A 57,671-nucleotide genomic window follows, 5' to 3' on the forward strand; every position below is an offset into this window, starting at 1 on the left:
TGAGTCAGGCCACGAGTGTACGCCTACTCTAAAAGCAACGAACCCACCAAAATAGGTGGGTTCGTCAGCAGTCTGAGGGGAGCCAATGGCTCCCCTGTTTTTTTTACCTGCTTAGGTGTCCGTTCAGGTGTCGTTCTCTTCCCCGGTTAACTGCCGCCAGGAGCGCCGCCCCAGGTGGTCGTCGCTAAAACCAATGGTGATGGAGCCATCGCCATTCGGTGAAGAGTTGGGGTCATCCGGGTTGCCGACGAAGAGGCGCTCAATATTTCCATCGTTCACGCCGACCAAACGCTCGCCGGTGCCTGCCTGAAGGCCGGTAATGGCATCGCCATTGATGGTAGCGTCGCTATCGGGCGTGCCGTCGCCATTGAAGTCGAACGTAGTCGAGTCGCCGCTGCCGCCGGTATCGGCCAACAGCGACATAAAGAACCCGCTGCGCCCACCTCCGCAGGGGTCGGATTCATCAGGGAGCAGCGTCGAGAAACGCACCCGCCGGGGGAGGCTGCTGGAAATCGAGGGTGCGGCAATCACTCGCTCTCCGGCAGGTAGCTCCAAGCGCCATCCCAAGTCGTTACTGTCAGGGGCAAAATTGCTGCTGGCGCGGCGGTTAAAGCCACTCTGTGAGTTTTCACCCGTAATGCGTTGAAGCAGTAAATCGCTTTGAGTAATGGTCGAGCTGCGATTCACTTGGTCACGCAGGCCGATGAGCTGCTGCGTCGAGCGGTCGCCAATATCGCCGTTGCGGAAATAACTGCCGGTGCCGAAGCTGACCAGTAGCGTATCCGGCGAGCCGCTGCTGAGGGTCACGGCCGGGGCCGAGGTGATGGGCTGGCGGGCGCTGCCTTGGTATAGCCGGTTAACGGTGCCATTGCCGGTTAATGAGAAGCGCCACAGGTTGCCTGCTAAGTCGCCTGCATAGGCAAAGCGCGCGCCATTATAGCTAGGCCAAGCGGTGACGGTTGGTGTTGCTAACCCGTTGGGTAGCTCAGCGCTGCCTACGTCTGTTTTCAGGTGCTTGAGCAGCTCGCCAGTAGCCAGATCCACCACAAACAGCGATGCTTGATAGCCCGTGCTGTTATAGCCATTGCTAAAAATGGCCACCCAGGTGCCGTTGGTCAGTTGGGTAATGGTGGGTTCCGTCACGCCGCTGCCCAGCTCCTGATGGCGAAACTCCCAAAGCACGTCTGAGGCGCTCATACTGCTGGGGTCGCTCACATCAAGTGCAAACACCGTCCGTCCACCAGCGCCCATGGTGCCGACGGCCACGGCAGAAGGGCCGCCGGCGATATTCACTTCACGCACCGCCGGTGTGCCATCCATAAAGTAGCGGTGGTTATAGTTGGGCTGCATCAGTGGGCGAATTGTGGGTGCATCGCCTTGGGTCAGTTCGGCCGGTAAAAAGCCAAACAGCTCTCGACCGGTTGCCGCGTTAAAGCCGTGCAGCATGCCGTCGTTGGCCGCTACCAGCAGCAGCGGCACACGGTCCTCATTGCCCTGTAAGACCACGGGGTTGGCGTTGATAATATCGCCCAGCAGCGATTGGCGTGGCCGTAGCCCCGGTACGGTTTCCCCCTGTAGCCAGCGAACTTCTGCACTGCTTAAACCGCTGTTATCGGCGCTGAGCACAACGCCGCGCCGAGTGCCGTTCTCTAGTCGTTGGAAAGTAAGTAGCCGCCGACTACCTACCTGCCCGGAAAGTTCGGTTTCGGCGTTCCAGCGCTGGCTGCGGCTGCCATCGGGTTGAATCACTGATGCCGCTAAACGCCCTGACCAATCCTCACTTCTAAACCCGGCGGTATAGAGCAGGTTGCCATCTTCAACGCCAAATTCGTCGCTATTCACCGCCGCGGAGGTGTTGGACTGAGAAGCAGCGATAATATTGCCCAGCACTTGCTGCATCACTTGATTAAGCGATGCCTCATCATTGGCAAAGTAGGCGCGCTCGGTACCACCTGCCCGTGCCAAATCCCCAAGTGGGTCATCGGACACGTTCGGTAAGTTGGCGATATCCGGCGGCAAGTTAAAGCCCACCACATAGGTTCTCACCGGGTTAGGCAGCTGTGCGTTGGTATCGTCGTAAAGCCGTTTAATCGCCGCTTCAGCGCTGGCTAATGCGCCGCTCACGTTGTTGCCTAACGAGTTGCCAGAGCGGTCTACTGACGGTAAGCCATCGGTTAGCCAGATATTGGCATTTACCAAACATTGCTGTGCATCGGGGTTATTGATGTTGGGAATCGATATGCCCGTACGGCGCCCCTGGTTAGTGCTAAACGAATTGCCTCTCTCTGTATTGTTTAGAAAGTAATCACGCGCGGTATACATCGTGCCTTCGATAGGGGTTAGGCCTGCTGCAATGAGTGGCCAATTTGGGTCAGTCATGGGATTGCCGCTACCATCCCAGTTATGACGTTGTGGGCCAAGCTTAGTTTCAATAGCTCTCCAGTGGTTGTCGTCGGATAGGCCATCCTCCCCTATTCCACCAATAGGTACGTGCAAATACCCTAGCCCAGGAGAAGACGCAGTGCGCCATTCCAACTGACGCATTGGATAGTTGACAAGGTAACTACCAAAATGAGGGATGCCCCTTTGACGCATACTGTCAGTGAGAAGAAAGTTAGACCTTCTATCTTGATTAGAGAATCTTGGGGTAGTGCTTGTTATAGTACGGAACACATCATATGTTCTCGACCCTTGGTTTTGGTAGAACGAGTCACTGGCATTATCTACTGCTGCTATGTATTCAGTGCCATCTGTGGTTGGTATCCCAAAATTCCCGTCATTTGAGACATATCCTGGTATTCCAACATTAAAGAAAACGTAAGCATTTACCCCAGGAAGCTTTGCTCGGTATCGTTTGATATCCGAGTTCCAGGCACCTTCAAAGCTTGGGTTGAAAAAATTAGGTTCGGGAACAACGCTAAATCTCGCATCTAGCATACGCTCAGTTAACCGCCAGCGAACGGTGCCGCCTGTACTAAAATCATTACGAGAGTTTGAAGCAGGATTTTGCTGGTAGGCCATGAGTCCAAGATTTAGCTGGCCTCGAAACTCGCTAATTAACTGTAAGCCAACACTCTTCATGATGCTGGATTTGCTGATCTCTGACCTTGCGCCAGCAGTGCATAATGAGGTGTCGAAGCTATCTGCCTGGCAGGCTTCTAATGTTTCCCGATCACCAGCTGTATTCCCAATGGCCACTCGCCCATCTAACCCTTCCTGGCCGCTTTCTGAGTTATCTAAAATCAGCAGCACATTGGGTGGCACGCGACTGACAACGTTCAACGGCGCAGGGGAGAGGCCCGTTTGGTCGTTTGGGATGTCGTAATCTTCATCAATGGGCTCGTCATCCCCGCCGCCAATAGGGGGCTCGGGTTCTGGCTCAGGTTCAGGTTCTGGTTCCGGTTCGGGCGTTGGCTCTGGTTCTGGATCAGGGTCTGTGGGCGGAGGGTTGGGCGGAAAGGTGCCCGCCGCCATCGCAGAGTGTTCCACAGCGCTTAGCGTTAGCATCGCGACTAATAGCAGTAATGTAAGTCGTGCACCTGTCATGGGATGACTACCTCCACTTGCTGTTGGCGCACGTATAGCGCTTCAAGCGTTACGCTGGTATCGACGCCACGACCAAACCCTTGTGCCTCAATGCGGTAAAGCATCTCGACCACTTCTGTGCTGCTATTGCTGGAGCGTGACCCCAGGGGGGCCAGCGCTTGAATGCGGTAGCGCGGGTTCTGCGTCAGTTCTGCCATATTCATCGCATGGTTGCTCCAGCCATTGCCGGGGTTAGCGCCGTTTTGTAACAGGGTCTCTGCTTCCCGTAGCGCGGCCTCTGCTGCTTGAAAAGCCACGCTGTAATCCCGCTGACTGGAGGCCATTCGGTCTTGGGTAATCGCCCCTTGCATGGAGGAGAGACTTAAGATGGTGACAATGGCGAGAAAAATCAGGCTTAACACGAGCGCCATTCCCCGCTGATGTGTCATTGCGTGGCTCTGCATGTTAGCGATTCCTCAAAGCGACAGTGGTCGTAAAGGCCTGATAAATCCGCCCGTCTCCGCCGGTAAACGCGTTCTCCCCTCGGAAATTGCCAAGCGCTAGCGTGGTGTTAGCGTTACGCAAGTTGGGTTGGTCACTTTGCACAATGAGCGTAATACGTAGTGCCTGCACGTTGGGCCACTCTGCAGCGTCGACTTCCTCGGCAGGCACGTACGCGTCGTCGATCAAAAAGGCCGTTCGCATGGCCACCACGTGACTGGCGACGATGTCGTTGCGCGGGGTGGTTTGGCTCAGATCTAACCGCATGAGCGATGGCGCGTTATCGTTATTGGCGTCTTGGCCAATGTAGTAAATGGCGTTGTTTAAGACACTCAGCGATACGTTTTGGCCCGCACTGTAGGTGAGTCCGCTCTCATTGCCCCAGTTGCTCAGATTGGGGGCGAGGTTGCTTTGCCAACCGGCCGATGCCGTTTTCTGCAGCGTTCGCACATCATTAGACGTGTTATAAAAAATATCGCAATTCTGTAGACCCTGAAGGAGTACCAGCCGATTGTTAAAAACGCCTCCTATATCTCGGCTTAACGTAATTTGCTGGTTGTTATCGACGCTCTCGACACCCAGCGAATCGCTGCTAAAGCCTGTTCGAGCGATCAGGCCGCCACGAAACGCCAGCACGTCCTGGTCTTCGACGGGGCCGACTAGGCTTGCCGTAAAATCATGGTTACTGGGTGTGTTCCATGCTTGAAGTGGCAAGGCGTCCTCATTGCTATCTGCCCAAGGACGTAGATGTACAGTCGTCTGGGACTGCGCACAGCCGCCACTGTAATCCGCTTGGCGAAGCTCTCGGGCCATCGTATCCAGCGCAAAGCGGCCGGTATCCTGCATATCGGCAAGGGCGGTTTGAAAACGGTAGCTCTGCTGGGAGGAGATAAACAGCTGGGTCGCACCGCCCATGACCAGCAGGCCAATTACCATCGCCACCAGCAGCTCGACTAGCGTAAACCCAGCCTGTGTTTGTTGGGGTGTCAATCTGCCCACGCTATAGCTCCGAAACCAGTTGAATTTGCCGGATGTCGTTGGGGGAAGAGGTGTCATCCCAGCGCACCGTGACGCTGACGCGACGATTATTCACCTCAATGCCTCCCTGCCCGCCTGGGAGCATGGTGGCCACATCCGCTACCCACTCGGATTGGTCGGTGGCAGGTAAGCCGCTGCCGCCAGCATCGACGCCTAGTGCTAGCGCGTAGCTGGCAGCCTGCTCGCTGTTGGCACGAATACGGTCCAGCATGTCCTGGGCCATATTGGTGGCCTGGGTTTCAAAATAGGCGGCACGGTTATGCACCAGCGACTGGGTTTGTAAGCCGAGTACCCCCAGCAGGCCAATCGACAGCACGAGCAGTGCAATCAATGACTCCAGCAGTGAGATACCCCGTTGTAATGTTGGCATGGCGTTGCTCGCTGATGAATTAGTCACAGGCTTGGCGGTTAGTGAGTACCCGGGAGATTCCGCTCGGTTCAACGCGTACGCAGCGGCTTATCCCATTCAGCGTGACGGAAACACTTTGTGGTGCAAAGGCGGCTGTCACCAAGCGGCCCTGGCTATTGAATGTGAAGCTCTCCGGCGCATCCGTAATGGCAATATCATCCACCTCTTGTGCCCAGCTGCGCAGCACCGCATCGTCATTGTCTACGCTCACTTCCCAGCCGTTATCCCAATCGTTTTCTACAGGGAGCAAGCTCACCGCCTGGTTACGCCGAACCGCTTCACTACGGGCAAGGCTTAAGGCAATCTTGTAATCGTTGGTGGTCGTGACAACGCGATTTTCTTGAATAATGCGTGAAAAATTCGGGATCGCAACGGTGGCAAGCGTGGCGAAGAGTGCCAGCGCCACCAGTAGCTCTAGCAGGGTAAAGCCAAGTGCGGGACGTTTTGCCGTCAGCATGCGGAGTTACTCTGAGAGGATAAATAAAAACCAGCATGACGGGCATGCATGATGGACATAGGAGAGGGCATCAATGCTGTCATCATCGGCTGATTTCATTATATCGATATTTAGTTTTATGGTATGGAAGTATAGCGTTTATACCATACAGTGATGGCGCAAGAAGCGAACCCCATTAGCGGACATTCGTCATACGCTGTCACACAACTCGCGCTATGCTCGATAGACGCATGGGTTATCTCGTAAGGACTACCTCGCAAGGGCTAGCTCGTAAGTACTATCTCAAAAGGCTATCTCAAGGGCTATCCAAGGTTATCGACAGAGGTGAGAGGATTTTCAATAGCTGAGAGCTATTGCGTTGGTCGTAAAATGCAAATTGTGACTATTGATCAGGTGCTTTAAAACTGTGACACGTGAATAACGCATCCATACGCTAGTGCAGGTGAGTCTCACTGCCATGCCTAGTACGAAGATGCACAGCATTTGTTCCCTTGGTATCACCAAGGCTAAGAGCAATAAGGGAGAGAGCTATGAGCGGTAAATGTCCTGTCATGCACGGTGGTAACACCTCGATCGGTACCTCCAACAAAGATTGGTGGCCGGAAGGGTTGAACCTGGATATTTTGCATCAGCAAGATCGCAAATCAGATCCGATGGACCCGGATTTCAGCTACCGCGACGAAGTACGCAAGCTCGACTTCGACGCGCTGAAACAAGACGTCCACGCGCTGATGACCGACAGCCAAGAGTGGTGGCCCGCCGACTGGGGACATTACGGCGGTTTAATGATCCGCATGGCTTGGCACTCCGCAGGCACCTACCGTATTGCTGATGGCCGTGGGGGCGGTGGTACTGGCGCTCAACGTTTTGCGCCGCTCAACTCTTGGCCGGATAACGTCAGCCTGGATAAAGCACGTCGCCTGCTGTGGCCGATCAAGAAGAAGTACGGCAACAAAATCAGCTGGGCTGACCTGATGATTCTGGCCGGTACCGTGGCTTATGAGTCCATGGGCTTACCTGCTTACGGCTTCTCCTTTGGCCGCGCCGATATTTGGGAACCCGAGAAAGATATCTACTGGGGTGACGAAAAAGAGTGGCTCGCACCTTCTGACGAACGCTACGGCGACGTCAACAAGCCAGAAACCATGGAAAACCCGCTGGCGGCTGTTCAAATGGGTCTTATTTATGTGAACCCGGAAGGTGTTAACGGTCAGCCTGACCCGCTGAAGACCGCTCAGCAGGTGCGTGAAACCTTCGCTCGTATGGCGATGAACGACGAAGAGACCGCCGCCCTCACCGCTGGTGGTCACACCGTGGGTAAGTGTCACGGTAATGGCGATGCCTCTGCGCTGGCCGCTGAGCCTGAAGCCTCTGACGTTGAAAACCAAGGCTTTGGCTGGGGCAACCCCAACATGCAGGGCAAGGCGAGCAACGCCGTGACCTCTGGCATTGAAGGCGCCTGGACGACTAACCCGACTCAGTTCGATATGGGCTACTTCGACCTGCTGTTTGGCTACGAGTGGGAGCTGAGAAAGAGCCCTGCCGGTGCCCACCAGTGGGAGCCGATTGATATTAAAGAAGAAGACAAGCCGGTCGACGCCAGCGACCCCTCTATTCGCCACAACCCGATCATGACCGATGCGGATATGGCGATGAAGATGGATCCGACCTATCGCGCCATCTGCGAAAAATTCATGGCGGACCCGGAATACTTCAAGCACACCTTCGCGAAAGCATGGTTCAAGCTGACGCACCGTGACCTAGGCCCGAAAGCGCGCTACATCGGCCCGGAAGTTCCGGCGGAAGACCTGATTTGGCAAGACCCGGTCCCGGCAGGCAACACCGACTACTGCGAAGAAGTTGTGAAGCAGAAAATCGCGCAAAGCGGCCTGAGCATTAGCGATATGGTCTCCACCGCTTGGGACAGCGCCCGTACCTACCGTGGCTCTGACATGCGCGGCGGTGCTAACGGTGCCCGCATTCGTCTGGCCCCGCAGAATGCGTGGCAGGGCAACGAGCCGGAGCGCCTGGCGAAAGTGCTGAGCGTTTACGAGCAGATCTCTGCTGACACCGGCGCTAGCGTGGCTGACGTGATCGTACTGGCCGGTAGCGTAGGCATCGAGAAAGCCGCGAAAGCAGCGGGTTACGAGGTACGCGTACCCTTCCTGAAAGGCCGCGGCGATGCGACTGCCGAGATGACCGATGGTGACTCCTTCGCACCGCTGGAGCCGCTGGCCGATGGCTTCCGTAACTGGCAGAAGAAAGAGTACGTGGTGAAGCCGGAAGAGATGCTGCTGGATCGTGCGCAGCTGATGGGCTTAACCGGCCCGGAAATGACCGTGCTACTGGGCGGTATGCGCGTACTGGGCACCAACTACGCTGGCACTAAACACGGCGTATTCACCGATCGTGAAGGCCAACTGACCAACGACTTCTTTGTGAACCTGACCGATATGGGTAACACCTGGAAGCCGGTAAGCAGCAACGCCTACGAGATCCGTGATCGCAAGACCGGTGCTGTGAAGTGGACCGCCTCGCGTGTGGATCTAGTGTTCGGTTCCAACTCGCTGCTGCGCTCTTACGCAGAAGTGTACGCCCAGGACGATAACGGTGAGAAGTTCGTTAAAGACTTCGTCGCCGCCTGGACCAAAGTGATGAACGCTGACCGTTTCGACGTCGCGTCGTAAGTCAGCAACGGTTCGTCGTACTATCTAAGGCACCCCTAGCGGGTGCCTTTTTTTGTATGCGTGCCTGGGCATCGCTGGTTCGTCAGCTTTGCTACAGTAGCGCATGCTTTCCCTTTGATATCACAACACGAGATCGACGATGAAACGCAGTAAATGGATAGGGCTCGTATGGGCCGTTGTCTTGTTAAGTTATTTAGTGCCTTACACGCTGTTAAGCGACGTGTCGCGATGGTACGGCAGCTTTTTGTTTTGGGCTGTGGCCGGGGTGGCCATCATTGCGCTGAACGTGTTTATTACGACAGATTTTAAGGAATATAGCGATGACTGAGTCGCTTATTTGGTGGTCCATTGCTATCTACTTATTAGTGGCCATAGGCATTGCTATTTTGTCGCGCCAACGCCCGGCGAAAGGCGGTTCAGAAAGCATGTCCGGCTACTTTTTGGGTAACCGCCAAATGAACGGGTTTGTCTCGGCGCTGAGCTACAGTGCCACGACGTATAGCGCCTTTATGATGGTGGGCTTGGCAGGCCTGACCTATGCGGGCGGCGTGGGCGCCTTCGGTTTTGAAATCATCTATTTTGCCGGTGTCTCGCTGGTGGCGGTTTTCGGCCCTAAATTCTGGGCCGTTGGCAAAAAGTTTGGCTACGTGACGCCCAGCGAGATGCTGGGCCACCGCTACCATAGCAAGCAGGTGGCCATGGCCGTGTCGATTGCCAGCTGTATCTTCCTAATTCCGTACTCGGCCGTTCAGCTCGCTGGCGTCGGCTACCTGTTGCAGGGTATTACTGATGGCGCCATTACCTTCACCACCGGGGTCGTGCTGGCCACGGTGATCGCCATTTTCTTCTCCTATATTGCGGGGATTCGTTCGGTCATGTGGACCGACTCGCTCCAGGCCATCATGATGATCGTGGCCTCTACTCTGGTAGCCTTTCTGGTGATTCAAAGTCTGGGCGGTTTTGGCGCGCTCTTCGATACGCTGGCAACGGAGCACCCGCAGTCCCTGACGGTGCCTGGCCCAGGACTATTCAGCTTTGTCACCTTCTTGGGACTCACCATTCCCTGGTTCTTCTTTAGCCTTTCTAATCCTCAGGTCAGTCAGCGTCTTTTCATGCCCTCGTCGCTGCGCTCGATGCGCCACATGCTGATTGGCTTTTTGGTGTTCGGTTTTATTTACACCCTCGTTTCGGTGCTTTGGGGCTTCTCGGCTTTGGCTGCTTTCCCTAGCCTCGAGCGCGCCGATTTAGCCACGCCCACGCTACTGGCCTCAGAGTTTGTGCCGCCCGTATTAGGCGTGATTGTGATGATCGGCATTATGGCCGCCGCCGTTTCCACCATCGATTCAATCATGCTGACTCTGGCGTCCATGGTCTCCCGCGACGTCTATGCCAACCTCAAGCCGAACGTCAGTGAAAAGCGACAACTGCTGGTGGGTAAGTGTGTGGTGCCAGTGATTGCACTGATGGCGCTGGCGTTCGCCGAGCTGCAGCTTGACCTGATTGCAGTGCTGTCGGTGGCCGCCTCGTCGGGCTTGGTGGCCATGGTGCCTGCGCTGATCGGTGCTTTCTATTGGAAGCGCGGAACGGCTGCCGGTGCACTGACCAGCGTGGTGGGTACCAGCGCCTTTGTACTGCTGATGTATGCCACCGGCAATTCACTACTGGGCCTGCCTGCCGGTGTGTGGGGCATTGTGGTCGCGAGTGTGCTGTTTGTTGGCGTTAGTCTTGTGACCAAGCCTCATCAAGCCTCTACCGATGCCTTCTTTACCGCCATCGCGGAAGAGTTGGGTAAAAAGCGCCGCCCCGCCAGTGACCCAACGACCAAGCAAGCGGCTCATTAGGCACCCTAGCGATAAAAGCCCCTGATGAGGGGCTTTTTAGCCTTACTGCCACTTCAATAACTGCGCTCTGTAGGCTGCCTGCGCCTGCGTCGCACTAATCGGCTGCAAACGCACCTTGGTGCCCGGCAAACACTGGGCGAGGCGGGCACAGGCCATGGGTGTTAAAGCACCCAGGCGCGGGTAGCCGCCAATGGTTTGGCGATCGTTCATCAGAATGATCGGCTGGCCATCGGGAGGAATCTGCACCGCCCCTAACGGAATCCCTTCAGAGACGATGCCGCCCAGGCGGCTGTTCAGCGCTTTGCCGGTGAGTCGAATGCCCATGCGGTCAGCGCGTTGGTCTACGGTCCAGGGCTGGTTGAAGGCATCGAACAGGCTGCGCCCGGCAAAGTGCGCGGCCTGGGAGCCCAGCACCATGTCCAGCACGGTGTCTTCTGCATCAGGCAGAGGGAGCTGGGTGCCTTGGGGCAACTGGCGTGGCGTGGCACTGCTGCCTTTCCAGGTGAGCTGGTCGCCGGTTTTAAGCGGTTTGCCATCTTCGTGCAGGCCGCCGATTTGCTCCCTCGCCGTGCAGGCTTGGCTGCCCAGCACGGTTGGCGCATCCAGCCCGCCAGGAAAGGCGAGGTACGCGCGCAGGCCCTTTTTCGGCTGGCGAAAGACCAGCGTTTGGCCCGCCTGAATCATAAAGCTGTCGTTGGGCGCCAGCGGTTGGCCATCCAGCGTGGCGGCAAGGTCGGCTCCGGTGAGGGCAAGGCGCACGTCGCTATTGGCCACCAGCGTCAGGTTGCCGCCCATGACGATTTCCAGCGCAGCGCTCTCAAGCGGGTTGCCCAGCAGCCAGTTGGCCCAGCGGAAGGCGATCCAGTCGGCGGCACCGCCTTGAGTCACGCCTAAGTGGCCGACGCCGAAGCGGCCCGCGTCCTGGATCAGCGCCAGCGGCCCGGCTTGCTTAACGGTCAACATGGGGTGGCTCATGACCGCTCCTCCAGCGGGGTCGTATCGCCCCCGGCCGCTTCAAATTCTGATTGGGATATCGCCTTAAAGCGCACTTTATCGCCCGGGCGCAGCAGCGGCTCGCCACGTTTGGCGTGCTCGAAAAGCGGCACGGCTGTTCTGCCAAGAATGTTCCAGCCGCCGGGAGAAAGTAGGGGGTAAATGGCGGTTTGCCGGTCGGCAATGCCTACGCTTCCTGCCGCAACGCGGCGGCGGGGCGTTTTTAAACGCGGCGTGGCAATGGCCTCATCCACTAGGCCCATAAAGCCGTAGCCCGGGGCAAAGCCCAGTGCAAACACGCAGTAGTCGTGGCTGCAGTGGCGCTCAATCAGCGTCTCGACGCTGAGCCCGGCGCGCTGGGCAACGATGGGCAGCTCCGGGCCAACGCGCTCGTCGTACCATACGGGGATTTCATGGAGCTGGCCCTGTTGAGCATCGGCGGGCGTTAAATTGCGCAGCGCGCTGCGCGCGAGCGTCGAGGCCTGGGCAAAAGTGAGCTTTTGGCAGTCGTAGTGCACCAGCAGGGTGGTGTACGACGGAATGAGATCAATCAGCGCGTGATCAAAGGCGCGCCGCAGCGCCTCGTCGGCGGCCATGATCCACGCCATATTGCTTTCATCAATGGCGTCGAACAGGCGCACCGTCAGGGCGTCCATCGCCGCCGTTTCTAAGCGCAGTTTCACGCGGACTCCAGCGCCGTAAAGGCCTCACGAATGGCGCGCACGGCGGCCACGGATTCGGGGTTATCGCCATGCACGCAGAGCGTGTCGCAGGGAAGCTGCAAGGCGCTGCCATCCCGGGCGGTCAGCGCTTCGCCTTTGGCCAGGGCAACGGCTTGGGCGACGATGGTGGCTTGGTCGTGGTGAACAGCTCCCGGCAGGCGGCGAGAGGCGAGATGCCCGGTGGCCTCATAAGCGCGGTCAGCGAAGGTTTCAAACCACAGCGTCACGCCCATTTTTTCCGCTAACTGACGATGCGGCTCTGGGTCGGCGGTGGCCATCACCATGAGCGGCAGGTGGGCATCGAATGCCTTCACGGCGCGCATGGCACCTTCCATCAATTCCAGATTGGCGGCCATGTCGTTGTACATCGCCCCGTGGGGCTTGACGTAGCTCAGCGCGGTGCCTTCCGCTTGGCAAATGCCTGCCAGCGCGCCAATTTGGTAGAGCATCATGTCTTCCACTTCGGCAGGTGAGCAGGCCATGGAGCGGCGGCCAAAGCCCATTAAATCAGGGTAACCGGGGTGCGCGCCGATCTTCACGCCGTGCTGAACAGCAAGCTTCACTGTCTTGCGCATCACATGGGGGTCGGATGCGTGGTAGCCGCAGGCAATGTTGGCACAGTCAACGTAGGGCATGACATCAGCGTCTAAACCAATCGACCAGTTGCCGAAACTTTCGCCCATATCGCAGTTAAGCAGCGGAATCGCCATAACGTCTCCTGCAGGGTTGCGTGTTGTTAGTAATTGATATCGCAATTAATTAGCTAAATGAGGAAGACCATTTGCTAATCATGATGACTTGTTAGTCAGCATGTTTATGGTTGTGTTAGTGCAAAAATAATATATGGAGCCTGTGTCGCAAGTGCCAATCGTTTTTAGCGATATTAAGTATCGGTGGTTCCTATCATGCTGTTATTTAGTGGAAAAATAGTTGACGCTAGGGCGTGATACGATTATCAACTAAATAAAGCGACTCAAAAAAGATTACAAAAGAGACGCCCTTATCCGCCTGCTGTTGCGCGCTCGCGCTACCTATAACAATGGTCAGGAAAGGGTGATTTCCGAGGAGTGCCACATGCGGTTGCCAGCCCCGCGACAGCATGACCGTGCCCAGCACGGCATGTTGCACATACATTTGCATATCGACGTCTCGCGATGGAAAGCCCTCATCGTCGGCGTAGTGAAAGCGCGTCACACGGCGCTTTCTATGAATGCTCAATTACAGGCTGGTTAAGTACGATGCTGGATTTTAAGGAACTCGACGCCTTTGTTTGGGCGGTGAAACTTGGCTCTTTTCGTAAAGCGGCGGTGCGTTTACACATTACGCAACCGTCGGTATCTGAGCGTATTTCGCGTTTAGAGAGCACGGTGGGCGAGTTACTTCTTGAGCGCTCGGCGCGGCCTATTCAGCCTACCATGCGTGGTAGGGAGTTTTTCCTACACGCTGAACGCATGCTGGCTCAGCGTGATGAAGCCCTCAAGCTTTTCGATAGTGAAGAAGACTTTTCCGCCCCGCTGCGGTTGGGCACGATTGAAACCATCGCCCACAGCTGGTTTCCCCGGTTCATGCAGCGCCTCACCGAGCGCTATCCCAAGCTGATCATTGAGCTGACCGTTGACTACTCTCCGGCGCTTAACGAACGCTTAACCAGCAATGAGCTGGATATCTTGCTGGCCATGAACGGTTATCTCCCGCCGGAACAGATCGACCAAGAGACGCTAAGCCCTTACGAGATGGGCATGTTCGTCTCGCCACGCCATGCTCAAATGCTGAGCGAACGCCCCCATGCTTGGTGTACCACGCTGCCGTTTATTTCTTTTGGCAAGCTGGCGCGCCCTTATGAAGAGCTGGTGAGCTATCTGGCGGCACAAGGTGTTCATCAGCCGCGTATTCATAGCGTCAGCACCCTCATGACCATTGTGCGTTTGACCACGGAAGGCTTAGGGATCGGTGCGCTGCCGGTGGCCACCGTGCTGGATGAATGGCGGCGGGGTGAGCTGTATCGTTTAGCGCTCCCCGCGCCGCTCCCGGCCATGCACTATGATGTTATTTGGCGCAGCGCGAATCATCCACGCTTCTGCCGCGGCGTTGCCCGTTTGGCGCAGGAGTGCGCGCTAGAGTATGCCGCTGAAAAGCATACCGATATTACAAACACGTGTTTTACCGGGCGCTGGGTCACCCCTAGCGCCGCTTCCTCCACCCCCAGTGCAACACCTCCATCAATATGAATAAGAGGATTTTTCCTATGCGTACCCGCTTTGCGACCCCCCTGCTTCTTGCCACTGCCTGCAGCCTTGCCGCTGCAGCGACTGCCCAGGCCGCTGAATGGACCATGGCGACGCCCTATGGGGATGCCAGCTTCCATACCCAAAACACCAAGCAGTTCGCGGAAGATGTGGCAGAAGCCACTGACGGCGAACTCACTATTACCGTACACAGCGGTGGTTCGCTGGTATCTCACGGCGAAATTAAGCCGTCTGTACGTCGCGGTACCATCGATGCCGGTGAAGTGTTCCTCTCCATTCTCTCTAACGACGACCCGATTTTTGAAGTCGACACGCTGCCCGGCGTCGCCGGTAGCTACGATGACGCCTACGCGCTGTGGGAAGCGACCAAGCCGATGATTACCGAGCTGTTCGCCTATGAAGGGCTGATTCCGCTCTACGCCGTGGCATGGCCCGCTCAGGGCATCTACACCGCCTCTCCGCTAACCGACCCGGCTCAGTTTGAAGGCCTTCGCGTACGTGCACCGAACATCAATACCCAGCGTTTTGTTAACAATCTAGGTGGTAGCCCCACCGAAACCGAAGAGTCGGATATCCCGACTGCGTTTAGCACCGGCCGCGTAGATGCCATGATTACTTCTAGTTCCACCGGTAACTCGATGGCCGCGTGGGACTACGTGACCGACTACACCGATGCCAACCTGTGGCTGCCGAAGAATATCGTCTTCATCAGCCAGCGCAGCTTTGACCGCCTGGATGAAGCGACTCAAGAAGCCCTGATGGAAGCCGCGGCGCGTGCTGAAGAGCGTGGCTGGCAGATGAGCCGTGAGAATAACGACGCGAGCCTGGCGGCTCTGCAAGAGAACGGCATTAACGTGTCTGAGCCCAATGCAGAGGTGTCCGCCGCGCTGCAAGCCGCAGGCGATACCCTGTTTTCCGATTGGCAGTCCCGTGCCGATGATGAAGCCAAAGCGGCGCTTGAAACCTACCGCGAGCAGCGTAGCAACTAAGCCACTCGTCCCCTGGGGCAGCCCGCGCGCTGCCCCTTTCTCCACGCGCTCTGTGAGACTGCGAACATGACGTTTAAATTCGACAAACTCTACCGCCTGGGTGCTTGGGGCGCAGCAGCGTGCATGGTGGCGATTTGTGCGCTGATCGCGATTCAGGTCACTTTCCGTTTAGTGGACGCACTGCTGGTGCTAGTGGGCCTCAGCCGGCTCGGGTTCAGCATTACCGGCGTGTCGGAAATGGCCTCTTATTTATTAGTCGGGGCTACTTTTTTAGGGCTTGCTTACACCTTTGTGCATCATGCCCATATTCGGGTAACGCTACTGATTTCACGCCTACCTTCAGCCGTGCGCGTTTGGTTTGAGGTCTTCGGATTGTTGATCGCGTTGGTCATCAGCGTTCTGCTGGCCTACGGCCTGATTGGTTTGGCGAGGGAAAGCCTGCAGTACAACGATGTGTCGTCGGGCTTTATGTCGATTCCCCTATGGATTCCCCAGGTAGTGCTGGCCGTTGGGGTGGGGCTGTTGGCCCTGGCGCTGTTAGAAGCGCTGTGGATGGCTGGACGCATTGCGATAAGCGACCCGTCAAGCTTCCGCGAAGCCACTTCCATCGACGATAACGAAGCGCATTAAGCGGCTACTCGGGAGATACCCTCGTGCTACTACTAAGTTTAGCGACTATGTTAACCCTGGTGCTGCTGCTGGGCAGCGGGGTGTGGATTGCCTTTGCGCTGATAGGCACCGCTTGGATTGCGCTGCAGTTTTTCAGCCCCTTTGACCCCGGCCCTATCCTGGCCTCCGATTTTTGGGGCGCAAGCTACGGCTGGGATTTAACCGCGCTGCCGATGTTTATTTGGATGGGTGAAATTCTGTTTCGCTCAGGGCTGGCAGACAATATGTTTCGTGGCCTTTCGCCCTGGTTAAACCGCCTGCCGGGTCGTTTGCTGCATACCAATATCATTGGTAGCGGCATGTTTGCGGCGGTGTGTGGTTCATCGGCGGCAACGTGCGCCACGGTGGGCAAAATGACTCTGCCGGAGCTTGAGCGCCGTGGCTACGACAGCAATATGGCCATTGGCACGCTGGCCAGTGCGTCCACGCTGGGCCTGCTGATTCCGCCCTCTATCGTGCTGATCGTTTACGGTGTGGTCACGGAGCAGTCGATCTCGCGGCTCTTTATGGCGGGCATTGGTCCCGGCTTAATGATCTTGGCGATGTTTATGACGTATCTGGTGCTGTGGGCACTGCTCAAAGGCAACCGCGAAGGCCTTACCGGTGCCGATGAATCCGACATGAGCTTTGCCGAAAAGCTGCGCAACACCTGGGCGCTGGTGCCTATTTTGCTGCTGATCGGCGGCATTATCATATCGATTTACGGCGGGCTGGCCTCGCCGACGGAGGCGGCAGCGGTGGGGGTGGTGCTGTCGATGATCATTGCCTACTTTAATGGCCATTTTAATCGCGCCATTTTTACCGACTCGCTGTTTGCCGCGGTGCGCACGGCGTGCATGATCGCCTTTATTATTGCCGGTGCGTCGTTTTTAACCTCGGCTATGGGCTTTACCCAAGTGCCGATGAAGCTCGCTCAGGCGATTGGTGAAATGGGGCTGTCGCCCACCATGCTGTTGATCGCACTGACGCTGCTGCTGCTGATTATGGGCTGCTTTCTGGACGGTATTTCGCTGATTCTGCTGGTCACGGCCATCATTATGCCGGTGGTGAGTGCAGCAGGTTTTGATTTGATTTGGTTTGGTATTTATCTGGTGATTGTGGTGGAGATGTCGCAAATCACACCGCCGGTTGGGTTTAACCTATTCGTGATTCAGGGGTTAACCGGCAAGGATATTCTGACCATCACCAAAGCCACGCTGCCCTTCTTCCTGCTGATGATGCTGGCCATTGCGCTCATGCATATCTTCCCCAGCATCGCGCTTTATCTTCCCTACGCGATGACGAGCTAAGCCTTCCCTCCACCGCCCCGCCGACAAGCGGCGGGGTTAGTGGCCATAAACCGATACACCGCCCCGGCCAGAGCGCTTGATGAAGTACATGCTCTGGTCGGCGGCGTCGATGAGTTCTCTTTCGTTGCCGAAGCCACCATCGGTCAAGCAAGCCACTCCGATTGAGACTGAGACGTAGAGCGCTTCTTGCTTAATCCTCGTCATGGGGCGCTCCTGCAAGCGCCGGGTAATACGCTCAGCAAAGCGCTTGGCGCCCTCGGCATCTTCATCGGGGAGAATCACCAAAAATTCTTCGCCCCCATAGCGTCCCGCAAGGTCGCCTACGCGTATCAGTGAGGCGAGCATCTTGCCGAAATGGGCCAATACTTGATCGCCCACCTGATGACCATATCGGTCGTTCAACACCTTAAAGTGATCCAAGTCGATAAACACCACCGACATGGTTCGTTTGGTGGTGAGGCAAAGGTGGAAACGTTCCCGTAACTGCTCCTCCAGCCAAGCGCGATTGGCCAGTTGGGTCAACGAGTCAATACGGCTGCGCTGCTCTAACTCGGCGTAGTCGCGGCGCAACGTTTCCTGTGCTTGTTGCTTGGCGTCCAAGCGCGCGCTCAGCGATAGCGCGTGTTCAAAAAGTAGCTGTTGGGCCTCTTGTAACAGCGCCACACTATTGACGACTGCTGGTGTGCTGAGATTAAGCGTGTCCATCAGCGGGGGTAGGGTGTGCTCTAAATGAGCCAGCAAGCCAGAGATCGCCCACTCGCTAGAAGGCGTTAATGCATTCAGTTGGCGCATAACGCCCGCTAAAGCTTGTGCAGGATGTGTAGATAACCAAGCATCGGCGACTGAACTAGAAACGTTAAGGCAAAGCGCTGCGTTGTCTGCCGTCTCCAGGCTATCGTGACTATGCAAAACGGACTGAACTAACTCTTCGTGGGCACCCCATTTTGCCAGCAACCAAGCGCTCACGAGCGCATGGTCGCAGCCAAAATAGCGTTTTTCCATTTGTACAATATGCATATGGGAAATGTGCTCGGTGCCGTAAAGACGTTCTGTATCAGAAGGATAAGCAGTTTGCAGAGCCAGAATGCCAATATCTTGTAATAAAGCCTTAGTAAATACACTGCCTGATTGGTGAGGACAGAGCTGCTGAGCTAGATAGCTTGCGGCAACGGCGGCTGTTAATGACCGCTGCCAAAACAATTGGGAGCCGTTCGTAGTGTGGTGGTGATCCAATAGGCTGAAGCTCAATACCGTTGCCAGGGTAACATCCAGGCCCATACGTTGGGTGGCATCGAAGCAAGAATGGGGAGGTTGTGCTGCGCGAAGATAATGCACGCTATTCGCCACGCTCATAACACGCGCTGTTAGGCCGGGGTCGTGCTCAATCGCATGCGCGTAATCGCTCAATGTTGCTTCGTCAGAGCGCGTGATATTCAGCACCTTTAATGCAACGGTCGGCAGGGATGGCAAGCCACTGCAACGCTTGAGTTTGTCGCCCAGGAAGCTTGGTAGTTGGCTAGTCAGCAACGTATGCTGATACTCATCGACGGCGTTTTGATCCGCCATGTTATCCCCCCACAGACTGCAAGGCGCAGTAAATCAAAAAGTAAGTACCGTTGACATTATTTAACATATTGTGAACCCTGCCGATATTATTATCTCTAGCATCAAAATAGTTGTGTGCCCTGAACACGTCGCGGTGCTTAGGCAGGCAAAACGAAGAAAGGCTGCTCCTAAAACTGACTAGGTGTCACACCAATGCATACAAGAAGAGAAGCAGCAGAGGTTTTTCGCCAGCTAGCAGAGGGCGTTGGCCATGGTGGAGATCCAGACTTTTTTTATAGATTAGTCGAGCAGTTAGCCCAACTTCTCACCATTGATCATGCGCTCGTTGCCGATGTCACTAACGACAATATAGCTGAAACTCTGGCCATTTGGTCAAAAGGGGCCAGGCAACCCAACATATCTTACTGTCTGACAGGAACGCCCTGTGGGACCGTAGTGGGCTATGAGCCGTGCCTGTACGCCTGTAATGTTCAGGCTAATTTTCCTGATGATGAGCTGCTTTGTCAGTTGAATGTCGAAAGCTATATGGGGTTACCTTTATTTTCCCCTAGCGGAAAGGCAATTGGCTTACTCGCTGTGCTTAGCAGTCGCCCCATGGTCTTTGATGAGCTAGAGAATGAAATTCTGCGCATCGCTGCTTCTCAAGCGGGTGCTGAACTCGGACGCCGACAAGCGGAAAGCGCGCTACGCAAAAGCGAGGCTGCAGCCAAAGAGAGTGAGCGACGGCTAAATACTCTGCTTAACCATCTGCCGGGCATGGCCTATCGCTGCTTAAATGATCAAGATTGGACCATGCAATGGGTAAGCAAAGGCGCTGAAACGCTCACCGGTTATAGCCCTGATGAGTTAGAAAACAGTCGCTTGATCAGCTATGGCTCATTAATACACTTAGAAGATCTTCCACGTGTTGTTCAAGAAGTCGAAAGCGCTGTGCAGCGTCGTCAGCCATATCGTCTAACGTTTCGGATCCGTCACCGGGATGGCAGTGAACGCTGGGTGTGGGAGCAGGGGCAAGCTATTTTTGCCGATTCGGGCGAAGTCCTCTGTTTTGAGGGTTTTATTACTGATGTCACGGACCAGCAAGAGTCGCAACGGGTCCAGCAGGCCGTAGTGAAAGTAGCCTCCACCGTAACGACAAGAGTTGGCGATGACTACTTTCAACAGCTGATTGCTACGCTCACAGGACTGCTTGAAGCTGATGCGGGGTTTATCGCACTTTTAGATCAGCCGGTGCCGTTACGAGGAGACGAGTTCGTCCATGCGGACACTCTGTTGCCGGCGACAACTGCTCATACGGTTAGTATTGTGGTGAATGGAAAGTGTAGGAAAAACCACACATTTTTGTTGCGTGATACGCCCGTTGAGAGAGTGGTCCTCGAGCAAGAGAGCGTTGTGCATCATGGCCAGCGGTTTGTCCTGCCAGGTGCCTCGTTGAATGCCCAGGCATGGATTGGACGCCGCTTAGATAACGCGAAAGGTGAAGCCATCGGTGTGATGATGGTGTTTTATCAAGCGCCGTTAACCACTAACGCTTTTGCTACATCCGTGCTGCAAATTCTCTCTAATGGTGCCGCGGCCGAGCTAGAGCGACGGCGCGACCATCGCCACATACATCACCTTGCTTACACTGACAGTATTACGGGTTTACCAAACCGCGTGCAGTTCATGGAGCATCTGTTGGTGATGGGGCAACAAGCCGAGGAGCAGAGCTCGTCATTAACGCTGCTACTGTTAGATTTACGCCGTTTTAAAGAAATTAATGATTTGCACGGTCATCAAATAGGCGACCAGCTGCTTGCTACGGTAGCGGGGCGTTTGCGCTATTTAGACTTGCCGGATGTACACTGTGCGCGTCTATCAGGAGATGAGTTTGCATTGCTGTTGCCCTGTACTGAGCGCACTAGCCTTGATGAAGTGGTTAAGCAACTTTGCGATTTAGTGAAAAGGCCAATTCGGTTGGACCACCGCGTCTTCAATTTGGATGTGAGCATTGGCTTTGCACGTTATCCTGGCGATGTCGCCAAGACCAGTGAGCTGTTTAATGCGGCCAGTATCGCGCTGCATCAAGCCAAAAAGTCCGATACCAATATCTCTTCCTATACTCTAACCATGCGCCATACGTTGGAGCGCCGCCAATGGATGACTGAGCGGCTACACGTGGCGATTTTAGAGCGGCGGCTGGAGCTTTACTTCCAGCCCCAGGTGGATCTACACACCCAAACGCTGACCGGGGCAGAAGCGCTATGCCGCTGGCACGACCCCGAGTGGGGATGGGTTAGCCCCGGTGAGTTTATTCCCCTGGCGGAGGAGCGCGGGCTGATTCGTTTACTCGGCGATTGGGTGCTGGAAGAGGCTGCCCGCCAGCTTGGCGCTTGGCAGTCGGCGGGCACGCCGCTGCCGGGTCGGCTATCGATCAATATCTCCGCGCAGCAGTTTGCCGACCCTCGGCTGACGGCTCATATTGCGACGCTTACCTCCAGCGTTTCTCCCAGTGCAATTGGCTTAGAACTAACGGAAAGCGATTTTATGCGCGATCCAGATCAAGCCATCATCATCACCCAAGCCATGCGCCAGGCCGGGTACGCACTGTTTATTGATGATTTTGGCACCGGTTACTCATCGCTCTCTTACCTGCGTCGCTTTGCCGCCGACGCGCTGAAAATCGATATCTCCTTCGTGCGCGATATGCTCGACAACCACCACGACCGGGCGATTGTGCAAACGATTATCGCCATGGCGAATGCATTAGAAATGAAAACCCTCGCCGAAGGAGTTGAAAGTGCCGCCCAAGCGGCGCTACTGGCTGACATGGGCTGTAATCAGGCTCAAGGCTACTGGTTTGGAAGACCGCTACCTGCCGATGAGTTCACCCGCACGTGGCTAAACGGCTAGACGTCATCTTCCTGTCATCATCGTTGGCATACCCTACGCGCGCCAAACCGCGACGATAGGAGTTTCCCATGCGCCTGGCCCTGTTTGATCTTGATGATACCCTCCTGGATGGAGACTGCAGCGACCGCTGGAATTTATGGATGATTGAACAAGGGTGGGTCAGCGACGCGGAGCGCTTTATGGCGCGCGCCGAGCAGATGCAGCAGGCCTACTATGCGGGTAGGCTTAAGTTGGAAGAGTACCTCGCCATGACCCTGGCACCCCTGAAGGGGCGTCGAGTTGCTGAGGTGGAGAAAGAGGTAGAGCGCTTTGTCGCCACCCATCTGCAGCCGCGTATTTTTGATCAGGCGTGGCGCTGCCTAGAAAGCCATCGAAAGGCGGGCGATACCCTGGTGCTGATCTCTGCCTCTTCCCATCATTTGGTGGCCCCTATCGCGGCGGCGCTTGGCATTGAGCATGTGCTCGCGGTGGAGCTGGAGGTCGCTACTTCTGAGGATGGGCGTGTTTACACCGGTTGTAGCCAAGGCGTGCTCTCGTACCGAGGCGGCAAGGTTATTCGCTTTCAGCAGTGGCTGGCAGAACACGCGATCACGCCAAGCCATACCACCTTCTACTCCGACTCCCGCAATGACCTGCCGCTGCTGCAGTACGTAGACTGCGCCGTGGCGGTCAATCCTGACTCGGTATTGGCCGAGGTGGCTAGCGTAGAAGGGTGGCGGCGCTTAGACTGGCGGGCCTCTGCACCTGCCGGTGCGACTGCCGCCAACGACCGTTCAGGAAAATCGGCGCATGCCTGATGCCTACTACCTACAGCTTACCGAACAGCTTCGTCACCTGATTACTCAGCATGCCGCTCAGTGGGAGGGCAAACTGCCCGCTGAGCGCGCGCTGGCCGAGCGTTTCTCCACCACCCGCGTCACCCTGCGCCAAGCGCTGGCGCAACTGGAGGGCGAGGGGCTCATCCACCGCAGCAATCGGCGCGGCTGGTTTATCTCCCCGGCCCGCTTGATGTACGACCCCACCCGCGATGCCGGTTTTAACGACTACGTGCGCGCCCAAGGCCGCCAGCCGCGTACCGCTGTGCTACAGCTGGAATCCCGCGCCCACGTACCCGCCGCCCGGGCGTTAAACCTGCCGGATGATCACGTTTTTCACCATATTCGCCGCCGCCGCTATGTGGATGACCGCGCCGTGCTGGCAGAATCACTCTGGGTGGTGCCCGAACGTGCCCCAGAGCTGCTGTCGATCTACGCAGGCCAGTCACTCTGGGGGCTACTGCGCGAGCGCTGGGGGCATCACTTGGCCAATCGCTCCATATCCATGGTGTCGGAGGCGCTGTCACCGGGCGATGCCGAAGAGCTATTTGTGGCACCAGGCACGGCGGGGCTGAATATTTGCCGCGCGATTTTCGATGACCAGCAGCGCCCGATTGAGTACGACGAAGAGCACTGGCTGCACGATTCGCTGTGCATCCGCGTTGAGCTGTCGGGCCAACAGTAGCTTTCCCGTCTAGACACAAGCTCGTCTAGACACAAGAACTTCAAGAATCGGTCAATGAAGCGTCACGGCACTGTCATTTAAGCTCGGCAAAATTCTGGTCTATACCAAACCGCTGGAGACCACCCATGTCGATGCTTCGCCGCTTGTTCCAACCCACGTTACTGGTTAGCGCTATGGCCAGTGTGTTCGCCGCCTCTGCCCAGGCCACCGAGCTGACGGTGTATACCGCCGTTGAATCCGACGACCTGCAAAAATACGCCGAGCGCTTCAACGCCGCTCATCCGGATATCACCATCAACTGGGTGCGCGACTCCACGGGCGTTATCACTGCGCGCCTGCTGGCCGAAAAAGAGAACCCCCAGGCGGATGTTATCTGGGGCCTGGCCGCCACTAGCCTGCTGGTGCTGGAAGAGGAGGGCATGCTAGAGCGCTACGCCCCACAAGGCGTTGAGAACCTCGACCCGAAATTCGTCGATGCCGCTTACCGCGACGGTGAAGACCCGGCATGGGTGGGTATGGACGCCTGGGTTGCGGCGATTTGCTACAACACCATCGAAGGAGAGCGCCAGGGCGTACCCATGCCCACCTCATGGGAAGACCTCACTCAGCCTGAATTCGAAGGCCACGTGATCATGCCCAACCCCAACTCATCAGGCACCGGCTACCTGGATGTGGCGAGCTGGCTTCAGCTGTGGGGTGAAGATCAAGGTTGGGACTACATGGACCGCCTGCACAACAACATCTCCCGCTACACCCACTCTGGTTCTGCGCCGTGCAGCCTAGCGGCTACCGGCGAAGCCGTGGTGGGCGTTTCGTTTGCCTTCCGTGGTGCTCGTCTGAAATCCCAAGGGGCGCCTATTGAGGTGGTTTTCCCTGAAGAGGGCCTGGGCTGGGATATGGAAGCCGCTGCCATTGTGGCCGGTACCGACCAGCAGGAAGCCGCCCAAACGCTGATGGATTGGGCTGTCTCCCAAGATGCCAACGAGCTTTACAACGAAGGCTATGCCGTCGTGGCCTACCCCGGTGTGGCGCAGCCCATCGAGAACTACCCGGCCGATATTGCCGAGCGCATGATTGATGCCGACTTCCAGTGGGCGGCGGTAAATCGTGAGCGCGTGTTGGCCGAATGGCAGCGCCGTTACGACAGCAAAACCGAAGAGTAAGCACCGCACAGCTGCCCCGGCCTAGGCCGGGGCTTGGAGATGTTATGCCCCCTACACTGACATCGCCGCTGTCGGCCTCCGCAGCGGCGACCCCTCATGCCACCACGACGCATCTCAGTATCGACGGTGTTACGAAGCGCTTTGGTAGCTTTACCGCGCTGGATAATATCGCGCTCGACATTCAAGAAGGTGAGTTTGTCTGCTTTCTCGGGCCATCGGGCTGCGGCAAGACCACGCTGCTGCGCACGATTGCCGGGCTTACCCGCCAGAGCGCGGGCACGCTGATTCAACGTAGTAAGGATATTTCCACGCTGCCCCCACAGGCGCGTGATTTCGGCATCGTGTTTCAGTCTTACGCGCTGTTTCCCAACCTGACTGTTTTCAACAACGTGGCCTATGGGCTGCGTAATCGTCGCGTTCCTCGGGCGGAGATTCGTTCCCGCGTCGCCGAGCTGCTGGCGCTGGTAGACCTCTCCGGCAGCGACGCCAAGTACCCGGCGGCGCTGTCTGGCGGGCAGCAGCAGCGGGTGGCGCTGGCAAGAGCGCTGGCGATGGAGCCTGGTTTGCTGCTATTAGATGAGCCGCTATCGGCGCTGGATGCGCGGGTGCGAGGGCATCTGCGCAGCCAAATCAAAGCGCTGCAGGCCCGCTTGGGAGTCACCACCATCATGGTCACCCACGACCAGGAAGAAGCGCTGACCATGGCCGACCGGATCGTGGTAATGAACCACGGCGTGATCGAGCAGGTGGGCACCCCGGCAGACATCTATCACCAGCCCGCCAGCGCTTTTGTGGCCTCGTTTATCGGCACCATGAACTTTCTGGACGTGACCGCCGCGCCGAACCATCAGGTGCAGCTGGGTAATACGCTGTGCGACTGCCTGCCCCATACGTTTGCCAAAGGGCGGCCCGCACAGCTTGCCATTCGCCCAGAAGCAGTGGCCCTGACCCGCCAGCCCGGCACGTTGATAGGTGAGGTCACCGGCATCGAATTTTTGGGGGCGTTTCAGCGCGTCTCGCTACGCATAGCGGGCACTGAGCAATGTGTGCTTGCCGATGTGCCCAGTCGAGACAGCGCGAAGCTGTCGCTCAAGATAGGGCAGGTGGTTGGCCTTCATCTACCTGGGGATGCGGCGCGTTTATACCCGCCGGGGAGCTGTCAGTCATGAGAGCGCTCGCGAGCATTCCCTCACTGAGCAGGCTGTCGCCCGAAGCGCTGATTCGTTTATTGGTGCTACTGGCAGGCGTCGCGCTGCTGGTGATAGGGCTACTGTTTCCGCTGTTCGCCATGCTGGTCAAAAGCGTGCAGGACCGCAGCGGCGATTTTATCGGCATCGCTAACTTCGCCCAGTATTTTCAGACCCCGGCGCTGGTGAACTCGATTGCCAACTCGATTCGCGTGGCGCTGACCACCACGGTGATTGTCGTGGGGCTAGCGTTTCTTTGTGCCTACGGGATTACCCGTACCTGCATGCCGGGCAAGCGGCTGTTTCGGATGCTGGCCATTCTGCCTATTTTGGCGCCTTCACTGCTGCCCGCAATCAGTTTAGTGTATCTATTTGGCAATCAAGGCTTTCTGCGTGACGTGCTGATGGGGGAGACGATTTATGGCCCTATAGGCATCGTGCTGGGCATGAGCTTCTGGATTTTCCCTCATGCTCTGATGCTGCTCACCACAGCGTTGACTCACAGCGATGCGCGGCTCTACGAAGCCGCCGACGCGCTGGGTACGCCCAAATGGCGCACTTTTTTGACCATCACCCTACCTGGAGTGCGCTACGGGCTGATTTCCTGCCTGTTCGTCGTGTTTACCCTAGCGATCACCGATTTTGGCGTGCCGAAAATCATCGGCGGCCAGTTCAGCGTGCTAGCCACCGATGTTTACCGACAAGTCGTGGGGCAGCAAAACTTTCAGATGGGCGCGGTGGTGAGTGTGATTCTACTGCTGCCTGCGGTGCTCTCGTTTATGGTTGACCGCTGGATTCAGCGGCGGCAGGTGGCGCAGCTTTCTGCCCGCGCCGTGCCGTGGCAGCCCACGCCCAGCCCGCTGCGCGATGGCCTGTTTGCGCTGCTGTGCTACGCCGTGGCGGGGGTTATTTTGCTGGTGATTGGCACCGCGATTTACGCCTCGCTGGTGCAGTTCTGGCCCTATAATTTAGCGCTGACGCTGCAGCACTATACGTTCCAAGGGTTGGCAGGCGGCGGCTGGGAAGCGTGGTTCAATTCGCTGAAGCTGGCCTTTAGCGTGGCGCTGATCGGAACGCTGGTGATCTTCTTCAACGCCTGGCTGATTGAAAAAAGCGACGGCTACCGCCCGCTGCGCCAGGGGCTGCACCTGATGGCCATGCTGCCGATGGCGGTGCCCGGCATGGTGCTGGGGCTGGCCTATATCTTCTTTTTCAACCAGGCGGGCAACCCGTTCAACTGGCTGTACGGCACCATGACGATTTTGGTGCTCAATACGCTGGTGCACTTCTATACGGTTTGCCACCTCACTTCGGTGACGGCGCTAAAGCAGCTCGACCCAGAGTTCGAGGCTGTGGGCGCGTCGCTAAAAGTGCCTTTCTGGACCACTTTTCGCCGCGTGACGCTGCCGGTCTCGCTGCCTGCCGTGCTGGATATCTCGGTGTACCTCTTCGTAAATGCGATGACGACCGTCTCAGCCGTGGTGTTTCTCTATAACAGCGATACGCGGCTGGCATCGGTGGCGGTGCTGCACCTGGATGAAGCGGGTTACTTCGCCAGCGCGGCGGCCATGGCAGTGCTGATCTTCTTTACTTCACTGGTGGTGAAACTGCTGCACGCAGCGCTCACGCACGTTTTTCTCAACAACGCACAGCGCTGGCGCCAGGCGGGCTAGACAGCCCGCCGCACCAACCGCTAACCTGTGTGGATTATCTGGTATAGACCAAAAATGACGCCTCTAACTGCTCCCTATTTACTCACCCCCGGGCCGCTCACTACATCGGCCAAGACCAAAGCCGCCATGCTGAATGACTGGGGCTCCTGGGATGACGACTTTAACCAAGTCACGGCCGACGTGCGTGCTCAGCTGCTGACAATGGCCGATGCCGCCGATAGCGAGTTTGCCTGCGTGCCTATGCAGGGCAGCGGCACCTTCGCGGTAGAGAGCGCGCTGGCCTGCGCCGTCGCCCCCCACGGCAAAGCTTTGGTGCTGATGAATGGTGCTTACGGCAAGCGCGCAGCGCAGCTGCTGCACATGATGGGCCGCCGCTACGTCACGCTGGATAAGGGCGATTACTTACCGCCCCAGCCGGACGAGGTCGATGCTCTGCTCCACCAAGATCCCGAGATCAGCGCCGTTTTCCTGGTGCACTGCGAGACCAGCTCCGGCATTTTGAACCCGCTGGAGGCTATCGCGGAAGTAGTGCATGCCCACGGCAAAACGCTGATCGTGGACGCGATGAGCTCCTTCGGCGGGGTGCCGCTGAGCCTGTCTCAAACGCCCATCGACGTGCTGATCTCCTCGGCCAATAAGTGCATCGAAGGCGTGCCGGGGTTTGGGTTCGTGATTATCCGCCGCGAGCTGCTCGAAGCGGGGGAAGGTCGCGCCCATTCGCTTAGCCTGGACCTTCATGCGCAGTGGGCCTATATGGAGCGCACCGGCCAGTGGCGCTTTACGCCGCCCACCCATACCGTGGTGGCGTTTCAATCAGCCCTTGCCCAGCACCGCGCAGAGGGCGGCGTGGCAGGCCGCTGTGCCCGCTACACCCAAAACCGCGATGTGCTGGTAGCGGGTATGCGTGCGCTGGGATTTAGTACCCTGCTGGAGGATCGCTGGCTGTCGCCGATCATTACCACGTTCTTAAGCCCCAACGACCCCTCCTTTGCGTTCCAGGATTTTTACGCCGCGCTCAAAGCGCGTGGTTTTTTGATCTATCCCGGCAAGCTGACAGAAGTAGATAGCTTTCGCATTGGCTGTATCGGCCAGCTGGATGTCGCGGTGATCGACACCCTGCTGCTGGCCATTCAAGACGCGCTGAGTGAAATGGGCGTCTCTCTTTCACCGCATCGTTCACCTCATCTTTCAACTCATCTTTCACCTCAAGCATGGAGCGCCTAATGAACTACGACTCTCCTCGCCGCCTGCAGGCGGTCATCTGCGACTGGGCAGGCACACTGGTGGATTTCGGCTCGTTTGCCCCCACCCAAATCTTTGTCGAAGCTTTTGCCGAGCTGGGGGTGACGATCAGCCTGGAAGAGGCGCGCGGGCCCATGGGCATGGGCAAGTGGGACCATATCCGCACCCTGTGCAATCAGCCGGAGATCGCCGAACGCTTCACGCAAGCGGTCGGCCATGCGCCCAGCGATGATGATGTCACGGCCCTTTATGAGCGCTTCATGCCGCTCCAGATCGCCAAAATTGCCGACCATTCGGCGGTTATTCCCGGTGCGCTGGATACGTTGTTGGCCCTGCGTAGCCAAGGGCTGAAGATTGGTTCCTGCTCGGGCTATCCGGCCGTGGTCATGGAAAAAGTGGTGACGTTGGCGGCGGAAAAGGGGCTTGAGGTCGATCACGTGGTGGCCACCGACGAGGTGCCCAATGGCCGCCCGCACCCCGCCCAGGCGTTGGCAAACGTGATGGCGCTGGGCGTGAACGACGTGGCCGCCTGTATCAAGGTGGACGACACCACGCCGGGGATTCTAGAAGGCCGCAGCGCGGGCATGTGGACGGTAGCGCTGACCTGTTCGGGCAATGCGTTAGGGCTTGATTATGCGCAGTACCAAGCGCTGAGCGCTGCCGAGCGTCAGGCGGCTCATGAGCGGGTTGCCGCTCAGTTTGCTACCTCCCAGCCCCACTACTGCATTCCCACCATTGCCGAGCTGCCCAGGGTGATTGAGCAGATTACCGCTCGCCTGCAGCAAGGGGAGCGGCCTTGAGCCCAGCGGCGCTCGCCTTGGTGCTGGTCTCGGTGTGTATGCACGCCGGGTGGAACGTGCTGGGCAAACGCAACACGCCCTCGCTGGGGGCGTTTGTGCTGGCCTATGGTGCAGGCGGGGTAGTGATGCTGCCGCTGTTAGTGCTGGGGCCATCGCTTATGGCGCTGCCGGGGTCGTTTTGGGGGTGGCTGGCCCTCTCGGGATTATGCCAGATGCTTTATATGGGCGGCTTAGCCTGGGCCTATGCGCGAGGGGAAGTGAGCGTGCTTTACCCCATCGCCAGGGCACTGCCTGTGGTGCTGGTGCCTTTGGTCTCCATCGCGTTACTAGGCAGCCGCGTGCTGGATGCCTGGGACGGTTTGGGAATGGCGTTAGTGGTGGCGGGGGCGCTCTGCCTGCCGCTTAGCCACCCGGAGGCGCGTCGGTTTTCCACCTATTTCACCCCCGCCATGGGGTTTGCGCTGCTGGCAGCGGCGGGAACGGTGGGCTATTCGCTCATCGATAAGCAGGCCTTAGGGCTCATGCAGGGCGCTGGGCACAGCGGGCTCACCGCCGGGGCCGTCTTTATGGTGCTGCAAGCGGTGATGACGCTGACTTGGGCGTTACCGCTGCTGGCGCTGCTGCCTGCCGAGCGCCGCCGCCTGCCCGCACTTCGCCAGCAGGGCCTGGCGATGCTAATCACCACCGGGCTGATGATGACCTGCACCTACGGCCTCGTGCTGATGGCCATGGCGATGACCGACGAGGTGAGCTACGTGGTCGCCCTGCGCCAGCTATCGATTCCGGTAGGTGTGTTGATGGGTGTGCTATGGCTAAAAGAGCCCGCTTCCACCGCTAAAACACTCGGCACCTTGGTGATGCTGGCGGGGTTGGTGATGGTGGCGCTGTAGTCGCGCCGCCTGCTAGCTCTCTCAACTAGAGCGCCTGCCACACCAAGTTAATCCCCACTAAGAACATGGCGATGATCACGAGGCGGTAAAACAGCTTTTCATTGACGCGACTCTGTAGCCAAAGACCGTTACGTACCCCGATCCACGCGACAGGCACCAGCAGCAGCGAGGCCCAGGCGCTGGTCATATTGACCTCGCCCAGCCACATATACGGGCCAAGTTTGATGGAGTTCACTACGGCGTAGGTCACTGTGCAGGTGGCAATAAACGTCTCTTTAGTGAGCTTGCGCGGCATCAGGTACATATTCATAGGCGGCGCGCCCGCGTGGGCAATAAAGCTGGTAAAGCCGCATACGCTTGCGGCGGGCAGCGCCCAGTAGGTGGAAATGGGTTTCTTCGCCACGGGTTTGAGCAGCATATAGGTCGCAAACACGACCGAGAGAATGCCCAGCACCAGCCGCACGCCCTGCTCGCTTAGGCTGCCGAACAGCAGCGTTCCTACCGTCACGCCAATGAACAGCCCCGGCACAAAGCGCCATACCTCCGCGCTATCGTGCTTTCCCCACCATGCTTTGACGGCAAACGCATCCATCACCAGTAACAGGGGCAGCAGCAGCCCCGCTGCCTGGGTGGGGCTAATCGCCAGCGCCATCAACGGCACCGAGAGCGTACCGAAGCCGCCCGCAAAGCCCCCTTTAGAGACGCCGGTGAGATAGACAGAAAAAATGATCAACAGCCAGGCGATAAGGGAGTATTCGGGGAGCATGGGAGCCTCACAGGGTATTCAAAAGCGACCGACATAAAAAAGCCCCGCAGCAGCGGGGCACCCTAGGATAACATTAGATAAAAGTTAGCGGGCGAATAGAAAGGCAGCCGTGCCTTGCCATCACGTTGATTACAAAATAATCAGCGTCGCCAGCCCCAAGAACGATAGAAAGCCGACGACATCCGTAACGGTGGTCAGGATCACCGCGCCGGATAGAGCAGGGTCAATTTGCAGCCGTTTGAGCACCAGTGGGATCAGTACGCCAGACACATTGGCGAGGCTCATGTTGATAAAAATCGCCAGCGTGATGACGAGGGTGATCAGCGGGTCGCTAAACCACAGGTAGGAAATGCCGCCTACCACCAGGGCCCATACCAAGCCATTACTCATGCCCACCCACAGCTCTTTGTTATAGAGCCACTGCTTGTTATTACCCGCAATTTGCCCAAGCGCCAAGCCGCGAATGACCACCGTTAGCGTCTGGCTGCCTGCAATCCCGCCCATGCTGGCGACCACCGGCATCAGGATGGCGAGGGCGACGATTTGATCCAGCACCGCTTCAAACTGCCCGATCACAAAGGCAGCTAGAAAGGCGGTTAGCAAGTTGATGCCCAGCCAAATGCCGCGGCTTTTGGCACTGCGCAGAATCGGGGTGAACACTTCTTCTTCGTCACTAACGCCGGACATGTGTTTCAAGGTCATGTCCGCATCGTCTTGGGTAATTTCCAGTACGTCGGCGGCGTTCAACTGGCCTACCAGTAGCCCGTCGCTGTTACACACCGGCACGAAGGGCAGCTCTTTAGAGCGCAGCAGGGCGGCGGCGTCGCTCACCTTCATCTGGTCATTCAGCGTGTAGGGAGCATCGTCCATGAACGCGTCGACGGTGCTCTCTTGGGGCTGTTTAACCAAATCGATCAGCGTCAAGGTGCCCAGCAGGCGCTTGTCTTTATCGGTGATCATGACCTGCTGGGAGTCGTCGTCCAACAGGTGGTGAATGCGGATATAGCGCTGTACCGCTTCCAGCGATACGCCTTGCTTTACATTGACCGTCTCCGGGTCCATGTAGCGGCCGACCATGTCCTCTTCGTAGGCATAAAGGTTCTCGACCTGGGCGCGAATTTCCTGGTCCAGGCTGGCATAGACGGTGGTTTTGATCTCTTCGTCGGCGACATCGAGAACCTCGGCGACTTCCTGGGCGTCCAGGCCCTTAACAATTTGCTCAACGTCGCTGGCACTTAGGTCTTCGATGTAATCGGCGCGAATGTCCTCATCGACTTCGGCCAGCACCTCGCCGAGCATCGTTTCTGGAATGTACTCCCATAGCCGGTCACGGGTTTTGGCGGGAAAAGACTCAAGGGTGCGCGCAATCGCTAAAATATCGAGCTCATTAAACAGCTCGTTTAAGGCTGCTGTATCTTCTTCATCTAGTAACTTTTGAAGATACAGCAGCTGCTCCTCGGTGTTGGTGTATTTCTCTTCATCGCGCATAGAGTCCATCCTTTGGTCATTAATTTTTTAACACAACTACTTGAAAGCGCTTGATGGCTCACTATGAATCTTATCGGCAGGCGGGGTTGAAAGCCATGAAGGCTTTTTTACCCTCATGGCAAGGAGCGGCTAATCGCGAAGGGGATACCTGGGCGTTTTAGTGCCGAGTTGCAAAGGCCACGCGCACGCCATGTTGAAGCCGCTGCTGTGCAGAAACAGGCGGTATTGGGTTGCCAATCATCTCATCGGCCGCATCAGCCCAGGTGAGAATGCCGTGGGTAAAACCCAGCGGCGCCAGCGCGCGGCTTACCCACTGGGTACCGCTAAACCGCTTTGTTTCGCCCTGTGGGTTGACTAGTAAGCTGACCGATTCATCGCGGTGCAGGCGCACGATATACCAGCCCATATCGATGCCATGCAGCTCAACGTCAGGCAGTGGTGCGGTCAGTTGGGAAAGCTCATCCAGGGTTAAACGAGGAGGGAGTGGTGAAGACATAGCGGCACCTCATTGGCTCAACTGTGTTTATGTAGAGTCTAATGAGTGTGATGGATTTGTATAGCTTTTGATGGGCAAGGGGTCAACCGTCCGCGCACGGATCGTCATATAATGGTCGTGAATACGTCACTGTTAATTCATCTTTACCTAATAGGCTCCTCCAGACGTAGACGTCCGCTCTGACCAGCGATGACAAGGGGAGCATCATGAGCAAGGAAATCGAAGATCACCGCCTGTTTAACCACAGCCACAACCAGCCGTTTGCCGAGGTGTTGGCTCAGCACGTCTCCCGGCGCGACGTAATGCGGGGTGGCCTAGGGTTGGCGGCGGCTTCTATGCTGGGGTTTGGCGGTGCCGCGCAAGCACTCGCAGGCGAGCAGGCGAAAACGCCGCTAACCCTCGCGTTTGAAGCGGTGCGTGGTTCTCGTACCGATGCCATCGTTGTGCCGGAAGGATACGTGGCTCAAGTGTTAGTGCCCTGGGGCACGCCGCTGCAGGCAGGCCAGGAGTGGCAGGCCGACCAGCCCATGACGCCCGAGCGTCAAGCAACAAGCGTGGGCATGCACCACGACGGCATGGCTGGTTTTGCCCTAGATGCGGATAACGCCTCGCGCCGTTTTGTGCTGGCGCTGAATAACGAGTACATCGACCAAGACGCCCTATGGGCACCCCAAGGCGGGCCGACCAATGCCGAAGCAGGCGCGCGGCCCGCAGACGAATCGCGCACCGAAATCAATGCCCACGGCGTCACGTTGGTCGAAGTTGAGAAAGACGCTAACGGCCAGTGGTCTCACGTTGCCAATTCGCCCTATAACCGCCGCTTCACCAGCGCGACGGTGATGGATCTGGCAGGCCCCGTGGCTGCAAGCGACTATGTGAAAACCCAGTTCTCCCCTAACGGCACACAAACCCGCGGCACCAATAACAACTGCGGTAACGGCGTGACGCCCTGGGGCACCTATATCGCCTGTGAAGAGAACTGGCCCGATATTTTCGTCAACCGTGGTGAGCGCTTCCAAGATGATGCGCGCATCGGTATACCCACGGATAAAAGCCGCTATGGCTGGGACACCTCGGCGGGCGATGCTAGTGAGCAGAACGAAGAGTTCGCCCGCTTTGATATCACCCCACGTGGTGAGCGCGCCGAAGATGACTACCGCAACGAAGCGCGCACCTTCGGCTATCAAGTCGAAGTCGACCCTTACACCGGTGCTCGCGCGGTGAAGCGCACGGCGCTAGGGCGTTTTCGTCATGAAGGGTGCTGGCTGGGTAAATTAGAAGCGGGCAAGCCCATCGTGTTCTATTCAGGTCACGATGCTCGTAACGAATATGTCTATAAGTATGTCTCTGATACCGCCTGGGATCCCGCCGACGCCAACCGCCCCGGCGCAGAGTACGACCGCCTCGCCATTGGCAGTAAGTACATGGATAACGGCACGCTCTACGTGGCGCGCTTTCATGCCGATGGCAGCGGCGAGTGGATGCCGCTCACACCAAGCGCCAAGACCCAGGATGGCCGCACGCTGGCCGCCGCACTTGGTCTGGCCGAGAACGACCTGGCGGGCATTATCATCAACACCTGCGATGCCGCCGACCTGCTGGGCGCCACGCCGATGGATCGCCCCGAGTGGGCCACGGTAGACCCGGCCTCCGGTGAGGTGTATCTCACCCTGACGAACAACACCCAGCGCAGTGAAGAGGGCACCGATGCCACCTTCACCAACGACGGCAGCGAGCTTACCCAGCCGGGCGTTGGCTTCGCTACCGCCCCTGCGAACGCTTCCAACCCCCGCGCCAATAACGAGGCCGGGCACGTGATTCGTTGGCGGGAGAGCCGCTTGCCCAACGCCTTTACCTGGGAAGTGTTTGTGTTCGGCGTAGCGGCCGATGACGCGGATAACCACTCCGGGCTAAACGAGATGAACCAGTTCGCCAGCCCCGATGGCCTGTGGTTCGATGAGCGTGAAGACGGCCAAGGCATTCTCTGGATTCAGACCGACAACGGCTATGAAGGCGTCACCGAGCACACCAACGACCAGCTACTTGCCGTGGTGCCCCAAGGTTTAGAGGATATTCGCGGTACGGGTCCGGTGATCAACAGCAGCAACCAGCAGCAGCTCAAACGCTTTGCGGTGGGCCCGAACGGCTGCGAAGTCACCGGTATCTTTGCCACGCCGGATAAAACCGCGCTGTTTATCAATATTCAGCACCCTGGCAACTGGCCAGCGGATGCTAACGCGCTGGTGCAAGACGCCACCGTCGAGGCGAGTGGGCAAGTGCGCCCTCGTGCGGCTACCGTGGTGATTCAGAAGCGTGATGGTGGGCCGGTGGGGGTGTAAATTCTAGTGAGATAGTGGCTAGATTTGAGCAGCCAGTAGTTAACTAATCACGAAGAGCGTCGAGCCTTACTAGGTGCGACGCTATTTTTATTGGATTGGCTCGCCTTTCCAAAGTCATATAGAACATGTCGATCCGAGTGAGGGGGGAGAGGCTTTGTGCAAGAGGGAGTTCACATCATTGGTGATTCGATGATGTTGCTAGCCGACTAACTTGATGCCGCACTCAATTCGCTTTCACCTTCATAGGTAAGGTTGGTTTCCCAGCTTTCACTGCTAACGGCTATTGCTGCATGAATACCGGCGGTGTCGCCTGCTTTGAAGGCAGCATATATCGCTTTGTGATCCTTCAAGGCGGTTTCTGGCAGTGAGCGCATGGAGGTTTCCAGCGCGGCTTCGATCAGTTGCAGTAAGGTTTCGCCGACGCGGATGGTCATGGGGTTATGGGTGCTGTGCAGAATGGCGCGATGAAAGGCGATATCGTGCTGAGACGTTTGTGCCCCTACACGGATCGCTTCTTCCATGGCGTCGATACTCTGCTGAATGCGTTGGTGATCCTCAGCTGTGGCGCAATGCATGGCTTGAAGGGTATACGCTGGTTCAAACATAAGACGGAATTCCAACACGTCTCGCGTCATGCCGCGCGCCAGGATCATCCCGAACGCCATTGGATCGACGAGCGGTGTGCCAGGTTCGCGGCGAATCATGGTGCCCTGACCCCTTTTGACTTCGACAATCCCTATCGCTTGCAGCATCTTGATGGCTTCACGCACACTGGATTTACCAATGCCCAGGGTGTGAGTGAGCTCCGTTTCTGAGGGCAGGTAATCGCCTGGCTTAAGATCGCCTCGTATTAGGGCGCTTTTAATACGCTCTAGCAGCTGCAGCGCAACGGAACTGCGATCCATCGAATCTCCAAAAGAGGTTGTACTGGTTGAGTTAATCTCGGGCTGGCGTTTCAAACTCATGTGGGCCTCGCGTGGCTCATCGGTGTTTTCTGCATTTTATCAATGCCCTAAGCCTAGCGGCTTCAGCTGCTCGCTGGCATATATTTAAAATAAATATGTTTATATTCCTTTGTTTTATGTACCTGTCTTGCTAATGGGTTGTTCTTTAGTCTAGTCTGAAATCAGACATCTGATGTCTGTTGTTTGTTCTGAAAGATATAAAACACGAGAACCTGAATGACCAAAAAGCACATCGTGGTATTGACCACGGGCGGTACGATTGCCAGCAAGCCCAGTGACTCAGGGCGAAGCCAGTCAGGGGCTTTAAGCGGCGAGCAGTTGCTGGATCAAGTGGCACTGCCGGAGGGCGTCGATGTTACGTTAGAAGTGATATCGATCCTGCAGAAACCCAGCAATGCCGTCACTCTCGCCGATCTTGCTGAACTCCATTGCCAAGGGCGAAGAGCATTGTTGCGGGCGGATGTGGACGGTCTGGTCATCACTCACGGCACCGATACCTTGGAAGAGACCGCTTACTTTCTATCGCTCACGCTGCCGGCGGATAAACCTTGTGTCATCACCGGTTCTCAGCGGGCGCCTCACCAGCTAGGTACCGACGCCTTCAAAAACATCTGCGATGCCATCGTGGCGGCGGCAAGCCCCCAACTGAGTCAGCTTGGTTGTGTCGTGGCGTTTAACGAGTCGCTGTTTGCGGCGCGTCATGCCCGCAAGGTGAATAGCTTTCAGCTAAACGGTTTTGATGCGCCCGGCGCCGGTTCGCTGGGTTATATCGATGGGCAACGGGTAAAGCTTTATCACGCTGCAACGGTGATAGCGCCCGTGATTGAAAAGTGGGACTTCCCGTTACCCAGAGTTGACCTACTGCCTGCCTATTTAGACGCCTCCCCTGAAGTATTGAAAGCCTGCGTCGAGAGCGGGGCAAGGGCGGTAGTGATTGACGGTTTAGGTCGGGGTCATGTACCACCTGGCTGGATGAACGACATACGAGCATTGGTTAGCGCAGGCGTCCCTGTCGCGGTCGTGAGTAGTTGCGCTCAAGGACCAGTGAACACCAGTTATGAGTTTAGCGGCAGCCTGGCCGATTTAGTCTCGGCCGGGGTGATTGCGCTCAACGATGTCAGTGCACGCAAGGCAAGGCTTGCCCTTGCCTTGCTGCTGAGTAGTACCCCGCGCGAAGCGATGGGGGATGCGATGGAACGCTTGATGGCGTGAGCGGCCTTTTAACCTTGCTCAACGGCAGTAACAGGAAACTAAAAAGTAATTAACCATAACTAAATAAGGTGCTGGACATGAAACTAACGCTGACAAAAGCCACCCTCTCCGCTGCTATTGCTGTCGCTTCTTTAAGTGCGGCTCAACTCCATGCGGCCGACTATACCTTCAGCTTCGCCCACGTGTTGATTGAAGAAACGCCGAACGGCCAAGCGGCGCTGCGCTTTAAAGAGGAGGTAGAGGAGAAATCCGACGGTCGTATTGAGATTAACGTACTGCCCGCTGCTCAAGTGGGGGGCGACGTTGAAATCATTGAGCAGATTCAAATGGGCCTTGTCGATATCGGTATTCCACCCACGGCTACGCTGGGCAACTTTGAGCCGCGCATGCAGATTTTGGATCTGCCGTTCTTGATTGCCGATTACGACACCATGGTGGAAACCCTGGATGGTGAAGTGGGTCGCGAAATCCTCGACACCCTGAATGGCCATAATATGTATGGCGTCAACTTCTGGGGTGCAGGTTTCCGTCATATCACCAATAATGACCGCCCAATCGAAAACCCCGAAGATATGGACAGCATCCGCATGCGTACCATGCAGGCGCCGATCATCATCTCCACCTATGAAAACCTGGGCGCTAACGCCACCGCAATGGCTTTCACCGAGGTGTACAACGGCCTGCAGCAGGGCGTGGTATCGGGGCAGGAAAACCCACTGGCCAATATCTACACCATGCGTTTCTATGAGGTGCAGGATTATCTCTCGCTGACCAACCACGCCTACCACGCCTATGCTGCGGTTATGAACCAGGACTCCTGGGACTCGCTGCCGGAAGATCTTCAAGCGGTCATGCTGGAAGCCTTTGATAACGGTCGAGACACGTCACGTGCGCTAACGCTGCAGGACGAAGAGACCATCATGGAAGAGATCAAAGACGAAATTGCGATCAACGAACTCACCCCTGAACAGCGCAGCGCCTTTATTGAAGCCAGCATGCCGGTGCACGCAGAGTACGAAGAAATCGTCACTACCGAGCTGCTGCATAAGGTATATGACGCGGTGGGTATCGAGTATTGATCCAGCGGGTCTGCTAAGACCTAGCTCCTCTCTTCTTACCCCTTTCAGGGTGTGGATATCTCATGTTCGAAGCGCTCAACAAATGTCTTGATCGCTTGGAAAGTGTGGCGATGGTCGTTTTCATGTCGATTGCGACCATCCTCACTACCATCCAAGTCGTGTATCGCTACGGCTTTAGTGGTTCGCTATTTTGGGCTGAAGAAGTCGTTATTTACTCCATTATCTGTATGAGTTTTGTCGGCGCCAGTATGGGTGTGCGCCATGGCACGCATATTTCGGTGGATGTACTGAATGCCATTGCCTCGCCCGCTGTGAACCGCTGGCTGCACATGATCGCAGCACTGATCGGTATCGTGTTCGCTGGCTTTATGACCTATTACGGCTTTGTGCTCTATTTTAGTACGCTGGATCGCGGCCAATTGACTGCGGCACTCCGCCTGCCAATGGCATGGTTCTATCTACCGATTGGCATATCCGGTGTGCTGCTGATTCTGCGTTATCTATGGGTCATCAATGAAGTCTGGAAAAAGCCTCCGGTAGGACTCTCCGAAGAGCTTGTAGCCGGTTCGGATAAGCTCATTTAACCCCTGGAGAGCGACCATGATTACTGCATTATTACCGATCTTTTTTGCCGTTCTACTGCTCGGGCTGCCCATCTTTGCTTCCTTGGCATTGGCGGTGTTTCTTGCCATTGAATTCTTTGGTGCCACCAATCCGGTCATCGTGCCGATGCGCATGTTTACCGGTATGAACAACTTTTCGCTAATGGCGATTCCGTTCTTTATTTTGGCGGCGGAGTTAATGCGGATTGGCGGGCTTTCCGACCGATTGATCAATCTTGCCAAGGCGCTGGTAGGGTGGGTACCTGGAGGCTTGGCAGCGGCTACCGTGCTGTCATGCCTCTTCTTTGGGGCCATTTCCGGTTCGAGCCCGGCTACGGTGGTGGCGATTGGTTCGATCATGTTCCCGGCGCTTGTCGCTGCTGGCTACGATAAACGCTTTGCGATTGGGTTGATCGCCACTGCCGGTACTTTGGGGCCGATCGTACCGCCGAGTATTGCGTTGATTATCTACGGCTCAGTGACCGGTACTTCGGTAGGGAGGCTGTTTGCAGCGGGCCTGCTGCCCGCCATTGTGATTGCCTCTATTCTCATTGCCTACTGCATCGTCTTTAGCAGCATCAAAGGCTATGAACGCGCCCCTTTCCCTTCGCTGCGGCAAATTTTAGTCGCCTTTAAGAATGCTGCCTGGGGCCTTGGGCTGCCGGTGATTCTGCTGGGGGGGATCTACAGTGGCGTCTTTACCCCGACCGAATCGGCAGCGGTCGCCTGCGTATATGGCCTGTTTGTCGGCATGGTGGTCTATCGCACCATTAACGTAACAGAACTGATGGGAACGCTAAGAAGCTCTGGTTTGATTTCCGCGACGCTGCTGCTGATTACCGCGGGGGCCTCTGCTTTCTCTTGGCTGCTCGCGATCACCGGTACGCCTAGCCAGTTGGCAGGCGAAGTGCTGTCGTGGACCGACGACCCGTTTCAGGTCATGGCACTGTTTAATTTCGTGATGATCGTTGCTGGCTTTTTCCTCGATAGCGCCTCGGCCATCATCGTGCTCTCACCTTTGCTGCAGCCTATCGCGGCCCAAGTGGGCGTGGACCCGGTGCATTTTGGGGTGATTACGCTGATTAACTTCTCGGTCGGAATGATTACACCGCCGGTTGGGCTCAACCTGTTCGTGGCCATGGCGATATCCAAGATGTCGCTCCAGGAGGTCTTTAAAGCTTGCTTACCGCTGATCGGTTTGATGCTGTTAGCGCTAATTATCATCACTTACGTCCCATGGCTAAGCACTTGGCTACCCTCGCTGATTTATTAATGAATCGTTTGAAGACGTTAATCAACAAGGACAACGAACCATGAGCAAAACGATTGAACAAGCGGTAGCGGAGCAGGGCCTTACGTTACCGGCGATTCCAACACCGCGTGGCCTGTTTCTGCCCTGGTCCCGTTTAGGCAACCAGCTGTTTTTAGCGGGCCAGATTTGTGAACGTGATGGTGATGTTCTCTATCCTGGCAAGGTGGGGGGTGAGTTCGATCTTAAAACTGGAAAACTAGCTGCCCAGGCATGCGCTTTGAACCTCTTGGCTGAATTGAGCGATGCGGTGGATGGCGACTTCTCTCGGGTGGTGCGCTGCGTGCGCATGAATGGTTTCGTCAATGTGGCGCCGGGCTTTCACGATGTGCCCCTGGTGATCAACGGTGCATCCGAGCTTTTTGTCGCGCTATTTGGCGATGCAGGTCGCCATGCCAGAACTGCTATTGGGGTGGCGACACTGCCCGGCAATGCAGCGGTGGAAGTCGAGGCGATATTTGAAGTGCGCTAAGCACCCAGAGGGAGTACATGATGCAGGATTCACCCATTCTTCTACCTTTACGCGAGCAGCACGCACGCTTACGTGCAGGCACACTCACCGCAACCGAACTTGCCGATGCATCCATAGCGGCGTATCAACAACGTGGTAAGCATGATCATGCTTACCTCACCTGGAACGGTGAGCAGGCCTTGGCAATGGCAAAAGCGGCCGATACGGTGTTGGCGCAGCGTGGCGATGCGGGAGCGCTAATGGGTATGACGGTATCCATTAAGGATATCTACGCCGTCACTGGGTTGCCCACCTACGCTGGGTCTTCTCAGCAGTTACCAAAACATTGGGAACGTACCGGTCCTGTGGTAAGCACACTACTTAATCAGCTGCCCTCCATTATGGGTAAAACCCACACCGTTGAGTTTGCCTTTGGTGGACTGGGCACCAACGCCCACTGGGGAGCACCGCGCAACCCGTGGGATAGGAGTCAACACCGCACGCCTGGCGGTTCTAGCTCCGGGGCTGGGGTGTCGCTGGTGAGTGGCACTGCGAGCTTAGCGTTTGGTACCGACACAGCTGGTTCGGTGCGTATACCTGCCTCAATGACCGGGGTGGCGGGGTTGAAAACTACCGCGGGGCGCTGGTCGACCGAGCAGATTGTGCCGCTTTCAAGCACGCTGGATACCCCGGGGCTGCTAGCGCGACGGGTGGATGATATCGCCTTCGCGTTTGATGCCCTAGATAGCTCGATCAGCGGTCGAGATGAGCAGGTTCCGGCGACGCCGTCTCTTGCTGATCTAACCTTTGGCGTCCCAGAAACGTTTTTCTGGGACGACTGCAGCCCGGGTATCGCGGAAACGGTTCGCTCGGCAATCAAACAGCTCGAAGCCGCCGGTGCACGAATAGTCACCTTGGAACTGCCTGGCATCGATGAAGCTTACGAGTTGTTCAAACTGGGCGGTGTGGCCGCGGCAGAGCTGGCCGCATTTCTAAAGACTGAGCTGCCCGAGATGATTGACTGCCTAGACCCAAACGTCGCCGCTCGCGTCAAAGCAGCAGATGATATGCCAGCTTGGGAGTATGTACGTCGTCGCACGATTCTGGATTCGCTCTATCAATCGGCCGCTGTTCGCATGGCGGATGTAGATGCAGTGCTCACTCCCACTGTGGCGATTACCCCGCCCACTATTGAAAGTCTTCAACCCGAAGGCGCTTATCCCAAAGCTAATATGCATGCGTTGCGCAATACGGTGATCGCTAACTTCCTGGGTCTGTGTGCCTTAACGCTGCCGGTGGGGAAAGATGCCGTGGGCATGCCGGTGGGCCTGCAAGTGTTGGCGGGGCCTTGGCAGGACGCGAAACTTTTGGCCATTGGTCAGGCGATTGAAAGCGAATTGGGGACTGGCTTGGAGATTCTTGGCCATCCGCCAGCGGTGTAAGCGCTAAAATTGCTTAAGTACTCCCACCCACTTGCAGCGTAAACCCCACATCATGCTGGCGGCGGTAGACGTTTTTGCCGCTGAGCCGCCGAATGAGTTCTTTCGCGGCTAGGCGGCCCATCTCTTCTCTGGGGGAGAGAATGGTGGTGAGCTGTGGCGTCACGTGCTGGCCAAGCGGCAGGCCGTTAAATCCGGCAATCGCTATGTCGCCCGGTACATTAAGGCCCTGGCGCTGTGCGGCCAGTAGTGCCCCAGCGGCTAGGTCGTCATTGGCAAAGTGAATGGCTTGTGTTTGCGGGTAGAGTGTTAATACCTGCTGTAAACTCTCCGCTCCGGCTTGCAAACTGCCTAGCGTGTCGAGCTCCACCAAAGGGGCTTCTATCCCCTTCGCTTGTAGCACCTTTCTATGCCCTTCGTAGCGCATGCCTGCCCGGTAATCCTGAGACAGTCGCGCGCCCACATACACAATATGGCGATAGCCTTGATCGATCAGATGGGTCGCCATGCAGTGACCGGCCGCCACATGATCCAGCCCCACGTTAAGGTCCATGCCCTTGCCCAGCTCCATCACTTCCATGATGGGATGCTCCCAATTGTTCAGAAGCGTCTGGCAAGCTTGATTATGGCGCAGCCCAGCGGTAATCAGCGCCGAGCATGACCAGCCTAAGAACGTGCGCACTAACTGATATTCTCGGTCTAGATCGTAGTCGGTATTGCCCAGCAGTATTTGATACCCCTCCGCCTCTAAGGTCTCTTGCAGCCCTTTGATGACTTCAACAAATACCGTGTTGATCAGAGATGGCACGATGACTGCAATCAGTTTAGAGCGCGAAGAGGCGAGGCTGCCCGCCACGAGGTTTGGCACGTAGCCTAGCTGCTCAACCGCTTCCAGTACGCTATTGCGCGTGCGCTCGCTGACTTTTTCAGGATGATTAAGTGCTCGAGAAGCAGTGATCGGTGAGACGCCCGCAGCTTCAGCCACCTGGCTAAGCGTTATTTGATCAGAGCGACGACGCTGTTTGGAAGCCTGTGTAGAGTCTCTAGACATTGGTCGTACGTCCCTTAGGTTCAGCTTGTCGTGACAAAAAGAATAATCTAAAAGTAATGGTAGCGCTATCATGACAGCGCTACCATTTGACGATAAAAGCTTCGAGCAGCCTTGCTAAACGTGCTGCTAAAAACAACAACAGTGAGGTGGCGGCAGGTGAGTCAAGATCAACAGCAATCCCAGCAAGTCGGCGTGATTGGCTTAGGTGCCATGGGTATGGGCACTGCCACTGCGCTACTGAGCAGCGGTTTTCAGGTCACCGGCTGCGATATTGCCAGCGGTGCCCGCGAAGTATTCAGCGCTGCTGGCGGCAAGAGTGTCGCAACGCCCGCCGAGCTCGCCCACTGTGACGTTGTGTTGGTGATTGTTGTGAATGGCCAACAGGCTGAAGAGGTGCTGTTCGGGGCTCAGGGCGTGGTTGCCCACCTAGCGCCGGGTAGCGTGATCTTGCAATGCGCCACCGTGGCACCCAGTCAAGCTAAGCAGCTAGGCGAACGCCTTTCCGCGGCGGGACTGTGGATGCTGGATGCGCCCATTAGCGGTGGCGCTGCCAAGGCCAAAAGCGGTGATTTATCGGTCATGGCCTCTGGCCAGCCAGAAGTGTTTAACAAAGCGCAGCGGGTATTAGATGCCATGGCGGCCAAAGTGTATCGCTTAGGCGATACCCCAGGGGTTGGTTCCAGTATGAAGCTGGTCAATCAGCTGCTGGCGGGCGTGCATATTGCCACCGCAGCCGAGGCGATGGCGCTGGGTATTCGTATGGGCCTCGACCCCGAGGTGATTTATGAGGTGATTACCCATTCGGCGGGTAACTCCTGGATGTTTGAGAACCGCGTACCGCATATCTTGAGCGGTGATTACACGCCGCTGTCAGCGGTCGATATCTTCGTCAAAGACCTCAATATTGTTCATCAAACAGGTCGCGAGCTTTCACTCGCAACACCGGTGGCTGCCAGCGCGTTGCAGCAATTTACCGCGGCCAGTGGTGCAGGCTTTGGGCGGGAAGATGACTCAGCGGTGATTAAGGTTTATCAGCGCTTATCGGGCATTGCGTTGCCAGAAGCGGCCAACGATGCCGAGGGAGCGAAATAATGAGCCATCAGGGAATCGTGTTGGGCGCTATCGCCGACGACTTTACCGGAGCCACTGATCTCGCCAATAACTTGGTGCGTGGCGGCATGCGCTGCTTACAGGTGATTGGCGTGCCGCAAGAAGCGGTGGACCTGCACGATGTCGATGCGGTTGTGGTCGCGCTCAAGTCTCGCTCCTGCCCAGTGCAAGACGCCGTGACTGATTCTCTGGCAGCACTTGAGTGGCTGCGCGAGCAGGGCGCTCGCCAGCTGTTCTTTAAGTACTGCTCCACCTTTGATTCCACTGACGAAGGCAACATTGGCCCCGTGGCTGATGCCTTGCTGGAACGGCTTCATGCCCATCAAACGGTGATGGTGCCTGCGTTTCCCGTTAATGGCCGCACGGTGTACCAAGGCCACCTGTTTGTTGGTGACCGTTTGCTGAACGACAGCGGCATGCAGCACCACCCGCTCAACCCCATGCAGGATGCTGATTTGGTCCGTGTGCTCTCCCGCCAAACGCCACACCCGGTGGGCTTGGCCAACCGGGCCGTACTCGCCAAAGGGGCAGAGGCAACCCGCACGCATCTGTCGACGCTCGCCGAGCAAGGCGTACGCCACGTGATCTGCGATAGCTTAGATGAGCAGGATTTGGACGTGCTGTCCGAAGCCACGGCGACAATGGCGCTGGTCACCGGCGGCTCTGGTCTGGGACAAGCGCTGCCTGCTCAGTACCGCGCACTGGGTTGGCTGGAAGACATTGCAGAGCCGGGGCGTTTAGCGCCTGCTACTGGCGGTGCCTTGGTACTGTCGGGTAGCTGTTCACGGGCCACGCTGGCGCAAGTGGCGGATTTCGTGGCCAAGCATCCTGACGGCGGTTTAGCGCTGGACCCGCTGGCGCTGGCAGAGGGCGAGCAGCAACAGCAGCAGGCGCTTGCGTTTGCGCGGCAGCGGCTATCCGACAACGCGCCGGTATTAATTTACGCCTCCGCCGATCCAGAAAAAGTGAAAAACGCGCAAGCCTCGCTCGGCGTGGAGCGAGCAGGGCACCTTGTTGAAGATGCATTAAGCCAGTTGGCGGTAACGTTAGTGCAGGAAGGCGTGGGCCGGTTATTGGTAGCGGGCGGCGAAACCTCCGGTGCCGTGGTCTCCGCGTTAGGCGTGACGACCCTGCGCATCGGTGAGCAGATCGACCCCGGCGTGCCCTGGACTCAAGCCTCGCTGCCAGGGCGCGAGGCACCACTCTCGCTGGCGCTGAAGTCTGGCAACTTTGGCGGCGTGGACTTCTTCACCCGCGCCTTCGAGGTGCTGGCATGAGCGTGAACCTTCGTCATCATCACCATAACACCCTGCGTGAGCAGATCAGCACGCTTGGTAAATCGCTGTTCGACCGTGGCCTCACCATGGGCTCCAGCGGCAACATCAGCGTGCGGCTGGACGATGGCGGCTGGCTGATGACGCCCACCAACGCCTGCCTGGGGCGGCTGGACCCGGCACGTATTTCGCACCTGGACCCGCACGGCCAGCTGCTCAGCGGCGATGCCCCTACCAAGGAGCAGTTCCTGCACATGGCCATGTACGACGAGCGCCCGCAGTCCGGCGCTATCGTACATCTTCATTCCACTCATTCGGTGGCGGTGTCGTGTTTGCCGGGGGTAGACCCCTGCGACTGTATTCCGCCACTCACTGCCTACTACGTCATGCGAGTGGGCAAGCTGCCGCTGGTGCCCTACCACACCCCTGGCGACCCCCAGTTGGGCGAAGCGGTGCGGGGCCTGGCGGGCAAGCACAGCGCAGTGCTGCTGGCCAATCACGGCCCGGTGGTGGCGGGTAAAACTCTTGAAGCGGCGGTGTATGCCACCGAAGAGTTGGAAGAGACCGCCAAGCTTTACCTGCTGCTGCGGGGCGAGAACCCGCGAGGGCTAACGCTAGAGCAGGTCGCCGAACTGGAAGCGCGTTTTCCACGCGACTAGCGACGCACTGAACAAAGCACTTAATAACGCCCATAACGACAAGAGCGCCCCATGATTCGATTAGCCGCCAACCTCAGCATGCTGTTTAACGAACACGCCTTTATCGACCGCTTTGCCGCTGCTGCAGAGGCAGGCTTTAAAGGGGTGGAGTATCTGTTCCCTTATGCGTTTGCTGCTAGTGATTTACAGCACGCGTTGAAAGAGTCCCAGTTGGAACAGGTGCTGTTTAATCTGCCGCCGGGGGATTGGGACGCCGGTGAGCGTGGCCTTGCCAGCCTACCAGGACGGGAATCGGAGTTTCGCGATTCGGTCACCGCAGCGCTGAGCTACGCTGAAGCCCTTAACTGCCCGCGGGTTCATGCCATGGCAGGGCTTTTGCCTGACAACGCGGATGCCGCGACCCAAGCGGAGCATCACGCCACCTATATTAGTAACCTGCGTTTTGCGGCGAGCGAGGCGGCCAAAGTAGGCATAGATGTCCTGATTGAGCCGATTAATACCCGCGATATGCCCGGCTTTTTTCTCTCCCGCCAGGCGCAGGCCATGGCAGTGCTGGAAGAGGTGGGTGCCAAAAACCTCAAACTTCAGTTTGACCTGTACCACTGCCAAATCATGGATGGCGACTTGATTCATCATCTGGAGCGTCAGTTTAACGCCATTGGCCATATTCAAATCGCCGGCGTGCCTGATCGCCACGAGCCTAATGTGGGCGAAGTGCATTACCCCGCTATTTTTGAACGCTTAAGCGCGCTGGGGTATCGCGGCTGGGTAGGCTGTGAGTACCGCCCCCAGGCGGCCACTCGGGCGGGGCTGTGGTGGGGAGCGCCCTGGGGCTTAACCACACATTAAGCCGTTTTTATGGCCAACTCCAGTTGCACATACAGTCGCCAATAGGTTCACCCATACAAGAACAACGCAACATTAGGAATCGCATCATGCATATTGCCATTACCGGTGCCGCTGGCTTTTTGGGCCAGCGCCTCGCTCAGCAGTTGATCCAGCGTGGCGAGCTTCGCCAGCAATCGATCACGCAGCTAACGCTGATTGACCAAGTGGAAGCGCCGTCGCCCTCCGCAGGCGCGATCACGGTGGTGTCACGAGCGGTGGATATTACACAGCCCCACGCATTAGACGAGGTGTTAGATCAGCGCCCTGACGTGATTTATCACCTGGCAGCCGTGGTTAGCTCTGCCGCAGAAGCCGATTTAGAACTCGGCATGCGGGTCAATTTTGATGCGACGCGGGCACTGCTAGAAGGCTGCCGCGCCCGAGGCCTGCGCGATACGCGCTTCATCATGGCCAGCTCCGTGGCGGCCTACGGCGGCGCGCTGCCGGACGTGCTTGACGACATGACCGCGCTGCATCCGCAGAACTCTTACGGTGCCCAAAAGGCCATGTGCGAACTGCTTATCAATGATTACAGCCGTCGTGGCGAGATTGATGGCTTAGTGCTTCGCTTGCCTACCATTGTGATCCGCCCCGGCCGCCCAAATGCCGCGGCCTCCAGCTTTGCCTCCAGCATTTTGCGTGAGCCGCTCAATGGTGAAGAGGCCATCTGCCCTGTGCCCACCACTCTTGAAATGTTTGTGATGTCGCCGGGCAAAGTGGTCGATGCGCTGGTGCATGGTTCCCAGGTACCTCGTGAAGCACTCGCACCGTTTCGCGCGTTTATGCTGCCGGGCATCACGGTGAGCGTCGCCGACATGCTTAAAGCGCTTCGCACAGCGGCCGGGGAGCAGGCCCTAGCGCTCGTTAAACATGCACCCGACCCGCATATCGAAGCCATTGTCGCCAGTTGGCCCGCCCGCTTTGAAACCGCTAAAGCGAGCCAGCTTGGTTTTGTTGGCGACGATGACTTTACCCAAATCATCGATAGCTTTATGGCTGAGCAGCACCCATGAACGGCTATTACCCATCTGATTCACCCCACTGCCGATAGGGCAGAACGCCACAAGGAGACGCCTACGCCTCCTTCACTACTCACCCTCACAACAACATAAAGAGGGATTTATCATGACCAAGCGCTTCACTCGACATGCACTCGTGACTGCTATCAGCGCCATGGCGACGGCCAGCATTGCACTGCACGCTCAGGCAGCCACGGATATCAGTTTGGGGCACACGCTCTCTTCCACCTCTCACTACTCGGTAGGTGCCGAGGCGTTTAAAGAGACACTAGAACGTCTATCCGACGGCGCCTTTACGGTCACTGAGCACGCCTCCGGTTCCCTCGGCGGCGAGCGGGAAATGATCGAAGGCCTGCAGATTGGCACCGTGGACGTGGTGATTACCTCCAGCGGCCCGTTGGGTAACTTTGTGCCGGAAACCTACGTGCTGGATTTGCCGTTCCTGTTTGAAAACTACGACCAAGCCCGCTGCGTGCTGGACAGCGAACTCGGTGACGAGCTGCTGGAGAAGATGAGCGACCATGGCTTAGTCGGTATGGCGTGGTCTGAAAACGGTTTCCGCCACCTCACCAACAGCCAGCGCGAAATTGCCAGCCCAGCGGATGCGGAAGGGTTACGGGTTCGCACCATGGAGAACGCAGTACACCAAGAAGCGTTCCGCCAAATGGGGGCGCGGCCCACCCCGATGGCGTTCCCGGAGCTGTTTACCGCGCTTCAGCAGGGCACCGTCGATGGCCAGGAAAATCCGATTACGGTCATTGTGGCCACCAACTTCTGGGAAGTGCAGGACTACCTTTCCCTGACCGGGCACGTTTACTCACCGGCCATCGTGCTGGGCTCACCGATCTTGCTAGATGGCCTCAGCGAGGAGGAGCGTGACTGGTTTATGCAGGCCGCAGCGGCCTCGGTAGACGCCACTCGTGAAGAAGTATCGCGCCTTGAGCGGGAAGGGGTTGCGTTGCTGGAAGCCAACGGCATGACGGTGAAAACCGATATCGACCCCGCTCCCTTCCAAGCGGCGGTGGAACCGGCCTATGAAATCTTTACCTCTCAGTACGGCAGCGAAATGCTAGAACGCATTCGTGAAAAAGCGGGTAGCTGCTAAGCACTTCCTTCACTGCAGCCTCTGGCAATGCCAGAGGCTGCCTAGGCACGGTGACCTTTTATGCTAGCGGTATTGCTTCGTTTAGAGCATCAGTTAACCCGTATTGCCCTGATGATTGCTGTGTTGATGCTGGTCATATCGGTCACGCTCAGCTTCTATCAGGTGCTTACACGATTTTTGTTTAATGCGCCCTCTACCTGGACCGAAGTGGCGTCCAGAACGTCCATGATTTGGTGTGTGTTTATGGCCGCTGCCGCCACGTTTCGCGGTGGCTATATGATGGCAGTCGAGGTCATCTATAAATGGATGCCTGCGCGTCTGCTCATGATGCTGGAAGTGGCGATTGTGCTGTGCTGCCTATTGGTATTGGGCGTGTTAGTGCACTACGGCATTCAAATGACGCTGCGAGTGAATAGCCAGGTGATGTCGGGCATGAACATTTCCATGTCCTGGGCCTATGCCGCGATTCCCATGGGCGCTAGCTTTGCGATGGTGTCAGTGATCGCCCGTTTAGCCGCGCAGCTCAGTGGCCGCGAGAAAGTAGGGCCAGAAAACAGCGAAGTGCTGACCGATGAGCCAACATCCGCCCATGCGCCGCGTTCCAAAGAAGGAGCGTCCTCATGAATATGGTGATTGGACTATCGTTGATCGTGCTCTTTACCTTTGGCGTGCCGATTGCGATCTCTATCGTGCTCGCCTCTATTATTGGCATCGAATTCTTTACGCGCCTGCCGTTATTACTTGTTCCACAGCAGATGTTTATTGGTATCGATAAGTTTCCGCTGATGGCGATACCGTTCTTTATTCTGGCGGGTAACTTAATGGCCGCCGGGGGCATTTCACAACGCTTGGTGGACCTTGCTAAATCCATCGTTGGGCGTGTGCAAGGCGGCCTTGCCATGTCCTGCGTTTTAACGTGCATGATGTTTGCCGCGGTGTCCGGCTCCAGCGTGGCCACCACCTTTGCCATTGGTGCCATTTTGATTCCGGCCATGGTGAAGCACGGCTATCCCAAACCGCTAGCGGCCTCTATTCAGGCGTCATCGGCGGAACTGGGCGTGCTGATTCCCCCCTCTATCCCGCTGATTCTGTATGGCGTGAGTACTGATACCTCCATTGGGCAGCTGTTTCTGGCCGGTATTGGGCCCGGCATTTTGATTGGTATGGCGCTTATCATCTTTCTTTACCTGTTCTGTAAAGTGCGTGGCTACGGTAAAGACGATTACAAAGACAGCACCGGTTTTATGATTTCGCTCAAGCGTGCCTGGGTGGCGCTGCTGATGCCGGTGGTGGTGATCGGCGGGATTTATGGTGGTGTGTTCACTCCCACAGAAGCCTCGGCCGTGGCGGTATTTTTCGCTCTGTTCGCAGGAGGGTTCTACTACCGCGAGTTAAAACTGGCTGACCTCTTACCTATCTTGCGCCAAAGCGTTATCTCAACGGCGGCGGTAATGCTAATTATTGCGTCGGCTGCGCTGTTCAGCTTTTTGTTAAGCCGCACAGGCTTACCGGCGCAAATTGCCACGCTTGTGACCAACACCATTGAAAGCCCAATGATGTTCTTACTGGTCGTCAACGCGCTGCTGCTGATTGTGGGCATGTTTATTGAAACATCGGCGGCCATTTTAGTACTGGCCCCGATACTCACGCCGATCGCGATTCAGTTTGGCATCCACCCGGTCCATTTTGGCCTGGTGATGGTGGTGAACTTAGCGCTGGGCATGATTACCCCACCGCTCGGTGTGAACCTGTTTGCCGCCTGTGCCGTTGCCAAAATCTCCATTGATCAAATGCTGCCCTGGCTGGTGCGCTTTGTGCTCGTGGTACTGGCGTGTTTGATGGCGATTACCTACATGCCGTGGATTTCGATGGGGCTAGTGAACATTTTTTACGGCTAATAATGTTGTGCAGAATGTGCTTTGAAGAGCGTACTTTGAAGCGAGTGTTTTGCAGCAAGTGTTTTAACCGATAGATAGCAGCGACGCCCGTGCCGTTAGCGCAGGCGTCGCTGCCCCATAATAATCACAATAATGGAGTGCTGAATGTCATTGAATATAACGATACCGCCAGCGCAGGCGTTTATTGGCGGCGAGTGGGTTGATACCGCCGACACGTTATCCGTCGAAGCCCCCGCAACAGGAGAGCTGCTAGCCCACATCGCACGTAGCCAGCAAGGTGAAGTCGATGAGGCGGTTCAGGCGGCTCGCCTTGCGTTTTCGGGCCAGTTAGGCGAGTGGTCCAGTTGGTCGGCCCGCCAGCGCAGCCTGTGGCTGCTGCGGTTTGCCGATGCGATAGAAGCTAATCACGCGCGCCTAGCACAGCTTGAGTGCGCCGATACCGGTAAGCCGATGACCCAAGCGCAGGGAGATATTGCCGCCTGTGCTCGCTACTTCCGGTTCTATGGCGGTGCGGCGGATAAGCTCCACGGTGAAACCATTCCGTTTGAAAATGATTTTGCCGTGATGACCCTGCGTGAACCTTACGGCGTGTGCGCGCAAATCATTCCTTGGAACTATCCCTCGCAAATCTTTGGGCGCTGCGTGGCAGCGGCGTTAGCGGCGGGCAATACGGTGGTACTGAAGCCTGCAGAAGATGCCTGCCTCAGCGTGCTGGGGTTAGTGGAACTGGCAGCCGCCCATGGCTTACCCGCGGGGGCACTGAACGTGGTGCCGGGGCTAGGCCGGGAAGCAGGAGCCGCGTTGGCGGCGCATCCGCAGATTGATCATCTGTCGTTTACCGGCTCGCCGGAAACGGGCACCCACGTGGCCCAGGCGGCCGCTGTGCATCACGTTCCGGTAACGCTGGAATTAGGCGGTAAATCGCCACAGGTGGTGTTTGACGATGCGGATCTGGATGCGGCGCTGCCCGCGATTGTGCGCGGCATTGTGCAAAACGCTGGGCAAACCTGTTCAGCGGGAAGCCGCTTGCTGGTCCAGCGAGACATCGCCGACCGTGTGGTGGCGGACCTTTGCAAACGCTTTGCGGCGCTGCGCTGTGATGCAGGCGAGGCCGATGCAGGCTGTGGGCCGCTGATTAACGCTCGTCAAAAAGCCAAGCTGGCGTCGCGTTTAACGGCGGCTGAAGCAGACGGCATTTGTATTGCCGCGATAGGGCAGTTAGCGCCCAGTGCTCCCTCTGGTGGGCACTTTGTGCTCCCGCAACTGCTGACGAACATTCCTGATGGTCATGAAGTGCTTCATGAAGAGCTGTTTGGGCCCGTGCTGGTGGTGCAGATCTTTGACGACGAAGCGCATGCGCTGAAGCTCGCCAACGCCACTGATTTTGGTTTGTGTGCCGGGGTGTGGACCCGCGACGGAGGGAGGCAACTGCGTCTGGCGAAAGGCATTCGTAGCGGCCAAGTGTTTATTAATAACTATGGGGCCGCCGGCGGGGTAGAGCTGCCGTTTGGTGGTGTCGGGCGTTCAGGCCATGGTCGTGAGAAAGGCTTTGAAGGCCTGCGTAGTTACACGCGCATCAAAACCGTCGCCATCAAACACTAAGCGCCATTGTCGGCTAGGAGATAACAATGACCCATGTACAGCAGGTAGGTCTCATCGGTGTTGGGTTAATGGGCCATGGTATTGCCAGCAGTTTGCTACGGGCAGGCCATCACGTGAGTTTTCTTGAGCATCCCGGTAATCAACCCGTGGAGGACTTGCTGGCAGCGGGGGCTACCGCGCTACCGTCAGGAAAAGCGGTGGCGCAAAGAGCGGAGGTGGTGATTTTATGCGTCACCGGCTCGCCCCAGGTAGAGGCGGTGCTGTTTGAGCCCAACGGCGTATTAGAAGGCTTGAAGCCCAATAGCGTGGTGGTGGACTGTTCCACCGCCTTGCCCAGCTCAACGGCCCAGGTAGCGGCTAAAGTAGTGAAGGCGGGCGGGCGTTTTATGGACGCCGCAATGACACGCACGCCCAAAGAGGCTGCAGAAGGGCGGCTAAACCTCATTGTTGGCGCACCCAAAGTGCTTTTTGACGACATGCACCCATTACTGGAAGCGTTTGCAGAGAACATTGCTTATGCCGGTGAGGTGGGGGCAGGACATACGTTGAAGCTGCTGCATAACTTTGTTTCATTGGGCTTCTCCGCCGTGTTAGCGGAGGCCACTGCGGCCTCCCGAAAAGCGGGTATCGGTGCCGATGCGCTGTTGGAAGTCTTGGGTGCTGGCGGCGGAGGTGGCGTGGTACTAGAGCGCCTACGCCCTTACATTGCCAACAATGATCCTTCGGGCTTTCGGTTTAGCGTGGCGAATGCCAGTAAAGATTTAGGTTATTACCACACCATGACTCATGATTTGGCGGTCGAGGGGAGCATTGCGGCCGCCGTGCGGGATTTATATCAATCCGTAGAAGAGCAGCAGCTATCCATACCGGAGGTGATTGGCGTGTTAGAGCGCCGCTAGCTACTCCTAGCTATCCGGCAGGCTTAGGCGCGGCATAAGCGGCAAGAAACACATCCACAGCACTGCTGATCTGCTGCTTCAGCTCTTTATCTGAAGGAGGTGTGCGAACGCCCATCCGCACCTCCTTAATCAGCATACCCTGCCACATGCTGCAGAGCTGGTCGGCGGCGCGTTCAGGAGCAGGCAGGCTCAGGTGGCCTGCGTTGGCTAGCCCCCCCAGCTTTTCTTGTAACCACTGGCTGATGGCCCAGGGGCCCGCTTCAAAAAACGCCTGTAACAGTTTGGGGTGCTGCTCACCCTGGTTGCTCATGACGCGCTCAACCGCCAGCACATGGGGCTCTAGTAAAAAGCGCACCATGCTCACACCTACATCGATCAGCGATTGGCGCACCGCATCATGGGTATCGGGAAGCTGTGTCAGCCCTTGGCGAATGGTGGCGGTTTCGCGACGAATCACGCTGCCAAACAGTGCTTCCTTCGACGCAAAGTGGCCATATACCGTGACCTTGGAAACACCGGCTTCACGGGCGACTGCCTCCATGGTCACCGCTTCCAAGCCATTGCGAAAAAACAGGCACGCCGCGGCGTCCATCATCGCATCGCGTTTGGCCATGTCCTTAGGGCGGCCGACGCTGCGTTTTTGGTCAGGTAACGGCGGTTGAGCGTCTGTCATGCAATAAACCCATGCCTATTGAAAAATAGTTATTGAACGGTTGCGTACACATATTATAGTGAACGTAATCGTTCAAGAATAAACCATTTCGAGGCCAACATGGGCACGTTAAACACTTCCTGGGGCCACCGGCTACGCGGTTTGCTGGCGGCACTGCTGATGATCGGCACGACACTGGCCGTTGTAGCGCTACTCACTAGCCAGCACAGCAGTGCACAGCAGGCACGCCAGCAGGGAGCGGATAACGCCTTACTCCAAGTAGCAACGCAACCCCTTGACCAAGCAGAAACGCTCACGCGCCATGTGCGCTTAACCGGGCAAGTAGTGGCGCTCCACGCCGTTGCGCTGGCGTTTGAACCCGCTGGCCGCGTCGACGACATACTTGCTGATCGCGGGCAGGCTGTGGAACAGGGGGAAGTGCTCGCCACGCTGGATACCCGCCGGTTAGAAAGCCGCCTGGCGGAAGTGGCAGCACGCAGCGAAGAAGCCCGCGCAAGCTTAGCGCTTGCCCAACGCCAGGAAGAGCGCGAAGCCCAGCTGAACCAGAGCAACTTTGCCAGCCGCACGGCGCTGGACCAAGCCCGCACCGACCGCTTAACCCTACAAGCGCGTCTCTCAGCGTTAGCGGCCGAGCGCGATAGCCTTACGGCCGATCTAGAAGACAGCGACTTAACAGCCCCCTTTGCCGGACGCATCGTTGAGCGCCACATTAATGTTGGCAGCCTCGTCAGCAGTGGCACGACGGCGTTTGACTTGGTAGATACCCACCGGCTTGAGGCCCATCTTGGTCTGCCTGCTCGGCTAGCCGCGACGTTTGCCGAAGGTGAGGCCGTGACGCTGACCGTTAACGGCCAGCCAATCGAGGGCGAGGTGCGTGCTCGGTTGCCGCAAGTCGATAGCGATAGCCGTACGCAAACCCTGGTGGTCACGCTGTTAAGCGCCGACAACGTCGTGCCGGGGGATTTGGCAGAGCTGCCATACGCCATCACGGAGCCCGCCAGCGGCTACTGGGTGCCGCTATCCGCGCTGCGCGCCGCCGACCGTGGTTTATGGAACGTGCTGATTGCTGAGCCGCTCGAAAACGAGCGCTACCGCGTGACGCGTGCCAGCGTCGAGCTGCTGCACAGCGAAGGCGACAACGCCTTTGTGCGCGGCACGCTGGCGTCCGGCATGCGCCTCATTACCAGCGGTACTCACCGTATTACCCCTGGCCAGCAGGTCACGCTCAGTGAGGAAGTGGCTCATGCAGCGCATTGAGTGGTTATTTAATCGGCGCTTACTAGCCCTGTCGCTTGGCCTACTGATTGTCGCTGGGCTATCGGCGATTCAAACCCTGCCCCGAGCAGAAGATCCTCATTTGGTGGCGCGTATCGCCACGGTGCTCGCGCCGTTTCCAGGCGCCACGCCCGAGCAAGTTGAAGCGCTGGTTGCGCGGCCAATTGAAGATGAGCTGCGCACCATTTCAGAAATTAACGTACTAGAATCGACGTTGCGGCAAGGCATCGCCGTGATTAGCCTGGAGCTGGATGATGCCGTGACCAATGTCACGCCGATCTGGAGCCGCGTGCGCGACAAGCTGAGTGACGTAGCGCCTTCGCTGCCCGAGGGGGTATCAACACCGGAACTGTTAGATGACCGTGGCTATGCCTTTAGCATTGTGGCCGCCCTGCGCTGGACCTTAGACACACCGCCCAACCCACAGCTCATGGAGCGCTACGCGGAGCGGCTAGAAGATCAGTTTCGACGGGTGGCCGGTACGGAATACACACATCGCTTTGGCATGGCGGGCGAGCAGGTTGAAGTGATGGTGAACCCCTTAGAGCTTAACGCGCTCGGGCTTTCCATTGGCCAACTGGCCGCAGCGATTGAAGCCAGCGATGGCCGCCGAACGGCCGGTGAAGTCGTGACCCAAGGGCATCGTTTAACGGTGGGTTTAAGCGGCGAATTTGATGCGCTTGATCGGCTGCGGGAAATTAATATCTCAACTCGGCAGGGCCAAACCGTCACCTTGGGTGACATCGCAGAGCTGCGGCGTGGTGTACAAGACCCGCCAGCGGCCGTGGCCCTGCTAAACGGCGAGCGCGCGGTGTTCGTCGGTGCCCGCATGGCTCCAGGCCAGCGAATCGATGTGTGGGTTGAGCGCGCACAGGCCGAGCTAGCCGCATTTACAGAAGCGTTACCCATGGGGTTAGCGGTAGAAGAGGTCTTTGAGCAGGCCAGCTACACCAACCAGCGCTTAAGCGATGTGGCGCTCAGCCTGCTGATGGGCTTAGTGCTGGTGGTGGCGCTGCTATTTCTCACCATGGGCTGGCGCTCTGCCCTGACCGTGGGGCTGGCGATACCGGCTACCGCGCTGCTCACGCTGGCCTTTTTCCAGCCGCTGGGAATGGAAATTCACCAGATGAGCATCACCGGCATTATTGTCGCGCTGGGGCTGATGGTGGATAACGCCATTGTCATGACGAACGCTCTAAGAGAGCGCTTTCTCCAGGGCGATTCCGCGCTGGCCGCTACCCGTGATGCGCTGCGCCATTTAGCGGTGCCGCTGCTTGCCAGTACGCTCACCACAATTTTAGCGTTCATGCCCATTGTGCTGATGCCGGGGCCTGCGGGAGAGTTTGTCGGCCCGCTGGCCATGGCGGTGATGGTCGCGCTGGTCAGCTCTTATTTAATTTCACTGTTCCTGGTGCCCGCGCTGTCGCCCATGCTGCTGGCCAAGGTGGCGGCCAAACCGCCCACCCCGCGCGATAATGCGATGAAGAGGGCCTTTCGTGGCACGGTGCGCAGTGCGCTTCGCCACCCCGTGGCCGCTATGGTCATCACCCTCTGTGTCCCCGTTGGCGGAATGGCGTTAATGCCTACGCTCGACGTGGCGTTTTTTCCCCCTGCCGACCGCGACCAGTTCCATATTGAGGTGCGCTTGCCCGCTGCTAGTAGCATCGCTCAAACAGAAGCGCTGGCCCATGAGGTAGAGAGCATGGTGCGCGAGGTGCCTGGGGTGGTGCGCGTGTCATCGTTCATCGGCGAAAGCGCGCCGATGATGTACTACAACGTCATGACGAATGAGG

Annotated in this window: 51 protein-coding genes (1 of these 51 running past the window's edge); 35 read left to right on the top strand and 16 right to left on the bottom strand. The window is 57.2% G+C overall.

Features of this window, described 5'->3' with window-relative positions; all coding sequences use genetic code 11:
- Positions 1-123: 123 nt before the first annotated feature.
- Genes R0J87_RS14580 through R0J87_RS14600 form a run of 5 tightly spaced genes read right to left on the bottom strand, consistent with a single transcriptional unit; the run spans position 124 to position 5,930 of the window.
- Positions 124-3,546, bottom strand: coding sequence for a pilus assembly protein (locus tag R0J87_RS14580; RefSeq protein ID WP_498887007.1), 3,423 nt, complete (start codon positions 3,544-3,546; stop codon positions 124-126).
- A complete protein-coding gene (locus tag R0J87_RS14585) occupies positions 3,543-3,989 on the bottom strand; it encodes a pilus assembly PilX family protein (protein WP_498887009.1) in 447 nt (148 codons plus the stop codon). Before R0J87_RS14585 ends, R0J87_RS14580 begins: the two co-directional genes overlap by 4 nt.
- 1 nt (position 3,990) lies before the next feature.
- A complete protein-coding gene (locus R0J87_RS14590; protein ID WP_498887010.1) occupies positions 3,991-5,025 on the bottom strand; it encodes a PilW family protein in 1,035 nt (344 codons plus the stop codon).
- A gap of 1 nt (position 5,026) precedes the next feature.
- Complete coding sequence (pilV, locus tag R0J87_RS14595; protein ID WP_498887012.1) at positions 5,027-5,434, bottom strand: type IV pilus modification protein PilV; 408 nt, start codon at positions 5,432-5,434, stop codon at positions 5,027-5,029.
- A 19-nt stretch (positions 5,435-5,453) separates the two neighbouring features.
- On the bottom strand, positions 5,454-5,930 hold the full coding sequence (locus tag R0J87_RS14600) for a GspH/FimT family pseudopilin (RefSeq protein WP_498887014.1): 477 nt from the start codon (positions 5,928-5,930) through the stop codon (positions 5,454-5,456).
- 530 nt (positions 5,931-6,460) lie between these two features.
- Here R0J87_RS14600 and katG point away from each other — a divergent pair.
- The 3 genes from katG to R0J87_RS14615 all read left to right on the top strand — a co-directional run bounded on the left by katG (position 6,461) and on the right by R0J87_RS14615 (position 10,458).
- The gene (gene katG, locus R0J87_RS14605) at positions 6,461-8,617 is read left to right on the top strand and encodes a catalase/peroxidase HPI (RefSeq protein WP_498887016.1); all 2,157 of its coding nucleotides are present in this window, start codon (positions 6,461-6,463) and stop codon (positions 8,615-8,617) included.
- Between the two features lie 139 nt (positions 8,618-8,756).
- Positions 8,757-8,945 carry a hypothetical protein gene (locus R0J87_RS14610; RefSeq protein WP_498887018.1) on the top strand — a complete coding sequence of 63 codons (189 nt, stop codon included), beginning with the start codon at positions 8,757-8,759 and terminating at the stop codon, positions 8,943-8,945.
- Positions 8,938-10,458 (top strand): sodium:solute symporter family protein, encoded by a 1,521-nt coding sequence (locus tag R0J87_RS14615; protein WP_498887020.1) that lies wholly within the window; start codon positions 8,938-8,940, stop codon positions 10,456-10,458. Before R0J87_RS14610 ends, R0J87_RS14615 begins: the two co-directional genes overlap by 8 nt.
- A gap of 42 nt (positions 10,459-10,500) precedes the next feature.
- On the opposite strand, the gene R0J87_RS14620 is transcribed toward R0J87_RS14615, so the two are convergent.
- From R0J87_RS14620 to R0J87_RS14635, 4 genes are all read right to left on the bottom strand, one after another.
- Positions 10,501-11,433 carry a 5-oxoprolinase subunit C family protein gene (locus tag R0J87_RS14620; RefSeq protein ID WP_498887021.1) on the bottom strand — a complete coding sequence of 311 codons (933 nt, stop codon included), beginning with the start codon at positions 11,431-11,433 and terminating at the stop codon, positions 10,501-10,503.
- The gene (pxpB, locus tag R0J87_RS14625; protein WP_404464341.1) at positions 11,430-12,134 is read right to left on the bottom strand and encodes a 5-oxoprolinase subunit PxpB; all 705 of its coding nucleotides are present in this window, start codon (positions 12,132-12,134) and stop codon (positions 11,430-11,432) included. The genes R0J87_RS14620 and pxpB overlap by 4 nt, the downstream gene beginning before the upstream one ends.
- Positions 12,131-12,883: a 5-oxoprolinase subunit PxpA gene (locus tag R0J87_RS14630; RefSeq protein WP_498887024.1), complete on the bottom strand. Its 753-nt coding sequence runs from the start codon at positions 12,881-12,883 to the stop codon at positions 12,131-12,133. The genes pxpB and R0J87_RS14630 overlap by 4 nt, the downstream gene beginning before the upstream one ends.
- A gap of 226 nt (positions 12,884-13,109) precedes the next feature.
- Positions 13,110-13,367: a hypothetical protein gene (locus R0J87_RS14635; RefSeq protein WP_498887026.1), complete on the bottom strand. Its 258-nt coding sequence runs from the start codon at positions 13,365-13,367 to the stop codon at positions 13,110-13,112.
- 44 nt (positions 13,368-13,411) lie between these two features.
- Here R0J87_RS14635 and R0J87_RS14640 point away from each other — a divergent pair, with 44 nt between their 5' ends.
- The 4 genes from R0J87_RS14640 to R0J87_RS14655 all read left to right on the top strand — a co-directional run bounded on the left by R0J87_RS14640 (position 13,412) and on the right by R0J87_RS14655 (position 17,366).
- Positions 13,412-14,401, top strand: coding sequence for a LysR family transcriptional regulator (locus R0J87_RS14640; protein ID WP_404344057.1), 990 nt, complete (start codon positions 13,412-13,414; stop codon positions 14,399-14,401).
- Positions 14,402-14,418: 17 nt separating this feature from the next.
- Entirely contained in the window at positions 14,419-15,408 is a 990-nt protein-coding gene (locus tag R0J87_RS14645) for a TRAP transporter substrate-binding protein (protein WP_498887028.1), read from the top strand.
- A 66-nt stretch (positions 15,409-15,474) separates the two neighbouring features.
- Complete coding sequence (locus R0J87_RS14650; RefSeq protein WP_498887030.1) at positions 15,475-16,038, top strand: TRAP transporter small permease; 564 nt, start codon at positions 15,475-15,477, stop codon at positions 16,036-16,038.
- A 23-nt stretch (positions 16,039-16,061) separates the two neighbouring features.
- Entirely contained in the window at positions 16,062-17,366 is a 1,305-nt protein-coding gene (locus R0J87_RS14655) for a TRAP transporter large permease (RefSeq protein WP_404344051.1), read from the top strand.
- Positions 17,367-17,402: 36 nt separating this feature from the next.
- Here the strand turns inward: R0J87_RS14655 and R0J87_RS14660 are convergent, their stop codons facing one another.
- Positions 17,403-18,932 (bottom strand): sensor domain-containing diguanylate cyclase, encoded by a 1,530-nt coding sequence (locus R0J87_RS14660; RefSeq protein ID WP_498887032.1) that lies wholly within the window; start codon positions 18,930-18,932, stop codon positions 17,403-17,405.
- A 192-nt stretch (positions 18,933-19,124) separates the two neighbouring features.
- On the opposite strand from R0J87_RS14660, the gene R0J87_RS14665 reads away from it, so the two are divergent.
- The 9 genes from R0J87_RS14665 to R0J87_RS14705 all read left to right on the top strand — a co-directional run bounded on the left by R0J87_RS14665 (position 19,125) and on the right by R0J87_RS14705 (position 30,279).
- Positions 19,125-21,824: an EAL domain-containing protein gene (locus tag R0J87_RS14665; protein ID WP_498887034.1), complete on the top strand. Its 2,700-nt coding sequence runs from the start codon at positions 19,125-19,127 to the stop codon at positions 21,822-21,824.
- Positions 21,825-21,892: 68 nt separating this feature from the next.
- Positions 21,893-22,621: an HAD family hydrolase gene (locus R0J87_RS14670; protein ID WP_498887035.1), complete on the top strand. Its 729-nt coding sequence runs from the start codon at positions 21,893-21,895 to the stop codon at positions 22,619-22,621.
- On the top strand, positions 22,614-23,324 hold the full coding sequence (locus R0J87_RS14675) for a UTRA domain-containing protein (protein WP_404464330.1): 711 nt from the start codon (positions 22,614-22,616) through the stop codon (positions 23,322-23,324). The genes R0J87_RS14670 and R0J87_RS14675 overlap by 8 nt, the downstream gene beginning before the upstream one ends.
- A 125-nt stretch (positions 23,325-23,449) precedes the next feature.
- Entirely contained in the window at positions 23,450-24,487 is a 1,038-nt protein-coding gene (locus tag R0J87_RS14680) for a putative 2-aminoethylphosphonate ABC transporter substrate-binding protein (protein WP_498887036.1), read from the top strand.
- A gap of 44 nt (positions 24,488-24,531) precedes the next feature.
- Positions 24,532-25,656, top strand: coding sequence for a putative 2-aminoethylphosphonate ABC transporter ATP-binding protein (locus R0J87_RS14685; protein ID WP_498887037.1), 1,125 nt, complete (start codon positions 24,532-24,534; stop codon positions 25,654-25,656).
- A complete protein-coding gene (locus R0J87_RS14690; RefSeq protein WP_498887039.1) occupies positions 25,653-27,347 on the top strand; it encodes a putative 2-aminoethylphosphonate ABC transporter permease subunit in 1,695 nt (564 codons plus the stop codon). Before R0J87_RS14685 ends, R0J87_RS14690 begins: the two co-directional genes overlap by 4 nt.
- Positions 27,348-27,401: 54 nt before the next feature.
- Positions 27,402-28,571, top strand: a complete 1,170-nt coding sequence (locus R0J87_RS14695) for a 2-aminoethylphosphonate--pyruvate transaminase (RefSeq protein WP_498887041.1) — start codon at positions 27,402-27,404, stop codon at positions 28,569-28,571.
- Positions 28,571-29,389 carry a phosphonoacetaldehyde hydrolase gene (phnX, locus tag R0J87_RS14700; RefSeq protein ID WP_498887042.1) on the top strand — a complete coding sequence of 273 codons (819 nt, stop codon included), beginning with the start codon at positions 28,571-28,573 and terminating at the stop codon, positions 29,387-29,389. Before R0J87_RS14695 ends, phnX begins: the two co-directional genes overlap by 1 nt.
- On the top strand, positions 29,386-30,279 hold the full coding sequence (locus R0J87_RS14705) for an EamA family transporter (protein WP_498887044.1): 894 nt from the start codon (positions 29,386-29,388) through the stop codon (positions 30,277-30,279). The genes phnX and R0J87_RS14705 overlap by 4 nt, the downstream gene beginning before the upstream one ends.
- A 25-nt stretch (positions 30,280-30,304) precedes the next feature.
- Here the strand turns inward: R0J87_RS14705 and R0J87_RS14710 are convergent, their stop codons facing one another.
- The 3 genes from R0J87_RS14710 to R0J87_RS14720 all read right to left on the bottom strand — a co-directional run bounded on the left by R0J87_RS14710 (position 30,305) and on the right by R0J87_RS14720 (position 33,029).
- On the bottom strand, positions 30,305-31,045 hold the full coding sequence (locus tag R0J87_RS14710; protein ID WP_498887045.1) for a sulfite exporter TauE/SafE family protein: 741 nt from the start codon (positions 31,043-31,045) through the stop codon (positions 30,305-30,307).
- A 129-nt stretch (positions 31,046-31,174) separates the two neighbouring features.
- Positions 31,175-32,533 (bottom strand): magnesium transporter, encoded by a 1,359-nt coding sequence (gene mgtE, locus R0J87_RS14715; protein ID WP_498887046.1) that lies wholly within the window; start codon positions 32,531-32,533, stop codon positions 31,175-31,177.
- Positions 32,534-32,690: 157 nt separating this feature from the next.
- The gene (locus tag R0J87_RS14720) at positions 32,691-33,029 is read right to left on the bottom strand and encodes a DUF6482 family protein (RefSeq protein ID WP_404464321.1); all 339 of its coding nucleotides are present in this window, start codon (positions 33,027-33,029) and stop codon (positions 32,691-32,693) included.
- Between the two features lie 206 nt (positions 33,030-33,235).
- Here R0J87_RS14720 and R0J87_RS14725 point away from each other — a divergent pair, with 206 nt between their 5' ends.
- Positions 33,236-35,368 (top strand): PhoX family protein, encoded by a 2,133-nt coding sequence (locus R0J87_RS14725; RefSeq protein WP_498887048.1) that lies wholly within the window; start codon positions 33,236-33,238, stop codon positions 35,366-35,368.
- Between the two features lie 206 nt (positions 35,369-35,574).
- Here R0J87_RS14725 and R0J87_RS14730 read toward each other — a convergent pair whose 3' ends face one another.
- On the bottom strand, positions 35,575-36,273 hold the full coding sequence (locus R0J87_RS14730) for a FadR/GntR family transcriptional regulator (RefSeq protein WP_498887049.1): 699 nt from the start codon (positions 36,271-36,273) through the stop codon (positions 35,575-35,577).
- A gap of 276 nt (positions 36,274-36,549) precedes the next feature.
- On the opposite strand from R0J87_RS14730, the gene R0J87_RS14735 reads away from it, so the two are divergent.
- The 6 genes from R0J87_RS14735 (at position 36,550) to R0J87_RS14760 (ending at position 42,428) form a co-directional block, all read left to right on the top strand.
- Positions 36,550-37,545: an asparaginase gene (locus tag R0J87_RS14735; RefSeq protein ID WP_498887051.1), complete on the top strand. Its 996-nt coding sequence runs from the start codon at positions 36,550-36,552 to the stop codon at positions 37,543-37,545.
- A 77-nt stretch (positions 37,546-37,622) separates the two neighbouring features.
- On the top strand, positions 37,623-38,624 hold the full coding sequence (locus R0J87_RS14740) for a TRAP transporter substrate-binding protein (protein ID WP_498887052.1): 1,002 nt from the start codon (positions 37,623-37,625) through the stop codon (positions 38,622-38,624).
- Between the two features lie 62 nt (positions 38,625-38,686).
- Entirely contained in the window at positions 38,687-39,208 is a 522-nt protein-coding gene (locus R0J87_RS14745; protein WP_113269261.1) for a TRAP transporter small permease, read from the top strand.
- Positions 39,209-39,224: 16 nt separating this feature from the next.
- Positions 39,225-40,499 carry a TRAP transporter large permease gene (locus R0J87_RS14750; protein WP_498887054.1) on the top strand — a complete coding sequence of 425 codons (1,275 nt, stop codon included), beginning with the start codon at positions 39,225-39,227 and terminating at the stop codon, positions 40,497-40,499.
- Between the two features lie 40 nt (positions 40,500-40,539).
- A complete protein-coding gene (locus tag R0J87_RS14755) occupies positions 40,540-41,007 on the top strand; it encodes a RidA family protein (RefSeq protein ID WP_498887055.1) in 468 nt (155 codons plus the stop codon).
- 17 nt (positions 41,008-41,024) lie between these two features.
- Positions 41,025-42,428: an amidase gene (locus R0J87_RS14760; protein WP_498887057.1), complete on the top strand. Its 1,404-nt coding sequence runs from the start codon at positions 41,025-41,027 to the stop codon at positions 42,426-42,428.
- A gap of 13 nt (positions 42,429-42,441) precedes the next feature.
- On the opposite strand, the gene R0J87_RS14765 is transcribed toward R0J87_RS14760, so the two are convergent.
- Positions 42,442-43,476 carry a LacI family DNA-binding transcriptional regulator gene (locus R0J87_RS14765; protein WP_498887059.1) on the bottom strand — a complete coding sequence of 345 codons (1,035 nt, stop codon included), beginning with the start codon at positions 43,474-43,476 and terminating at the stop codon, positions 42,442-42,444.
- 156 nt (positions 43,477-43,632) lie between these two features.
- Between R0J87_RS14765 and ltnD the strand changes: the two genes are divergently transcribed.
- From ltnD to R0J87_RS14815, 10 genes are all read left to right on the top strand, one after another.
- Positions 43,633-44,568: an L-threonate dehydrogenase gene (gene ltnD, locus R0J87_RS14770; RefSeq protein ID WP_188639799.1), complete on the top strand. Its 936-nt coding sequence runs from the start codon at positions 43,633-43,635 to the stop codon at positions 44,566-44,568.
- Positions 44,568-45,863, top strand: a complete 1,296-nt coding sequence (otnK, locus tag R0J87_RS14775; RefSeq protein ID WP_498887061.1) for a 3-oxo-tetronate kinase — start codon at positions 44,568-44,570, stop codon at positions 45,861-45,863. The genes ltnD and otnK overlap by 1 nt, the downstream gene beginning before the upstream one ends.
- Positions 45,860-46,519, top strand: a complete 660-nt coding sequence (gene otnC / locus R0J87_RS14780) for a 3-oxo-tetronate 4-phosphate decarboxylase (protein ID WP_498887063.1) — start codon at positions 45,860-45,862, stop codon at positions 46,517-46,519. Before otnK ends, otnC begins: the two co-directional genes overlap by 4 nt.
- Positions 46,520-46,570: 51 nt before the next feature.
- Positions 46,571-47,368 carry a 2-oxo-tetronate isomerase gene (gene otnI, locus R0J87_RS14785; protein WP_498887065.1) on the top strand — a complete coding sequence of 266 codons (798 nt, stop codon included), beginning with the start codon at positions 46,571-46,573 and terminating at the stop codon, positions 47,366-47,368.
- 86 nt (positions 47,369-47,454) lie between these two features.
- Positions 47,455-48,420, top strand: a complete 966-nt coding sequence (denD, locus tag R0J87_RS14790) for a D-erythronate dehydrogenase (protein ID WP_498887067.1) — start codon at positions 47,455-47,457, stop codon at positions 48,418-48,420.
- 112 nt (positions 48,421-48,532) lie between these two features.
- Entirely contained in the window at positions 48,533-49,531 is a 999-nt protein-coding gene (locus tag R0J87_RS14795; RefSeq protein ID WP_498887068.1) for a TRAP transporter substrate-binding protein, read from the top strand.
- A 60-nt stretch (positions 49,532-49,591) separates the two neighbouring features.
- A complete protein-coding gene (locus tag R0J87_RS14800; protein ID WP_498887070.1) occupies positions 49,592-50,155 on the top strand; it encodes a TRAP transporter small permease in 564 nt (187 codons plus the stop codon).
- Positions 50,152-51,429: a TRAP transporter large permease gene (locus tag R0J87_RS14805; RefSeq protein ID WP_498887072.1), complete on the top strand. Its 1,278-nt coding sequence runs from the start codon at positions 50,152-50,154 to the stop codon at positions 51,427-51,429. Before R0J87_RS14800 ends, R0J87_RS14805 begins: the two co-directional genes overlap by 4 nt.
- Before the next feature lie 144 nt (positions 51,430-51,573).
- Complete coding sequence (locus R0J87_RS14810) at positions 51,574-53,031, top strand: aldehyde dehydrogenase family protein (protein ID WP_498887073.1); 1,458 nt, start codon at positions 51,574-51,576, stop codon at positions 53,029-53,031.
- 26 nt (positions 53,032-53,057) lie between these two features.
- Positions 53,058-53,930, top strand: a complete 873-nt coding sequence (locus tag R0J87_RS14815) for an NAD(P)-dependent oxidoreductase (protein ID WP_498887075.1) — start codon at positions 53,058-53,060, stop codon at positions 53,928-53,930.
- Between the two features lie 10 nt (positions 53,931-53,940).
- Here R0J87_RS14815 and R0J87_RS14820 read toward each other — a convergent pair whose 3' ends face one another.
- Positions 53,941-54,603, bottom strand: a complete 663-nt coding sequence (locus R0J87_RS14820; protein ID WP_498887077.1) for a TetR/AcrR family transcriptional regulator — start codon at positions 54,601-54,603, stop codon at positions 53,941-53,943.
- A gap of 99 nt (positions 54,604-54,702) precedes the next feature.
- On the opposite strand from R0J87_RS14820, the gene R0J87_RS14825 reads away from it, so the two are divergent.
- Together R0J87_RS14825 and R0J87_RS14830 are read left to right on the top strand one after the other, a co-directional pair.
- On the top strand, positions 54,703-55,860 hold the full coding sequence (locus tag R0J87_RS14825; RefSeq protein ID WP_498887079.1) for an efflux RND transporter periplasmic adaptor subunit: 1,158 nt from the start codon (positions 54,703-54,705) through the stop codon (positions 55,858-55,860).
- Positions 55,847-57,671, top strand: partial view of an efflux RND transporter permease subunit gene (locus tag R0J87_RS14830; RefSeq protein WP_498887081.1) — the 5' portion only. It continues 1,235 nt past the right edge of the window; the window shows 1,825 of its 3,060 coding nt (coding positions 1-1,825); its start codon is at positions 55,847-55,849; its stop codon lies off the right edge, out of view. Before R0J87_RS14825 ends, R0J87_RS14830 begins: the two co-directional genes overlap by 14 nt.

Source organism: Halomonas sp. SIMBA_159 (assembly GCF_046536035.1).
GTDB lineage: Bacteria > Pseudomonadota > Gammaproteobacteria > Pseudomonadales > Halomonadaceae > Vreelandella > Vreelandella venusta_A.

What these genes read in the sequence shown, in the direction of transcription:
- denD (WP_498887067.1), top strand. Translation starts at nt 47,455, where the DNA reads ATGCATATTGCCATTACCGGTGCCGCTGGCTTTTTGGGCCAGCGCCTC.
- otnC (WP_498887063.1), top strand. Translation starts at nt 45,860, where the DNA reads ATGAGCGTGAACCTTCGTCATCATCACCATAACACCCTGCGTGAGCAG.
- R0J87_RS14690 (WP_498887039.1), top strand. Translation starts at nt 25,653, where the DNA reads ATGAGAGCGCTCGCGAGCATTCCCTCACTGAGCAGGCTGTCGCCCGAA.
- R0J87_RS14675 (WP_404464330.1), top strand. Translation starts at nt 22,614, where the DNA reads ATGCCTGATGCCTACTACCTACAGCTTACCGAACAGCTTCGTCACCTG.
- R0J87_RS14610 (WP_498887018.1), top strand. Translation starts at nt 8,757, where the DNA reads ATGAAACGCAGTAAATGGATAGGGCTCGTATGGGCCGTTGTCTTGTTA.
- R0J87_RS14735 (WP_498887051.1), top strand. Translation starts at nt 36,550, where the DNA reads ATGACCAAAAAGCACATCGTGGTATTGACCACGGGCGGTACGATTGCC.
- R0J87_RS14670 (WP_498887035.1), top strand. Translation starts at nt 21,893, where the DNA reads ATGCGCCTGGCCCTGTTTGATCTTGATGATACCCTCCTGGATGGAGAC.
- R0J87_RS14720 (WP_404464321.1), bottom strand. Translation starts at nt 33,029, where the DNA reads ATGTCTTCACCACTCCCTCCTCGTTTAACCCTGGATGAGCTTTCCCAA.
- otnK (WP_498887061.1), top strand. Translation starts at nt 44,568, where the DNA reads ATGAGCCATCAGGGAATCGTGTTGGGCGCTATCGCCGACGACTTTACC.
- R0J87_RS14730 (WP_498887049.1), bottom strand. Translation starts at nt 36,273, where the DNA reads ATGGATCGCAGTTCCGTTGCGCTGCAGCTGCTAGAGCGTATTAAAAGC.
- R0J87_RS14640 (WP_404344057.1), top strand. Translation starts at nt 13,412, where the DNA reads ATGCTGGATTTTAAGGAACTCGACGCCTTTGTTTGGGCGGTGAAACTT.
- R0J87_RS14800 (WP_498887070.1), top strand. Translation starts at nt 49,592, where the DNA reads ATGCTAGCGGTATTGCTTCGTTTAGAGCATCAGTTAACCCGTATTGCC.
- R0J87_RS14660 (WP_498887032.1), bottom strand. Translation starts at nt 18,932, where the DNA reads ATGGCGGATCAAAACGCCGTCGATGAGTATCAGCATACGTTGCTGACT.
- R0J87_RS14820 (WP_498887077.1), bottom strand. Translation starts at nt 54,603, where the DNA reads ATGACAGACGCTCAACCGCCGTTACCTGACCAAAAACGCAGCGTCGGC.
- R0J87_RS14740 (WP_498887052.1), top strand. Translation starts at nt 37,623, where the DNA reads ATGAAACTAACGCTGACAAAAGCCACCCTCTCCGCTGCTATTGCTGTC.
- R0J87_RS14750 (WP_498887054.1), top strand. Translation starts at nt 39,225, where the DNA reads ATGATTACTGCATTATTACCGATCTTTTTTGCCGTTCTACTGCTCGGG.
- R0J87_RS14585 (WP_498887009.1), bottom strand. Translation starts at nt 3,989, where the DNA reads ATGCAGAGCCACGCAATGACACATCAGCGGGGAATGGCGCTCGTGTTA.
- R0J87_RS14600 (WP_498887014.1), bottom strand. Translation starts at nt 5,930, where the DNA reads ATGCTGACGGCAAAACGTCCCGCACTTGGCTTTACCCTGCTAGAGCTA.
- R0J87_RS14620 (WP_498887021.1), bottom strand. Translation starts at nt 11,433, where the DNA reads ATGAGCCACCCCATGTTGACCGTTAAGCAAGCCGGGCCGCTGGCGCTG.
- phnX (WP_498887042.1), top strand. Translation starts at nt 28,571, where the DNA reads ATGAACTACGACTCTCCTCGCCGCCTGCAGGCGGTCATCTGCGACTGG.
- R0J87_RS14710 (WP_498887045.1), bottom strand. Translation starts at nt 31,045, where the DNA reads ATGCTCCCCGAATACTCCCTTATCGCCTGGCTGTTGATCATTTTTTCT.
- katG (WP_498887016.1), top strand. Translation starts at nt 6,461, where the DNA reads ATGAGCGGTAAATGTCCTGTCATGCACGGTGGTAACACCTCGATCGGT.
- R0J87_RS14630 (WP_498887024.1), bottom strand. Translation starts at nt 12,883, where the DNA reads ATGGCGATTCCGCTGCTTAACTGCGATATGGGCGAAAGTTTCGGCAAC.
- R0J87_RS14755 (WP_498887055.1), top strand. Translation starts at nt 40,540, where the DNA reads ATGAGCAAAACGATTGAACAAGCGGTAGCGGAGCAGGGCCTTACGTTA.
- R0J87_RS14580 (WP_498887007.1), bottom strand. Translation starts at nt 3,546, where the DNA reads ATGACAGGTGCACGACTTACATTACTGCTATTAGTCGCGATGCTAACG.
- mgtE (WP_498887046.1), bottom strand. Translation starts at nt 32,533, where the DNA reads ATGCGCGATGAAGAGAAATACACCAACACCGAGGAGCAGCTGCTGTAT.
- R0J87_RS14650 (WP_498887030.1), top strand. Translation starts at nt 15,475, where the DNA reads ATGACGTTTAAATTCGACAAACTCTACCGCCTGGGTGCTTGGGGCGCA.
- R0J87_RS14760 (WP_498887057.1), top strand. Translation starts at nt 41,025, where the DNA reads ATGATGCAGGATTCACCCATTCTTCTACCTTTACGCGAGCAGCACGCA.
- R0J87_RS14645 (WP_498887028.1), top strand. Translation starts at nt 14,419, where the DNA reads ATGCGTACCCGCTTTGCGACCCCCCTGCTTCTTGCCACTGCCTGCAGC.
- R0J87_RS14815 (WP_498887075.1), top strand. Translation starts at nt 53,058, where the DNA reads ATGACCCATGTACAGCAGGTAGGTCTCATCGGTGTTGGGTTAATGGGC.
- otnI (WP_498887065.1), top strand. Translation starts at nt 46,571, where the DNA reads ATGATTCGATTAGCCGCCAACCTCAGCATGCTGTTTAACGAACACGCC.
- R0J87_RS14615 (WP_498887020.1), top strand. Translation starts at nt 8,938, where the DNA reads ATGACTGAGTCGCTTATTTGGTGGTCCATTGCTATCTACTTATTAGTG.
- R0J87_RS14825 (WP_498887079.1), top strand. Translation starts at nt 54,703, where the DNA reads ATGGGCACGTTAAACACTTCCTGGGGCCACCGGCTACGCGGTTTGCTG.
- R0J87_RS14665 (WP_498887034.1), top strand. Translation starts at nt 19,125, where the DNA reads ATGCATACAAGAAGAGAAGCAGCAGAGGTTTTTCGCCAGCTAGCAGAG.
- R0J87_RS14685 (WP_498887037.1), top strand. Translation starts at nt 24,532, where the DNA reads ATGCCCCCTACACTGACATCGCCGCTGTCGGCCTCCGCAGCGGCGACC.
- R0J87_RS14695 (WP_498887041.1), top strand. Translation starts at nt 27,402, where the DNA reads ATGACGCCTCTAACTGCTCCCTATTTACTCACCCCCGGGCCGCTCACT.
- R0J87_RS14680 (WP_498887036.1), top strand. Translation starts at nt 23,450, where the DNA reads ATGTCGATGCTTCGCCGCTTGTTCCAACCCACGTTACTGGTTAGCGCT.
- R0J87_RS14765 (WP_498887059.1), bottom strand. Translation starts at nt 43,476, where the DNA reads ATGTCTAGAGACTCTACACAGGCTTCCAAACAGCGTCGTCGCTCTGAT.
- R0J87_RS14805 (WP_498887072.1), top strand. Translation starts at nt 50,152, where the DNA reads ATGAATATGGTGATTGGACTATCGTTGATCGTGCTCTTTACCTTTGGC.
- R0J87_RS14745 (WP_113269261.1), top strand. Translation starts at nt 38,687, where the DNA reads ATGTTCGAAGCGCTCAACAAATGTCTTGATCGCTTGGAAAGTGTGGCG.
- R0J87_RS14810 (WP_498887073.1), top strand. Translation starts at nt 51,574, where the DNA reads ATGTCATTGAATATAACGATACCGCCAGCGCAGGCGTTTATTGGCGGC.
- R0J87_RS14725 (WP_498887048.1), top strand. Translation starts at nt 33,236, where the DNA reads ATGAGCAAGGAAATCGAAGATCACCGCCTGTTTAACCACAGCCACAAC.
- R0J87_RS14795 (WP_498887068.1), top strand. Translation starts at nt 48,533, where the DNA reads ATGACCAAGCGCTTCACTCGACATGCACTCGTGACTGCTATCAGCGCC.
- pilV (WP_498887012.1), bottom strand. Translation starts at nt 5,434, where the DNA reads ATGCCAACATTACAACGGGGTATCTCACTGCTGGAGTCATTGATTGCA.